Here is a 55,997-nt window from a genome sequence, read left to right as displayed (position 1 = left end):
CGTTGACGAAGTTCTCGTTCATCAGCGCGGCGGTGCCCTCGTCCTCGAACGACTCGTGCGCCATCACGTGGCACCAGTGGCACGCCGAGTAGCCCACGCTGATCAGCAACGGCACGTCCCGCCGTCTGGCCTCGGCGAACGCCTCCGCACCCCAAGGCCACCAATCAACCGGGTTGCTGGTGTGCTGGAGGAGGTAGGGAGAAGTCTCACTACCAAGCCTGTTCATAAGATCAGACTCTCACAGGTGTCGGAAGAGGACGACTCGGGTGAGAAGCACCTGCTGGTTCTTCCTGTCAATCCGATATTCCGCGATACCGAGTCCTTCGGGGATGAGGATCTCCCGCCAGTCTGGATCGGCACCGACCTGATCGCTACCGGCGAGCCAAGGATCCTCGCAGATGGCGACCGTGAGCGCGACCAACGTCGAGAAGACGTCCGGCGAGACGGACGGGTCGGCGAGCGTGTCGGCCACGACCTCCGAAGGCACGACCGGCCATAGGTCGTCCTCGCTCACTGGGCGCCGCGCTCCTGTCGTCGGCGTAGGACGTCGTCCATCGAGGTGGTCGGCAGGGTGCCGGCTTCGGCCGCTGCTCGGATCCGGTCACGGTCGGGATCGGTGTCGAGCATCGCGCGGCCCCACCAGGCGCTGAGCACGCTGTCCAGCTCGGGACCTTGCTGGGCTTCCAGGAGCTCGGCGAAGAACTGCGCACGGCGGCTGCCCCGCAGCGCGCTGGAGATGGCGCCGATGGTTCTCGGCACTCGCGGGTGCTCTACTGCGCCACTGTGAACCGGCTGAGCGCTCATGACACCACCTTTCACATCTGCCAGCGTACGACGAGATCTCAACTACTCGCATGAATGTCGTGGCACCGGTGGCGCGCCGAGTAGCCCACGCTGATCAGCAACGGCACGTCCCGCTGTCCGGCCTCGGAGAACGCCTCCGCACCCCACTCGAACCAGGCGACGGGAGGGCGCAGCGGCGGGGCGACGCGGGGCAGGACGGGACAGGCCGGCGGGACGCTCCGGGGCGGCTGCGCGATGGGACGGCTCGGGGCGGCGGGGCGGCACAGGACGGCCTGGGCGGTACGGGGAGGCCCTCACGCCGTACGGCCCCGCTCACCGGCGGATCCGCGGGGGGCGGGGCCGTGAGCGGGGCCGTACGGTCAGGCGGGCGGCCCGGGGGTCACCCGCGGCCGAGGACGTCGATGGCGCCGATCATGAGGTCCCAGAACCGGTCCTTGTCCAGGACGGTGCCCACCTCGGCGTTCGGCTCCCAGTCCATCCGGCCGTGCAGGTCGGCCACGGTGGCGCCCCGGGTGTGGGAGCCGTCCAGCTCGATCCGCAGGCCCACCCGGACCCGGGTGAGGACCGCCGGGTCGATCAGGTAGGCGACGGTGATCGGGTCGTGCAGCGGCGGCGCGGGGAACCCCCAGGCCCTGTGGTAGCTGGAGCCGAAGAAGGTGAGCAGCTCCACGCAGATCCGCGCCAGCGGGGTCCCCAGCGCGCTGATGCGCTCCAGCACGTCGGAGGTGACCAGGGCCTGGTGGCTGACGTTGAGCCCGACCCAGGTGGTCGGGACGCCGCTGCCGAGCACCTCGGCGGCGGCCTCCGGGTCGGCGTGGACGTTGAACTCGGCGTACGGGGTGTGGTTGCCCCGCTCGGTGGAGCCTCCCATGATCACGATCTCGCGGATCCGCTCGCGGTCGCCCGGATGGCGGCGCAGCAGCGTGGCGATGTTGGTCAGCGGTCCGATCGCCACGATCGTGACCGGCTCCTCCGCGGCGGCGAGCGTGTCGTGGATCAGCTCGACGCCGTGGCGCGGGTCGAGCGGCACGTCCGGCTCGCCGAAGGCCGGGCCGTCCAGGCCGCTCTCACCGTGCACGTAGTCGCCGATCTCCAGCGGCGCGACGAGCGGCCGGTCACAGCCCGCCGCCACCGGTACGCCGGTGGCGCCGGCGAGGCCGAGCATCCGCCGCGCGTTCAGCGCGGTCTTCTGCACGGTCTGGTTGCCCGCCACGGTGGCGACCGCGCGCAGGTCGATCGCCGGGTGGGCGACCGCCAGCAGGATGGCGAGGGCGTCGTCGTGCCCCGGGTCGCAGTCGAGGATCACCGGGATCGCCATGTCAGATCTCCTTCGCCAGCCAGCGCACCGCGCGGGTGAAGAGCGTGCGGTAGCCGTCCCAGCCCACGAACTCCTCGGGGCACCAGTGCGGGGCGATGTCCGAGGCCCACGCGAGGGTGCGCCCGGCCTCCGCCTCGCGTACGGCGAGCAGCGGGTCCCCGCCCACCGTGGCCAGCAGCGCGGCGTCCTGAGGGACTTCGAAGCGGTTGTAGCCGAGCAGGTCGGGCCAGGTGGCGGGCAGCCCGGCGACGATGACGTGGCCGGGGTCGGCGACGGCCCCCGGGACGCCCTGGGGGGTCTCCACCCGGTCGTCGTAGGGGGACATCCGGGCGGGGAGCACCCGTTCCACGGCCGTGCCGCGGAAGGCGGCCTTGGCCTCGAACCCCTGGAAGCTCAGGTAGCCGCCCGCCATCGCCAGGCCGCCGCCCTGCTCCACCCAGCGTGCCAGCAGGTCGAGCCGGTTGACCGACTTCCTGCTGTGCAGCCACGTGTCGGGGTGGAGCAGGATGCTGTTGGCGCCGATGTCGGAGAGCACGACCACGTCGTAGGCCGACAGCTCGTCGAGCGTCGCGGGGAACAGCCCCGGCACGTCGTGCGCCGGTAGGTGGTCGACCTCCATGCCGTCGGACACCAGAGCGTCACGCAGCGGCTCGATGCCGGTGTGGTAGGTGGTCGTGGTGAACGAGTCGAAGCCCTTGTAGTGGGTGGACTCGCTGATCCACGACTCGCCGGCGACCAGCACGCGGGTCATACGGATGTCTCCTTCTGTGGGTGTCCGGCCGTCGTACGGCAGGGCGTTCTGTGGGTGTTCAGCCGTCGTGGGGCAGGGCGGCGGACCGCGGATGCCCGTGCGCGGCGGTGAAGAGCTCTCGCGGGTTGGCGACGAGCATCCGGTGGGTGTCCCGCGGGGTCAGCCCGTGGCGGTGCAGCCGCGGGACGAAGTCGGTGAGGATGTGCGCGTAGCCGGCCCCGCCGTACCGGACCAGCATGGTCTTGAGGAAGACGTCCTGGGAGAGCAGCAGCCGGTCACCGAGCCCGGCGCGGACCAGCCAGGCGATGGCCGCGGCGTTCTCCTCGTCGCACGGCGACTGGCCCTCCCCGGGGAACAGATACTCCATGCCGCACATGTCGTACTCCAGGTAGGCGCCGCGGACGGCGAGCGACACCTGGTAGTCGCGGTCGTGCAGGCTGGGGTTCATGTGCGACAGCACCGTGGCCGGCAGCAGCCCGCCCTCCTCGGCGACGACGTCGAGCACCCGGTGGCCGTGCCGTACCCAGCCGGGCAGGTGCACCGAGAGCGGCACGCCGGTGCGGGACTGCGCGCGGGCGGCGCCGCGGAGCACCTTCTCCTCGGCCGGGGTGAAGTCCGCCGAGATCCCGATCTCGCCGATCACCCCCGCGCGCACCCCGTCCACGCCCTCGGTCAGGTCCCGCTCGATCTCGGCGGCGACGTCGTCGGCGCTCATCTCGCGTACCCGGGCCGGATGGGTGCGCTCCAGGTAGAAGCCGCAGCCCATCACGATGTTCAGACCGCCGGCGCGGGCGATCCGGGCCAGCTCGCCGGGGGCGCGGCCGATGCCGTCGGGGGTCACCTCCAGCAGGGTCCGGCCGCCGCGGGCGGCGAACCGGGCCACCTCCTCGATCGCGACCTCGGTGTCGTCGAGTGAGACGTTGTCGCGGGAGAGGTAGGGGTCGTGCCGCAGCCGGCCGAGGAAGTCCATCCGCAGCCGGGAGCCGGCGATCAGCTCCCCCTCGGCGTCTCCGGCCGGGGCCGGGTGCCAGGCGCTGGCGCCGTCGTTGCGCAGGTGCTCGTGGCAGAGCGTGACGCCGAGCTCGGCGACGGGCACCGGGCCGAGCACCGTCATCGCGCTCACCGGTCCGCCGGCTCCGGGCCGGCCGGTCATTTCCGCACCGCGCCGAACCTCGCCCAGACCTTGCTGTTGGAGAAGATGGCCAGCAGCAGGATGCCGCCCTGGACGATCTGGACGTAGAACGGCGAGACGTGCAGCAGCACCAGGCCGTTGGCGATGACGCCGAGGACCAGGGCGCCCAGGATGGTCCCGAGCATGCTGCCCCGGCCGCCGAACAGGCTGGTCCCGCCGAGCACGACGGCGGTGATGACCTCCAGCTCGAACCCGGTGCCCGCGTTGGAGGAGCCCGAGCTGAGCCGGGTGGCGATCAGCACGCCGGCGAGGGCGGCGGCCAGGCCGGTGAGGACGTAGACGATCAGGCCCACCCGGCGGGTGTTCACCCCGGCCCGGCGGAGCGACTCCCCGTTGGAGCCGAGGCCGATCACGTACCGGCCGAACGGGGTGCGGGTCAGGGCCAGCCAGGCGACCAGCGCGATGACCACGGCGAGGATCGCCGGCACCGGGACCCCGGCGACGCGTCCCTGGCCGAGCTGGACGATCCACAGATCGCCGTCGATCGGGGTGGAGTAGCCCTCGGTGGCCCGCAGCGCCGTACCACGCATGATCGAGAGCATGGCGAGTGTGACGATGAACGGCGGGATGCCCTGGTAGGCGGAGAACCACCCGTTCACGAACCCGATCGCGGCGCCGAGGGCGAGGACCGCGATGAGGGCGAGGGTCGGGTCCCAGCCGTGCTGGAGCACGATCGCCAGCAGTGATCCCGACAGCGCCACGGTCGAGCCGACCGACAGGTCGATGCCGGAGGTACAGATCACGAACGTCATCGCCGTCGCGACGATCAGCGTCGGGGCGATCTGCCGGATCAGGTTGAGCATGTTCCCGGCCGTGGCGAAGCGGTCGGCGGAGAAGGAGAAGAAGATCAGCAGTACGACCAGCACGACCGCGATCGCGATGGTCTGGGCGTGCCTGCCGATGTGCGCGTTGGCGCGGGCCGACCGGGTGGTCACCACCCGGTCGCTGGTGGCGGTGGTCATCGTGCCCCCTCGGGCAGCTCGTGGGCGACGATCTCCGAGACGAGCTGCTCCAGGCTGGTCTCGCGGGCGTCGAGGTCGGCGCGGAGCGTCCCCTCGTACATCACGCAGAGCCGGTCGCACACCCGGAAGAGGTCCTGCAGGCGGTGCGTGATGAGGATGACCGCGACCCCCTGGGTGGAGATCGTCTTGATGAGTTCGAGGACCGTTTCGACCTCGGTCACGGCGAGGGCCGCGGTGGGCTCGTCGAGGATGAGGAGTTTGGGGGCGAAGGTGACGGCGCGGGCGATGGCCACGGCCTGGCGCTGCCCGCCGGACAGACCGCCCACCGGGATGTCGGTGAGCGGGATCCGGATGTTGAGCGCGTCGAGGTGGAGCCGGGCCTCCTCGTGCATCTTCCGGGTGTCGAGCAGCAGGCCGCCGCTCCGGCGCGGCTCACGGCCGAGGAACAGGTTGCCCGCCACGTCGATGTCGTCGCACAGGGCGAGGTCCTGGTAGACCATCTCGATGCCCAGCTCGCGGGCGTCGCGGGGATTGGTGAAGGACACCGGGCGGCCGTCGAAGACGATCTCGCCGGAGTCCGGCACGACCGCGCCCGCCAGCACTTTCATCATGGTGGACTTGCCGGCGGCGTTGTCGCCGACCAGTCCCACGACCTCGCCGACGCCGACCCGGAGGGACGCCCCGCGCAGGGCGTCGACCATTCCGTACCGTTTGCGGATGTCGCGCATGACCACGCGGTCGGCGACCTCCGTCTGCTGAGTGCTCATCTCTGCTGGGTCTCCCGCCGGCCTACTTGAAGGTGGTGCGGTATTTGTCGACGTTGTCCTTGGTCACGATCGTGACGGGCACGTCGATCTTCTTCTTGGCCTGTCCTCCGCCGACCAGGGACTTGGCCTCCTTGACCGCCTCGTAGCCCTCGGACCGGGGATCCTGCTGCACGACTCCGGCGACGAAGCCCGCGTCGATGCCGCTGATCGCCTCCTTGGTGAGGTCCCAGCCGAAGACCTTCACCCGGTCGGCGGCGTTCTGCGACTTCACCGCCGCCACGGTGCCCAGCAGGGCGGGCTCGCCGGTGGCGTAGATGGCGTCCATGTCCGAGCGCGAGGTGAGCAGGTTCTCGGCGGCCGTCATGGCGGCCTCCTGCTTGTTCTGCCCGTCCACGGTCTGCACGATCTGGGCGCCGCCCGCCTGGACGGTGGCGTTGAAGTCGTCCTTGCGGATGTTCTGGATGAAGGAGTTGAGCGCGCCCACCACGCCGATCTTCGGCGCCGCCAGGTTCTGCGCCTTGGCCCAGTCGTTGACGAACGCGCCGGCGTCCTTGGCGGCGGCGGCGTTGTCCACGCCGACCTGGGTGTCGACCGCGGGGGAGTCCACGATCGCGTCGACCGCCACGACCTTCAGGCCGGCGTCCTTGGCGATCTTCACGGCGGGTTTGATGCCCTCCACGTCGATGGCCACGACGACGACGGCGTCGAACTGCTGCTGGACGAAGTTGTCGACGGCCTCGTTCTGCTTGGCGGCGTCGTCGTTGGCGTTGAAGATCGTCAGATCGACGCCCGCCTCCTTGGCCGCCTGCTGGGCGCCGGCGTTCATCTCGTTGAAGAAGATCGCCTGCTGGTTGATCTGCACCAGGCCGACGCGGGGGCGGTCACCGCCCGATGCGGCGCCGGAGCCGTCCGTGCCGCCGCAGGCCGCGGCCAGCAGGCCGGTGGCCAGCAGCGCGGTGGTGGCTGTCAGGCGGGTGAGTCGATTGGATCGTGCCATCGGGATCAGCCTTTCGCGGGGACCGCTGTGGGGGGTGCGCTGGGTAATCGATTACCCATTGCCGGGATGCTAGTCACGGGGGCAAAGTGGCGTCAAGGTGATGTATGTCCGAAAAGGTCAATTTTCCTGCTCAACCGCCGGGCGGCGCCGGTCCGCGATAGGCTGCCGACGGCCCCGCGGTCAGCGGTGAGCCATCCCAGGCGCGCTCCGTGAAGGAAATCGATTTCAGCAATGGGTGTGACGATCCACGATGTGGCCAGGGCCGCGGGAGTCTCCGTGGCCTCCGCCTCCCGCGCCCTTTCGGGCCGCCGCAAGGTCGGGGCCGACGTGGCCGAGCGGGTGGCGCGGGCCGTGGCCGAGCTCGGCTACCGGCCGAACGCCGTCGCCAAGGCGCTGCGGGACCGGACCACCGGGACGATCGGCATGGTCGTCCCCGGCATCGGCAACCCGTTCTTCACCATGATCGTCGAGGCGGTGGAGCACCAGCTCCAGCAGACCGGCGTGGACCTGCTGCTGTGCGCCTCGCAGTACACCCCGGAGGTGGAGGCCAGCCGGTTGGAGACCCTCATGGCGCGGCGGGTGGACGGTCTGATCATCAGCCCGTGCGACATGGAGGGCAGCGTGCCGGCGGTGCTGAACGCCGCCCAGCAGGTCCCCCTCGTGCAGGTCGACCGCTACATCGAGGACGGCGGGGCGGACTGGGTGGGGGTGGACGACGCGCAGGCCCTGACGCTGGCCGTCGATCACGTGGTCGCCGGCGGGGCCCGCTCCGTCGTCTTCGTGGGCAGCCGGCTGGTGAACTCCTCCGCCCGCCTGCGGCTGGACGGCTTCGAGCGCGCCGCCGCGCGCGCGGGGGTGTCCGTACGTCCCCCGCTGCTGGGCGACTTCACCCTCGGCTGGGGCGTCGAGGCCGGCCGGCTGCTCCTCGCCGAGGACTCCCTGCCCGACGCGGTGATCTGCGGCAACGACGAGATCGCGATCGGCCTGCTGCGGGCGCTGCGGCTCGGCGGCGTGCGGGTGCCCGCGGAGGTGTCGGTGGTCGGCTTCGACGACGTCGGCTACGCCGCGATGTGCGACCCGCCGCTCACCACCGTGCGCCAGCCGGTCGAGGCGATCGCGGCCGAGGCCCTGCGGCTGCTGGGCCAGGTGCGGATGGACGATCCGCGCCCCGCCCAGCGCATCGCCATCGCCCCGCGGCTCGTCGTCCGCGAGACCAGCAGGCCCGTCGCGGGGGTCTCCGGTGACCGCGGGGCGGCCGGCGCGGGATCCACGCCGGCCGGAGGCCCGACGTGATCCGGAGGTCCGATGTGGCCCTGGAGGCCGAGGTGCCCCGGGGGGCCGACGGGGCCGGGACCCAACATGGCCTGGGGTCCGACGTGACCCGGGGGCAGGCGCGGCCGGGGCCCAACATGGCCTGGGGTCCCGCGTGATCGGAGGGTTCGACGTGACGGGGTTCGACGTGACGGGGTTCGACGTGACGGGGTTCGACGTGACGGGGTTCGACGTGACCGGAGGGAGAGCGGCATGAGCGACGCACTCGCGCTGACCCGCGAGCTGATCGGAATCGACACGGTGGGGGGCGGTGAGGCCGCGGCCGCCGGACCGCTCGCCCGCCGGCTGGAGGCCGCCGGGTTCGAGGTCCGGGCGCACGAACACGCCGCCGGCCGTACCGGGCTGGTCGCCCGGTGGGGATCGGGGCTGCCGGTCACCCTCACCGGCCACCTCGACACGGTCCCGCTGGGCGGCCAGGAATGGGCGCACGGGCCGCACGCGGCGGAGGTGGACGGCGGCCGGCTCTACGGGCGCGGGTCGAGCGACATGAAGGCCGGGGTGGCCGCGATGGTGGTCGCCGCGGAGCGGCACGCGGCCGGTCACGGTCCCCGGGTGGCACTGGAACTCATCCTCACCGTGGGCGAGGAGACCGGCTGCGAGGGCGCGATCGACATGATCGCCCGTGGCCTGGTCGGGCGGTCCCGGGCGCTGCTGGTCGCCGAGCCGACCGCCAACCGCGTGCTGCTCGGGCACAAGGGCGCCCTGTGGCTGAGGATGGTCGTGCGGGGCCATACCGCGCACGGTTCGATGCCGCACCTCGGCGACAACGCGATCTACAAACTGGCCCGCGCCATCGGCAGGGTCGAGGGGTTCGACCCCGGCGTCCCCGCCCACGCCATGCTCGGCGCCTCCACCGTGAACGTGGGGACGGCGCACGGCGGGATCAACGTCAACTCCGTCCCCGACCTGGCCGAGGCGACCGTCGACCTGCGCACGGTCACCGGACAGGACCACGCGCTGCTGCGCGAGCGGCTGCGGGCCGAGCTCGGCGCGGAGACGTCGCTGGAGGTGCTGATCGACCTGCCCGCGGTGTGGACCGACCCGGAGGCCCCCTTCGTGGGCGCGCTGCTGGCCGCGGGGGCCCTCCCCCCGGGCGACCGCCCGGCCGCCAGCTACTTCACCGACGCCTCCGTGCTCGGTCCCGCCTGCGGCGGTGTCCCCACCGTGATCTGCGGCCCCGGCGAGCCCGAGCAGGCGCACGTCACCGACGAGTTCTGCGAGATCTCCAGGATCGACGAGGCCGTCGAGATCTACACCGCCGCCCTCGCCCGGATCGCCCCCTGACGGCGGACGTCCCGGCGGCGGACGTGTCGCCGGGGCGGGAGGTGTGTTCATGGGGCTTCGGGCGTAGGCTCACTGGGCGTGGATCTCGACTTCGTCTGTGTGCACGCCGGGCGGCCGGCCGCCGAGCTGACCCGCCGTGATGTGGCCCTCGCCCTGCTCGCGGTGCCGTCGGGGGTGGCGCTGGTGGCCCTCCCCGACCTGCGCCGGGCGCTGATGGCGGCGGGGAACCCGCTGTCCCTGCCCTTCTGGGAGTCCGCCAAGGCGACGCTGCGGGCGATCGAGTCCGGCGGCGCGACCGTGGGCGACGTGCAGCGGTGGCTGGAGTCCACCGGGACCGAGCCGCTCCTGCTCACCCGGAGCTTCTTCGTCTGGCCCGAGGAGGACGAGCGGGGGCCGGTCGCCGAGGAGATGTTCGGCAGGCTGGTCACCTACCTGGAGGAGCGGGTCGCCGCCGGTGAGGTCGACCCGGACGCGCTCGCCCAGGGGGACGAGGCGGCCCGGGAGGTCTACGAGGACCTGCAGGAGCGCTGGCTCAACAGCCCGCTGCCCGACGGGCGGATGCCCGGGATCGCGGTCAGCGACGAGCAGGACGAGGAGCTGTTCGCGGCCTGGGACGAGGAGGAGGCGTTCGCGCTCAGCGAGCTGCGGCGCATCCTGGCCGAGCTGCCCGACCCCGAGCGGCCGGCCGGGGACCTGCGGGCCGCGTGCGTACGGCTGCGCGAGGTGCTGGCCGGCCCCGGCTATCCGGGCAACGTGCTGCGGGCCTGCGCCGGATACGACGGGGAGCCGCTGCCCGCCGACGACGAGGAGCTCTGGCTGACCGTCACGGCGGGCATCGCCGGGCCGATCTCGGACCTGCCCGAAGAGGACGACACGCCGGAGGCGTTCTCCGACCTGGAGGGCGAGCTGAGCCACGAGGACTCCGTGCTGGCCGCGCTCTGCGCGATCCACCACGCGGACTGGCTGGCCGTGGTGGCGGCCCTGGCCAGACGTGGCCCGGGGGTGCTGGCCTCGCCCGAGCGGATCGCCCGGCTCATCGCCGAGTCCGAGGACATCGACGTGCAGATGGACGAACCGGACGACCTGGAGGCGGCGGAGACGTTGTTCAGCTCGGTCACGCCGCTGTGGGCGTGCCTGGGGATCGTGGACAAGCGCGAGGTGCTCACCCCGCTGGGCCGCTGGGGCCTGCCGAAGGCCCTGGAAAGGGCATGGTCGGCCGACTGACCCCGCGGGGCCGGGCCGGAGCGCGGCCCGGCTAGGCGGCGGGGTTCTGCTTGTTCAGCTCGGACTCGGACGGGACCTCGATCCTGGAGATCTGCCGCCTCATCGACTTGACGAGCAGGAACAGCGCCAACCCCAGCGCCGCGACGACGAGGAATCCCAGGAGGCCCGGGCTGACGTCACCTTTGGCGACGGTGTCGAATGCAATCACACCTCAAGTCTGCCACCGCCACCCCATGGTCGTGTCAGTGGCAGGCGGGGGACACCTCTTCGGCGTGTATGCCGGTGAACAGGTCGTCCTCGGGAAGCTCGGTGTCGACGAGGGAGCGGGCCAGGTGGTAGTCCTCGGTCGGCCAGATCTCCCGCTGCAGGTCGCGCGGGCAGACGAACCAGAAGCCGTCGGGGTCGACCTGGGTGGCGTGGGCGAGCAGCGCCTCGTCGCGGACCTCGAAGTAGTCGCCGCAGGGGATGCGCGTGGTCACCGGCCACTTCTGCGGGCGGTCCTCCCAGCGCGAGATCCAGTCGGCGTAGGGGGAGCCGATGCCCCGGGAGGTCATGGCCTCGTGCAGCGCCTCGAACCGGTCCTTGGTGAAGCCCATGTGGTAGTAGAGCTTGAGCGGCTGCCAGGGCTCCCCGGCGTCGGGGTAGCGGTCGGGGTCGCCCGCGGCCTCGAAGGCCTCCACCGAGACGCGGTTGGTCATGATGTGGTCGGGGTGCGGGTAGCCGCCGTCGTCGTCGTAGGTGAGGATGACGTGCGGCCTGAACTCGCGCACGGCCGCCACCAGCGGCGCCGAGGCGGTCTCGATCGGCTGCAGGGCGAAGCAGCCCTCGGGCAGCGGCTCGCTCTCGTCCTCCGGCAGGCCCGAGTCGACGAACCCCATGAAGCGCTGCTGCACGCCGAGGATCTCTCGCGCGCGCTCCATCTCCAGGCGCCGGACCTCGCCGATGTTCTCAAGGATCTCGGGACGGTCCATCTTGGGGTTCAGGATCGAACCGCGCTCTCCTCCGGTGAGGGTGCAGACCAGCACCTCCACACCTTCCGCGACGTAGCGCGCCATCGTGGCGGCGCCCTTGCTCGACTCGTCGTCAGGGTGCGCGTGAACGGCCATCAGCCTCAGCGGTGCACTCACGGGCTCGATGTCTCCTCTTGATAGGTCGCGCTCAGATCCTCGCTCGCCCTGAGGACGGCAGGCTCCGCCGTACGCGTCCATTGTGCTCGCTCCGATGCCGCGCCACTCCCCGGCTGGGCCTGGGCACTCCGGGGAGAGGTTAGTTTCTCTTATGGCGGTCGCGAGGGCGAGGCCCCCGCGAGGGACAATTGTCTTGGATAACGCCGAGGTAGTGCAGGGAGATTCCGTCATGGCCACCAGCGAGGCCGAGCAGGGCCGGCAGAACGGTCCGGTGCTCGGCACCCCGGGCGACTTCCCCGACCGTCCGGAGCGCAGGGGCCGCTTCGTCGTGCACGTCGTGATCGCGATCCTGTGCGCGGTGTGCGCCGGCGGGTGGGGCTACGTGATGTGGGCGTCCAAGGGCAACACCGAGGTTATCGACCAGGTCATCGCTTTCGATGCCAGCCGCGGCGATTCTATTCAGATCACCTTCGAAGTGGTCAAGCCATCCGATCGCGCGGCCCTCTGCCGGCTGCGGGCCATGGATGTGGCTCACGTGGAAGTCGGGAGCCGTGAGGTCACTATTCCTGCTGGTGAGGGATATGTCCGCCTTACTGAGCGGCTAGAGACCAGTGCCCAGGCGACTTCCGGCGCAGTCCACTACTGCTATCTCGTATAGTGAGATATTTGGGGAAGCGTTCGAGCGGTTAACTTGTTAGCCTTTCGAAATTCGAACGACAGCTACCCAAGCACGAAGCCCCCATAGAGGATGCAAGGAGAACCCGTGGCCGACTCCCACAACGAGAGCGTCACCTGGCTCACTCAGGAGGCGTACGACCGCCTGAAGGCGGAGTTCGAATACCTCTCGGGGCCCGGGCGCGTCGATATCGCCAAGAAGATCGAGGCCGCCCGCGAAGAGGGCGACCTCAAGGAGAATGGCGGCTACCACGCCGCCAAGGACGAGCAGGGCAAGATGGAGGCCCGCATCTTCCACCTCCGGCAGATCATCGACAGCGCCAAGGTGGGTGAGGCGCCGCGCACCGAGGGCGTGGTGGGCCCCGGCATGACCGTCACCATCCGCTTCGAGGGCGACGACGAGGAGGTCGCCTTCCTGCTGGCCTCCCGCGAGGAGAGCGGCGCCCCGATCGACGTCTACTCGCCGAAGTCGCCGCTCGGCGCGGCGATCAACGGCAAGAAGATCGGCGAGAAGGCCACCTACACGATGCCCAACGGCCGCTCCAACACCGTCGAGATCCTTGAGGCCGTTCCCTACATCGGCAGCTGACCTCGCCCGACCAGTTGATCCGCCGGGACCCCGTCCCGGCGGATCGCCATGTCCTGGGAGGCGTGCGCTCCGAGACATGTCCTGAAGGCGGGTCCTTGAGGCATGCCGTCCGGCTTGTGACCGTGTCGTAGATAACAGAGTGTTTTGGCGGGTTCGCGTGCATCATGGCGCGGTGTACGGCACTCTCTTAGGGCTGGATCAGAACGGGTGGAAGGGGGATGCCGTGTTGGATCGGCGGACACGGGTCTCCGGTCTGATCCATGAGGCCCGCCAGGACCTCGCCTACCGCCCGCGCATCCGCTACGGCCGCGGCGCCCGCCTGCCCAGGCAGGCCGTCCCCGTCATCGCGCTCTTCCTCGTGGCCGTGCTGGCCACGGGGGTGGTGGTGGTCACCCAGCTGCCGGAGCGGACCCCGGAGACGGTCGCCCTGCGCAGGCCCGTCGCCCGGCAGAGCCTCCAGGCCGGCACGGCGACGGCCCCGCCCGCGCAGGCCCCGCCCACGCAGGCCCCGCCGCTCCCGGTGGCCCCGCTCACCTCGATGCACCGGCCCAACCTCTTCGTCGTCGCGGCCAAGCCGCTGCGCTCGGCCGTGGTGGCGCGGGTCGCGCAGGTCGCCGGGGTGCGGGCGGTGGAGCGCGCCGACGCGGCGGAGGTGGGCATGGACGGCAAGCGGGTGCAGACCCTGGGGGTCAACCCCTCGACGTTCCGTGCCTACACCCCCAAACCGACCGCGCGTTCCGACAGGCTCTGGCGCAACGTCTCCGCCGGTGAGATCGCCGTCTCCTTCGTCCTGGGCAACGACGGCGGCATGCCGCTGGGCAAGTCCGTCGCCACGGCCGGGCAGACTCTGCGCGTGGGCGCCTACGCGACGATGGGCATGGGGGCCATCGACGCCGTGGTCTCGCGGCAGACCGCCCGTGCGCTGGGCATCCCGGAGAACAACGCGCTGGTGGTGAGCGCCCCGAAGGCCGATTCGGCCAAGCTGCGCCGCGCCCTGCTGCGGATCCTCCCCCGGGGCAGCCAGGTCGCCACGATCAATCCGGTGCTGTCGGCCCCCAAGCGCGCGACCTGGTCGGCGGGCGCCTTCATGACGGCCCCCCAGGTCAAGACCGCCCTCACCGCGGCGATCAGCAAGCTCGGCCGCCCCTACGTCTGGGGCGCGGAGGGGCCGGACACCTTCGACTGCTCCGGGCTGGTCCAGTGGGCCTACGCTCAGGCGGGCATCAAGGTGCCCCGGGTGACCCACCAGCAGTTCGTCGCGGGCCCGCAGATCCCCCTCTCCCAGGCCCAGCCCGGTGACCTGCTGTTCTGGCGGCACGACCCGACCAACCCCAGCTACGTCTCACATGTGGCGATCTACTGGGGTGGCGGCAAGATGCTGCACGCCCCCAGGACCGGAGACGTGGTCAAGCTCGTCCCGGTCAGCACCCGCAACTTCGCCGGAGCCGTCCGGATCAGCCCGGACGTCGCCGCCCGCGTCCGCTGACGCCCCGCGGGCCGGACGTCGCCGCACGCCCCTGAGGGCCGGCCGGCGCTCAGGGGCGCAGGCCCGATTCGAGGAGGGCGAGGGCCTCGTCGAGGGCGTCGGCCCGCCGGCTGCGTGGCCGTCGTCGCCTCGTACCCCCGCTCGGCGAAAAGCCGCAGAGCGTGGTCCTGGATCGCCCGCCGGGTCTTGGCCTTCTTGCGTTCACGCACTCCCTCGGGGCGCGGAGGTGAACTCATGCGTCGATTCTGACCTCTCGGTCACCTGCCTGAACACCGCCGCCGGCACCGCGTTCACCAGCGCGGGCGCTGCGCGCAACCGGTCGGCACGAGGTGCTGGCTCTGTCGGATGAAGCGATGTAATCTCCATTACATGGAAAACGACGAAGCAGTAGGGAAGCTCCGCGGATGGTTCTCGGGCCGGCTGCCCGAGGGGTGGTTCGAGGGGCCGCCGGAGATCGTGCTGGACCGCGAGGAGATCGCGGTGGTCGGCCGGCTCCGGCCGCCCGCGCTCGGCGACGACGCCTCCGAGGTGGAGCGGGCCGCCGCCGTGGAGGGCGGCGTGCAGCGCTTCCGCGAGGAGACCAGGGAGCGCCGCATCGAGATCGCGCTGGAGGCCGAGCACCGCTTCCGCCGGAAGGTCTCCTGGGGGGTCGCCGTCGGCGACGAGACGGTGATGTTCACCACACTGTCGGTGCCGGTCATGACCCGGTTGCGGCAGTCGGAGCGGCGGGTGCTCGACACCCTCGTGGCCGCCGGGGTCGCCCGCAGCCGGAGCGACGCGCTGGCCTGGTGCGTGCGCCTGGTGGGCAAGCACACCGACACCTGGCTGACCGATCTGCGAGACGCGCTCCAGCATGTCGACCGGGTGCGTGCCTCGGGGCCGGACGTGAACTCCTGAGGCTGGTCAGGGCGAACGGTCGAAAATTGGTCTGAACCTGTTCAGCGATTGGTTTAGACCTCTTTGAATGGCCTATACCACTGCCGGAACGGCTTTCTTTAGTTTCTCTTCTTCGGGGTACGTCACTCAGAACGTCGCTGCCTCTGCCAGCCCATATGTCCCGCGGGGCGGGTGGAACAGGGGTGACGCGGCGCCGGACCGCACGCATTCACTGGTCTACGCCAATTGGATTAAATGCGGTTTCTCTGTCAATGATGTTTTGGCCCTGAGAAGCGTAAGGAGCCGCAGCAGTGTCCGTTATCGCAGACGTAACCGCCCCCAGCCCGACCAGCCACCCGGAGCTGGCCGCCTGGGTCAAGGAGATCGCCGAGCTGACCCAGCCCGACCGGATCGAATGGTGCGACGGCTCGGAGACCGAGTGGACGCGCCTGACGAACCTGCTGGTCGAACAGGGCACCTTCAAGCGCCTGGCCAAGCGGCAGAACAGCTTCTACGCCGCCTCGGACCCGAGTGACGTCGCCCGTGTCGAGGACCGGACGTACATCTGCTCCGAGCGCGAGGAGGACGCCGGGCCGACCAACAACTGGATCGCCCCCGCCGAGATGCGCCGGACCTTCGGCGAGATCTTCAAGGGCAGCATGCGCGGCCGCACCATGTACGTCGTGCCCTTCTGCATGGGCCCGCTGGGCGGTGACATCTCCCAGCTCGGCGTCGAGATCACCGACTCGCCCTACGTGGTCGTCTCCATGCGCATCATGACGCGCATGGGCGAGGCGGCGCTGCGGCTCATCGAGGAGCGCGGCGGCTACGTCAAGGCCGTCCACTCGGTCGGCGCCCCCCTGGAGCCCGGCCAGGACGACGTGCCGTGGCCGTGCAACTCCACCAAATACATCAGCCACTTCCCCGAGACGCGGGAGATCTGGTCCTACGGCTCCGGCTACGGCGGCAACGCGCTGCTCGGCAAGAAGTGCTACGCGCTGCGCATCGCCAGCACGATGGCCCGCGACGAGGGCTGGCTGGCCGAGCACATGCTCATCCTCAAGCTCACCCCGCCGTCCGGGGAGACCCGCTACGTCGCGGCGGCCTTCCCCAGCGCGTGCGGCAAGACCAACCTGGCCATGCTCCAGCCGACCATCCCGGGCTGGAAGGTCGAGACGGTCGGCGACGACATCGCCTGGATGCGTTTCGGCGCCGACGGCCGCCTGTACGCCATCAACCCCGAAGCCGGCTTCTTCGGTGTGGCGCCCGGCACCGGTGAGGCCACCAACGCCAACGCGATCAAGACGCTCTGGGGCAACAGCATCTTCACCAACGTCGCCCTCACCGACGACGGCGACGTGTGGTGGGAGGGGCTCACCGAGGAGCCCCCGGCGCACCTGACCGACTGGAAGGGCCGTCCCTGGACCCCCGGCAGCGGGGAGCCCGCCGCCCACCCCAACGCCCGGTTCGCGGTGCCCGCCGCGCAGTGCCCGACGATCGCCCCCGAGTGGCAGGACCCCCAGGGCGTGCCGATCTCGGCGATCCTGTTCGGCGGACGCCGCGCCAGCGCCGTCCCCCTGGTGACCGAGTCGCTGAGCTGGCAGCACGGTGTGTTCACCGGAGCCAACATCGCCTCGGAGAAGACCGCCGCGGCCGAGGGCAAGGTCGGCGAGCTGCGTCGTGACCCGTTCGCGATGCTGCCGTTCTGCGGATACAACATGGGCGACTACTTCGCCCACTGGATCAAGGTCGGCCAGCGCGAGAACGTACGGCTGCCGCGCATCTACTACGTCAACTGGTTCCGCAAGAACGACGACGGCAAGTTCATCTGGCCCGGCTTCGGAGAGAACAGCCGCGTGCTCAAGTGGATCGTCGACCGCCTCAACGGCGAGGCGGAGGCGGTCGAGACGCCGATCGGCCTGCTCCCCGCCGAGCTCGACACCGAGGGCCTCGACATCCCCGCCGAGGACCTGCGGACCCTGCTGAGCGTGGACAGGGACGTCTGGAAGGAGGAGGCGGCACTGATCCCGGCCTTCTTCGAGACCTTCGGCGACCACCTCCCCAAGGAGCTCTGGGACGAATACCACGCTCTGGTCGAGCGGCTGAACTGAGACCTCCCGGCTGCAACTTCCGTGTGGCCCCGTGCGTCTACATGACAGCGGGGCACACGCCCCGCCTTCCCCCCGGGAGGCGGACATGGAATTCGTACTGTTCGTCATCGCCTTCGCCCTGGCCGTCGTGGTCAACGCCACGGCCGCGGCGGTGCGCCATGAGCACCGCCGGGTCCGCTCGGTCGCGGCCAATCATCACGGAGGCCAGTTCAGCCCCTACGAGCTCGCCTACCTGTCCGGTGGGCCGCTGCGCGTGGTCAACACCGCCCTCGGCCTGCTGGCCAGGGGCGGGGCCGTCCGGGTGTCACGGGGCGGCCAGGTCAGCCTCGTGGTCGGCGCCCTGCCCTCCCCCGAACCGATCGAGCAGGCCGTCCTCGACGCCCTGCGCGCCCGGGGCAACTCCTGCCCGGCGGGGGAGCTGCGCCGTACGGTCGCCGACGGCCAGGCCATGAGCGGCCTGCGCTACCGCCTGCTGGGCATGGGCCTGCTGGTGCCCGACGGCTCCCTCGCCGGGGCGGGCCGGCTACTGAATCGGCTGCTGCTCCTCACGGTGTTCGCCGCCGTCTTCGAGGTCGGCGCCGTCCTGTCCGTCTCCGACTGGGGCTTCTTCGGCGTGGCCGCGGTGGTGATCGGCACCATCGCCTGGATGAGCGGTCTGGTCTCCTACCTGCGCCAGAAGCAGGCACTGCGCGGCGTCCTCAGCAAGGCGGGCCACGACGTGCTCGGCTCGGCCCGCAAGGTCCATGTGCGGGGCGCCCGCCCCGCGACCCCGGACCTGGCCTTCGCGGTCGGCGTCCCGGTCGCCCTCTACGGCCTGGGCGAGCTGGGAGACCCGGGCCTGGAGGAGGAGCTGAAGCGCGACCAGAACCAGGGCTCCGCGGGCTGCGCCGGCGGCTCCTGCGGGGGCGGCTCCTCCAGCTCCGGTGACGCCTCCTATGGCGGGGGCGGCGACTTCGGCTCCGGCGGCTGGGGTTCGGGCGGAGGCGACTCGGGCGGCGGTTCGAGCTGCGGCGGCGGTTCGGGCTGTGGCGGCGGCTGCGGCGGGGGCTGTGGCGGCGGCTGACCGGGGCACGTGGTGTCGGGGAAGCGTGGTGATCGGGGAGGTGGTGGGAGGATGTCCGGATCCGGGCCGTTGGGCGTCGGCATCGGCTGGCGCCCGGAGATCGACCTGACGGTGGAGCGCCTGCCCGGCGTGGACTTCGTCGAGGTCATCGCGGAGAACGTGCGGCCCGACCGGCTCCCGGAGTCGCTGCGGGTGCTCCGCGCCCGCGGGGTGCCGGTGATCCCGCACGGCGTCGGGCTGGGGGTGGGCGGCGCCGAGCCGCCGGACCCGGCCCGGCTGGCGCACCTGGCGGCCTGCGCCCAGGCCCTGGACGCGCCGCTGGTCAGCGAGCACCTGGCCTTCGTGCGGGCGGGTGGCATGGAGGCCGGCCACCTGCTCCCGGTCCCGCGCACCAGGGCCGCGCTCTCGGTGATCGCCGAGAACGTACGGCGGGCGCAGGCGGCCCTCCCCGTCCCGCTGGCCCTGGAGAACGTGGCGGCCCTGTTCGGCTGGCCGGAGGACGAGATGACCGAGGCGCAGTTCCTCGGCGAGCTGGTGGAGATGACCGGGGTCGGGCTCCTGGTCGACGTGGCCAACCTCTACACCAACCAGGTCAACCTGGGGCTGTCGGCCACCGCCGCGCTGGACGGCCTGCCGCTGTCCGAGCTCGCCTACGTGCACGTCGCCGGCGGCCACTCCCACCACGGCCTCTGGCACGACACCCACACCGCGCACGTCCCCGGCGAGGTGCTGGACATCCTGTCCGAGCTCTGCGCCCGCGCCGACCCGCCCGGCGTGCTGCTCGAATGGGACGACGACTATCCCAGCGACGCCGCGCTCGCGGCGGAGCTCGACCGGGTCCGCGGCGCGATGGCCCGTGTCTGAGGACCGCCCTGGGGAGGCGCCGGTGGCCGAAGGGCGCGTACGGGATGTCCGGGCGGGGAACGTGCCGACGGATCCCCGGCCTGGGCCGGACGGGGCCGGGAGCGCCCCGGTCGCTGCCCGGGAGGTGCCGGGTGGTGCGCAGGCCGGGCTGCCGGGGGGTGCCCGGGAGGCGCTGGGTAGTACGCAGGAGGCGCTGGGGGGTGCCCGGGAGGCGCTGGGTAGTACACAGGAGGCACTGGGGGGTGCCCGGGAGGCGCTGGGCGGTGCGCAGGCCGGGCTGCTGGCCGCTCTGGTCGCCGGGGCCGAGGCGCCTGCGGGGTTCGACGAGGCACGGCTGCGGATCCAGGCGGCCGCCCTGATCTCCAAACGGCGCGGAACGGTGGCCCGGCTCCGGCCGGACCTGGTGGCGCTGCTCGGCGACGACTTCGCGCGGGAGTTCGAGGCGTACGCACGGGGCCGGCCCAAGCCGTCCGGCGGCTCCCGCGCCGACGCGCGTGACTTCGCCGAGCGGCTCAGCGCCGAGGGGCGGCTGCCGGACCCCGGCCGGGGCCCGGAGCCGCCCGCCGGGACCCGCCGTTGGTCCCGCCCCCTGCGGCGGGTGCTGAAACTTCTCTCGAGCACCGTTCGTCCAACTGGGTGAGGACACCTTCTCGGGGGGAGGTCGTCATGCTGACCACTCTGATCGTCGTCGTGACGGTGGCGTTGGTGACGGCGGTGGGCCTGATCGCGCTGAGACTGGCCATGCACTCCCCGAAGGTCTACCGGGGGCCGGCCCCAGACCTCTACGAGCTGTCCCAGCTCGCGGGCGGCCGGTTCCGGGTGGCGAACACCGCCCTGGCCGCCCTGGCCGCCAGAGGGGCCCTCACGGCCCGGCGCGACGGGCAACTGATCCGGGCGGCCCCGCCCCCGGAGGAAATCGCGGACCCGGCGGGGATCCCGCCCCCGGAGGGGATCGCGGGCCCGGAAGGGACCCCTCCGGTGGGGGCTTCGGATCCGGGGAGGATTTCGGACCGGGAGGGGACCTCGCGCCTGGCGGGAGCCTCGCATCCGGTGGAGGCCGAGATCCTCGCCCTGCTCGGTGACCGGCCCGGGGGGCTTCCGGTGTGGGAGGTCAAGGCGGCGATCGTCCGCGGGCCCGCGGTCACCGGGCTGATCGCGCACATGGAGGGGCTGGGGCTGGTCGAGGCGTGCGGTGCCGCGCGGGTCGAGCCCACCCGCCTGGGACAGGCCGCGCTGGTCCACCACCGCCTGCGCCACCGCGAGGAGGCGTCCCTGCCGCCGCGCCCCCGGGACCACGTCTCCAAGGAGGAGTTCGACCTCTGCGGGATCGCCCTGTACGGCCTGGGCTGGGCGAGTGACCGGGAGCTGGCCGCCGTGCTGTCGCTGAGCGGCACGCCGGCACCTCCCGCGCCGGGCGCCTCCGCGCTCTCCGGTGACCCCCCGCCGCCGACCGGCGTCCACGGACCGCTCAGCGCCCCCGGCCCTCGGGAGGGCGGGGACCGTACCGGGACGCCGGGCCGGGCGCCGGGCGGTGACGGGGGGCCGGACGCCCGGCGAGGGCGGGGTGGAGATGATCTCTGAGGGCTGTCCCGCCGGGGGGCCGGTCGGTTAGGTTGGCCCGGTCGTGTAGCCAAGCGCTTGCATGGGAGTGGGCCGTGGTGAAGATCATCGAGCACGGGACGTGGCCGCTGGGGGAGGCGGACGAGGGGACGCATCCGGCCGGTGGCGAGCGGCTGTGGAGCGAGTCGTTCTACTTCGACTTCGCGGCCGAGGACGGCTCCCTGGCCGGTTACGTCCGGCTGGGCCTGTATCCCAACTGGGACCGCGCCTGGTACTGGGCGTGCCTGGTCGGCCGGGACCGGCCGCTGGTGCTGCTCGCCGACGGCCGCGCCCCGCTGCCCGCCTCCGGCCTCACGGTGCGGGGCCGGGACTACCGGGCGACCCACGAGACGACGGCCCCCATGCGCTCCACCAGGCTGACCCTGGAGGCCGGGGCGGCCGCCGTGCTGGAGGATCCGACGTGGGCCTACGACATCCCCGACGGGGCCCCGAGGACCTCGCTGGCGTTCGACCTGGAGTGGGAGACGGTCGGCGGGGTCTACCCCTACGGGTTCGTCCCGCGCTACGAGATCCCCTGCAAGGTCGCCGGCGTGATCAGGGTGGGCGGCGAGGAGATCCCCTTCGCCGGGTACGGCGAGCGCGACCACAGCTGGGGGGAGCGCGACTGGTGGACGGTCTCCTGGCTGTGGAGCTCCGGGCGGCTCGACGACGGGACGTTCTTCCACGGCATGCGGGCCAACCTCGGCGCCGAGCTGTCGTGGCCGTGTTTCACGGTCTCGCCCGAGGGCGTGCTCGACCATCGGGAGGGGTTCACCGCGGCGACCGAGTTCGGCGAGCACGGCCTGCCCGTCCTCTCGCGGCTGGCCGTGCCTGGGGCCCCGATGACCGTCACCCCGGTCGCCTTCGCCCCTGTGGGGATGATCTCCCCGGACGGCGAGCCCGCCCGTTTCCCGCGCGCGCTGTGCCGGTTCGAGGCCGAGGACGGCCGCCGGGGACACGGCTGGACGGAGTGGCACCAGCCGCCCGGGTGGCGTGAGCACAGCTGGCGTCGGGTGTGAGCATCGCTGGCATTGAGAACGTTTTGGCAGGCTGTGCCGGGGATAACCTCTGTGAGGTGGGGGGACTGCGTTGTCTTGATGGGTCGTATCTGACCGTTACGCCGGTGGCGTGCCGGGACAGCGTCGGCCTGCCGTACGAGGTCACCCTCGAACTCCACCGCGACGGCACGCTCTACGGGACGGTGGGGGAGCGGTGCGGCTGGTTCCTCGTCCGACTGGCCAAGGGCGTCGCCGAGGCCCGGGCCGGGCTCGAGGCGCAGTGGCCCGATCCCGACGACCGCTTCCCCGAGGAGGAAGAACTGTTCGCCTTTCGTTACCGGACGAGGAACGGGATCGTGAGCGGGGGCGAACTCCGATGTCAGCTGCGCACCATCCCGATCTGGGTCCCGGCCAGGCGGGGGAGCGCCGGTGAATGGCGGCTGACCCGCCGGGCGTTCGTGGAGGCCTGGGGCGGTGGTGGGGTGGGCATGCGGGCTGTGCTCACCTCGGCTGAGCTGGGCGCCTTCGTGGAGGCACTCGTCACGGAGGCGGAGGAGTGCCTGGCGCCGCAGAAGTCCGGCAACTCAACCGGAACCCGATAGACGGGGCGGAGAGGTCTCGCGGGCGGTGATAATTGCCTGTCAGCGCCCTTCGACGGCGGGCGTTGAGGGGAGGGACTCCATGGGCGTGCGCGATCTCGTCTACCGGCTGTACGAACGGCGGCTGGAGGCGAAGCTGCTCCGCCAGAAGGACATGGCCCCCCGGCATGTCGGCGTCATCGTCGACGGGAACCGGCGCTGGGCGCGCTCGATGGGCATCGACGACGTCAGCCGGGGCCACCGCAAGGGCGCGGACAAGATCTCCGAGCTCCTCGGCTGGTGCCGCGAGGCGGGCGTCGAGGTCGTCACCGTGTGGCTGCTGTCCAGCGAGAACATCAACCGGTCGAAGGACGAGCTGGACCTCCTCGTGAAGATCATCGAGGACGTGGTCCAGGAGCTCGTCGCCGACGGATGGCACATCAATCCTATGGGCGCGCTCGATCTTCTGCCCGATCACACGGCGCATGTCCTTAAAAACGCAAAAGAAGCAACATCACACCGTCCGGGTTTGATTGTGAACGTTGCTGTTGGGTATGGAGGAAGGCGTGAGATCGCTGATGCGGTGCGCTCCCTTCTCCAGGAGCACGCCAGCAAGGGCGCGAGCATCGAGGACCTGGTGGAGGTCCTCGATGTGGAGCACATCGCGGAGCATCTCTACACGCGCGGCCAGCCTGACCCGGATCTCGTCATCCGGACCTCGGGAGAGCAGCGGCTGTCCGGCTTCCTGCTCTGGCAGAGCGCCCACTCCGAGTTCTACTTCTGCGAGGCCTACTGGCCTGACTTCCGCAGGGTCGATTTCTTGCGGGCTCTCCGCTCGTATGCCGCGCGGCATCGACGGTACGGCTACTGAAACACCACATGAACACCCCCTTTCGGACAGGCTTGTCCCTTTGGTGGGTGGGTATTCAGGACGTACCGTAACAAGTAGGCGGGCACAGCCCGCCTACTCCGGAGAGGGCTCGCCTTTGCGTCACGACTGCCAAGGAGGGCCGGTCGCCGGCGCCTCCTCGGCAAGCCGCGAGCGTGGGCCCGGGTCCGGTCCGCATCCCAGCTCATGGCAGGGCGCCCCCCATGGCGCCCGGGGGAGAACGCGTGGCAAACCCTTCGTCCTCACCCACGTCGCCGGTCACCAGCCGGCGTACGTACGTCCTGGACACCTCGGTCCTGCTGGCGGATCCAGCGGCGATGAGCCGCTTCGCCGAGCATGAGGTCGTCCTCCCGATCGTCGTCATCACCGAGTTGGAGGGCAAACGCCACCATCCGGAACTCGGATACTTCGCGCGCAAGGCGCTGAGGTACCTCGACGACCTACGGGTGACACACGGGCGGTTGGACGAGCCCATGCCGATCGGCGAGGGCAGCATCCGGGTCGAGCTCAACCACAGCGACCCGTCGATCCTGCCCGTCGGCTTCCGGCTCGGCGACAACGACACCCGCATCCTCACCGTGGCGCGGACCCTCGCCGCGGAGGGGCGTGAGGTGGTGCTGGTCTCCAAGGACCTGCCGATGCGGGTCAAGGCGGCCTCCATCGGTCTCGCCGCGGAGGAATACCGCGCCGAGCTGGTGGTGGAGTCCGGCTGGACCGGCATGGCCGAGCTCCAGGTGACCACGGAGGACGTCGAGACGCTCTTCGAGCACAGCACCGCCGACCTGCTCGAGGCCCGGGACCTGCCCACCCACACCGGCCTGCGGCTGCTGTCCAGCCGGGGTTCGGCGCTGGGCAGGGTCCTGCCGGACAAGTCGGTGCGGCTGGTGCGGGGCGACCGGGAGGTGTTCGGCCTGCACGGCCGCTCCGCCGAGCAGCGCATCGCCCTCGACCTCCTGATGGACCCCGAGGTCGGCATCGTCTCGATGGGCGGCCGGGCGGGCACCGGCAAGTCCGCGCTCGCCCTCTGCGCGGGCCTGGAGGCGGTCCTGGAGCGCCGCCAGCACCGCAAGGTCATCGTCTTCCGCCCGCTGTACGCCGTGGGCGGCCAGGAGCTGGGCTACCTGCCCGGTTCCGAGAACGAGAAGATGGGCCCGTGGGCGCAGGCCGTCTACGATACCCTCGGCGCGGTCACCACGCCCGAGGTGATCGAGGAGGTCATCGACCGGGGCATGCTGGAGGTGCTCCCGCTCACCCACATCCGCGGCCGGTCCCTGCACGACGCCTTCGTGATCGTGGACGAGGCCCAGTCGCTGGAGCGCGGGGTGCTGCTGACGGTGCTGAGCCGGATCGGCGCCAACTCCAGGGTCGTGCTCACCCACGACATCGCCCAGCGCGACAACCTCCGGGTGGGCAGGCACGACGGCGTGGTCGCGGTGGTGGAGAAGCTCAAGGGTCATCCGCTGTTCGCGCACATCACGCTGACCCGCTCGGAGCGCTCGCCGATCGCCGCCCTCGTGACCGAGATGCTGGAGGACATCACGATGTAGGCCGCCGCCCGCGGGTCCTCCCGCGGCGGGCCGGTCACCCGGCCGTCCGAGGAGGATCCGCGGCCCCGGCCCGTCACGGCGGACCGCGCCTCACGGGTACGGCGATCCGGCCCGTCACGGATACGGCGGGCCGCGCCTCACGGTCGGTGCGGGGCGCAGCCGTCCCCGGCCCGTCACGGCGGGAGCCGTACCCCCTTGGCGGCCAGGTCCCGATACTCGAAGCAGGTGTGCTCGCCCAGCGACTCCGGGGTGCCCGGGAACAGCCGGGTGACCTCGACGCTCCAGATGCTCTCCTGCTTGTTCTGCCTGATGGTGCAGGTGATCTGGGCGAGCCCGGCCCTGGAGATCTCGCCCTCTCCCGTGATGATCACGTTCAGCCGGTAGCCCAGCTTGCCCCCGGGATCGTTGCGCTGGGGCGTGTCGGAGTATCGGGTGGTCTCGGTGTCGTAGTGACTGAACTCGTTGAGCGCGCTGCTCAGCCCCTTCTTCGGCGGCTGCTTCCCGGCCCGGAACAGGGTGTTGACGATGTCCTTGGCGGAGTCGGAGCCCACGGGGATGCTGGCGGGCTCCAGCCGCCCGTCGCGCAGCAGGTAGACCGTCACCCACGTGGGGCTGTAGCTGATCACCGGAGGGCGGCCCTGGTCGCGGACCTCGGTGGGGGCTATCCCGCAGCCGCCCAGCGTCAGGGCGGCGGCGAGCAGGCACGCCGACCAGCGCGGGCGGAAGGAGATCGGAGCGTGGAGCCTCATGTCGAGGGCAGCCAGACCGTGAAGAGCGTGCCCGGGTCCTGCGGGCGCACCGAGATGGTGCCGCCGTGCAGGCGGGCGTTGGCCCGCGCGATGGACAGGCCGAGGCCGCTCCCGTCGCCCCGGGCGCCCGCCTTGTAGAAACGGTCGAACACGTGGGGCAGGTCCACGGGCGGGATGCCCCTGCCGTGGTCGCGTACCTTGACCTCCAGGCCGTTCGGGGTGCTGCGGGCGGTCACCACGACGGGAGGCTCGCCGTGGCGCAGGGCGTTGCCCACCAGGTTCGCCATGATCACGTCGAAGCGCCTGGGATCGAGGGAGAAGGCCAGTCCCTGCGGCACGTTCACCTCCACCCGTTCCGACCAGCCCCGTGTCTCCAGGCAGTCGTAGATCACGTCGGCGATGTTCGTGGTGTCCAGGTTCAGGGTCGCCGTGCCCGAGTCGAACCGGCTCGTCTCGATGAGCTGCTCCACCAGGGTCCGCAGCCGCCCGATCTCCCGCAGCACGAGCCGTACGGCCGCCGCCGGTTCGCGGGGCAGCCGTTCGGCCTCCTCGGAGAGCATGTCGGTCACCGCGGTCATCGCGGTCAGCGGGGTCCTGAGCTCGTGCGAGACGTCGGCGACGAACCGCCGTGACATCGCCTCCAGCGAGCGCAGCTCGGTCACGCTCCGCTCCAGGGCGGCCGCGGTGTCGTTGAACGTCGCGGTCAGCTCCGCCAGCTCGTCCTGGCCGCGCACGGGCAGGCGGGTGTCCAGGTGGCCGGCGCCGAGCGCGCGGGCCGCCGAGCCGAGCCGCCGGACCGGCAGCAGCACCCGCTGGGCCGACACCAGTGCGACGGCGAGCGCGATGATCAGCATGATGGCCCCGGCGGCGGCCAGCGGCTGCCGCAGGTCGTCCAGGAGCTGCTCCTCCTCGGACAGGGGGACGAACACGAAGACGCTCATCCCGGTGGGCTTGGCGATGCGCAGGGGCTCTATCCGCCATACGGGGGTGCCGATGAGCAGCCACATCTTCCCGTCGATCGGCTGCCGCTTGGTCACCAGCCGCCGGGCGGCCCCGGCGTCGAGGTCGGCGGGGACGTCGTTCATGCTGAAGTCGCCGTCGGGGTAGAGGTAGCTCTGGTAGCGGACCACCACCCCGCCGTCGCGCAGGCGCAGGCTCTTCTGCAACGTGCTGATCTGCGCGTCGGTCGGCGGGCTGTCTCCTGCCCAGAGCGCGCCGATGGGCACCCTGATCCCTTCCAGGGTGTCGCGCACGTCGCGCACGGCCACCTGCTCGGCGAGGTCGATCGTCCGGCCCTTGACGAGCTCGTAGCCGATCCCCGCGACCAGCGCGGAGGCCGTCACCGCGATCAGGGTGAAGGTGATGACCAGGCGGCCGCGCAGCCCGGTGTAGGCCCGCCTCACGGTGGGCTGAACCGGTAACCGAACCCACGGACGGTGTGGATGAACTGGGGTTCGGCGGGCACTGATTCGATCTTGGCGCGGACCCGCTGGACGCAGGCGTCCACCAGCCGGGAGTCGGCGACGTGGGTGTGGTCCCAGACGGCCCGCAGCAGGTATCTGCGGTTGAGCACCTGGCCGGGGTGGCGGACCAGTTCGAGCAGGAGCCGCAGCTCGGTGGGGGTCAGATGGACCTCCCGGCCGGCCAGCGACACCTTGAGCGCCCCCCGGTCGATGACCAGGTCGCCGAAGGTGATGCGGTCGGAGGCGACCGACTCCACCCGGCGCAGGACGGCGCGGATCCGGGCGTCCAGCACGCGCGGCTCGACCGGCTTGACCACGTAGTCGTCGGCCCCCGCCTCCAGCCCCACGACCACGTCCAGGTCGTCGCCCCGGGCGGTGAGCAGTATCACCGGCAGCTGGTCCAGCCTGCGGATGCGGCGGCACACCTCGACCCCGTCGATCCCGGGGAGCATGACGTCCAGGACGACGATCTCGGGGCGCCGCGCCCGGATGTGGTCGAGCGCCTCCTCGCCGCTGGCGTAGGAGGTCACGGAGTGGCCCTGACGGGTCAGCGCCAGTTCGAGCCCGGTCCGGACCGAGGGATCGTCTTCAACAAGGAGGATGCCGGCCACCGGGTAATTATTCTTCCAATATGGGAGGACACCTGCACCGTCACGGAACTGTGACATGAGGTGGACAGTAACCAAATATGGCGTTGAAAGCCTAATGGAGGGCGTTTCCTCCGGTGCGGGGGCACGTGGGAGACCCCCGCCCGGTAAATGTGATGAAAATCACATTTACCGGGCCAAATTCTAGGAAAGTCCATGTAACCAGCAAGTAGGCGGCAAAAAAACCGGCGGCCGTCCAGGGGAACACCAACCAACTCTCCCGTTCGGGTTGCGGACCACCCCCCTGTCCACGGCAAGCTCATAGGTCGTGAGTTCAGGACCGCCGCACGTGAAGGAGCACTCAGCTCCCCGCCCCCGCCGCACGGCCGGAAAACCGGCCAAGGCCAAGAAGCAGGGGTGGCTGACCCCCAAGCGCGCCGTCATCCTCGGCACGGCGGCCGTGATCCTCGTCGGCGGCGGCGGCTTCACCGTCTACACCGCCGTCCAGAACGCCTCCGCCCCGGCGGAGGAGCCGCTCAGCCTGGGCGATCTGTCGAAGATGCTCAGCGGCGACCCGTTCGCGCCCGATCCCCAGAGCGACGTGCTCAAGGCCCAGGCGGCCCAGGCGCTCAAGGCCGACAAGCTCAAGGCCCAGCGCGACCACCGCAAGCCGTTGGACCAGATCGTGATCCCCAAGGAGGCGCCCGGCGGCGGCGGCTTCGACCCGCAGCAGCTCCCGCCCGGCACCGCCAACCCGACCGGCAACAAGGCGCTGGGCAAGCAGATGCTGGAGGCGCGCGGCTGGGCCGACCAGTGGGGCTGCCTGGAGAAGCTCTGGATGAAGGAGAGCGGCTGGAACGAGCGGGCGATGAACCGCTACAGCGGCGCCTACGGCATCCCGCAGTCACTGCCCGGCCACAAGATGGCCAGCGCCGGGGGTGACTGGCAGACCAACGCGGCCACCCAGATCGAGTGGGGACTCGGTTATATCAAGGGTCGCTATGGCACGCCTTGTGGTGCCTGGGGCCATTCCCAGGCCAAGGGCTGGTACTGAGACACCAGGAGTCGGCAAGTCTGACCGTCTGCCGCCCGCCGGCATCGCACGCTTGGCCGTATGGATGTGAAGGTCAGCGTGGTAGTGCCGGTGCACAACCCCGGTGATACCGCCGACGCGTGTATCCGTTCGCTGCTGGAACAGTCGATGCCCTCGGAGGAGTACGAGGTCATCTTCGCCGACGGCGGGTCCGACGACGGGATCCAGCAGCGCCTCGACTCCGTCGCGGCGGTGCGGCCGAACGTCCGGGTGCTCCATCTGGGACCGGACGGCTCGCCGGCCCGGGCGCGCAACGTCGGGATGGCGATCGCCAAGGGCGAGTACGTCTACCTGATGGACCAGACGGACCGCCTGGAGCGGGCCGCCCTGCGGCGGATGTACGAGCGCGCCGTGGAGACCGACGCCGACATCCTCGTCGGGCGCCTGGTCAGCGACCAGGGCCCGCTGCCCTCCACGGTCTTCGACGGCAACCGGGAACGCGCCGACATCTTCAGGGACCGGCTGCTGTCGCTGCTCACCCCGCACAAGCTCTACCGCCGGACGTTCCTGGACGCCGAGGCGCTGACCTTCGCGGACTCCGGCGGGCGCCTGGCCGAGCAGGCATTCGCGCTCCGGGCCTACCTGCGGGCCAAGGTCATCGCCACCCTGGCCGACCAGGTCTGCTGCCACATCGAGGAGCGGCCCGAGCCGCCGGGCGACCCCTACGTCTGGGGCGCCGAGCTGCGCGAGCTGCTCGACATCATCGACTTCGAGGTCCCCGCCGGGCGCCAGCGCGACCGGATGTACGCGCACTGGTTCCGCACCTCGGTGCTGCGCCTGCTCGGGGGAGGCCGGTTCGTCTCCGCCTCCTCCAGGGAGCGGGCGGCCACCTTCACCAGCCTGCGCGAGCTGACCGTGCAGCGCTTCCCCCCGCGCCTGGACCCCTACCTGCCCGTGCACCTGCGCGCCCGCGCCGCGCTGCTGCGCGCCGGCCGGCTCGACCAACTGGTCGTGCTGGCCGAGGCCATGCGCGGCACCCGCCTGCAGGCCGACCTCAGGGAGGTCGTCTGGGACGACGGCGCGTTCATCATGGGGCTCAGCGTGGAGATCCTGCGGGGTGACGGGTCCCCGACGCGTTTCCTGCCCTACGGCGAGGACGGCCTGCTCTGGGAGCCGCCCGTGCCCCTCGACGGCCTCCGTCTCGCGCCCGAGCTGGCCGACGTCTCCCAGGCCGCCGCCCGCGCCCGGTTCGAGGTCTACGTCAGGCACGAGGACACCGGGCTCGTCTACTTCCTCCCGGTGACCTGCTCGATGATGCGCTCACGTCACCGCAACGGGGTCAGGCTCCAGGTCGCCGGCACCGCCCGGCTGGACGTCGCCTCCGCCGCCATGGGCCACCCCCTGCCGCCCGGGCTGTGGGAGATCCACGTGCGCATGTACGGCGGAGCCCACCACGCGCGCACCCGCGTCACCGGCTCCCCGCTGAACTGCACCGGTGTGCTGGCCGACTACTCCAAGCGGCTGGTCATCCCCTGGTGGTCGGACCGGGGCGAGCTGGGCGTCTGCGTGGAGCCCCGCTCGTTCGCCGAGTCGATCGTCCTGGTCTCGGCGGGGACGACGATCACCCGGCAGCGCGAGCACGTCTTCGTCGTCGTGCCCGTGCCGTACGTGCCGCCGAGCGGGGGGCCGCCCGCCGAGCTGGTGCTGCGCCATGAGACGCGCCGGGAGCGCGAGGTCTGCGTGCCGGCCCTGGTCGAGCCGGGCGTGCCCGGCCAGCATCCCGGGCGGCTGGTCGCCAAGATCCCCACCCGGCTGACCCGCCGCGACGGCGCCCTCGCGCCAGGCGACTGGGTGCCGTTCCTGCGGGTGGACGGTCCGGAGGTGGGGCTCCGCTTCAAGGTCGGGATGAGCCGCGGCGGCCGGGTGGAGATCTACGAGTCCGCCGAAGGAACGCCCGCGCCCCGGAACCCGCTGCTCAAGCGCATCGCGCGGCGGATCCCCGGGGCACGGGGCGCGGTCCGGCTGACCCGGACCGTACAGGAGCGTTACCTGGCGAGCTGACACTCGTTGACGAGGTCTCCGCCCGCCGGGCGCGGCAGGGTCGTGCTCGGCGGCGGGCTCTGCCGCCGCTCCACCCAGTCCGTCAGGGCCCCGAACGCGCTGCGGAAGCACGGCAGCAGCGGGCGGAGCCTGTCGGGGTAGGCGGCGTAGAGGCTGTCCACGTGGGTGCCGTCGGTGACCCGGTAGTACCGGAACGGCCGGCGGTCGCCGACCATGTCCGCGTAGACGTCGCCGGAGCGGGAGATCGGCAGCAACGTGTCCAGCGTGCCGTGGACCGTGATCAGCGGCTTGCCGATCCGGCCGGTGAGCCCGATCCTCTCCACCGCCCGGTACGGCCTGCGCGCGTCGTAGTCGTAGTCGGTGTCGCAGGCCGGGGTGCCCGTGGCGCAGAAGGGCGTGCCCGCCTCGGTGTCGCCGTCGAAGTCCGGGTCGAGCTCCTCACGGTAGACGCGCTGGGTGAGGTCCCAGTAGTACTGGTAGTGGAACGGCCACAGGAACTCCGAGCCCTTGGCGAACCCGGCGTCGTACATCGCCTGGGTGTCGCCCTCCGGGTAGGCCCGCAGCGCCGGGGGCAGGAAGGTGAGCAGGTTGTCGCCCTCGACCCGCCAGAGCGTGCCCTCCCAGTCGACCCCGCCGTCATACAGCCAGGCCCGGTTCTCCAACTGCCAGCGGACCAGGTATCCGCCGTTGGAGATGCCCGCGGCGTAGGTCCGCTCGGGGAGCCTGCCGTAGCGCCGCGCGACGACCGCCTTGGCGGCGACCGCCACCTGCGTGACCCGCCGGTTCCACTCGGCGACCGCGTCGCCCGGCCGGCGGCCGTCCTTGTAGAAGGTGACCCCGACGTTGCCCTTGTCCGTCACCGCGTAGGCGTAGCCCTTGGCCAGCGCCCAGTCGGAGATGGTGAAGTCGTTGGCGTACTGCTCCCGGTTGCCCGGGGTGCCGGCGACGACCAGCCCGCCGTTCCACCTGTCCGGCAGTCGGAGCACGAACTGGGAGTCGTGGTTCCAGCCGTGGGTGGCGTTGGAGGTCGAGGTGTCGGGGAAGTAGCCGTCGACCTGGATGCCGGGGACGCCCTTGGGGTTGACCGCCCCGGCGGGGTGGAGTCCGGCCCAGTCGGCGGGGTCGGTGTGCCCGGAGACCGTCGTGCCCGCCGTGGTGAGGTCGTCCAGGCAGGCCGTCACCTGGTGCTCGGCCCCCGGGACCGTCACCCGGTCCAGGCGCGCGCAGTGCGCGCCCACCGGGTCCCGCTCCGCCGACACCCCGGCGCCCGCGGCCGGCGCGCCCGCCAGCAGGGCGGCTGCGGTGATGACGGCGGTGACGGCGCCGAGCCCGGCGGCCGGCACGGCTCGCCCGCGTGATCCTGACGGTGTGCGCATCGCTCAGCTCCGCTTCAGATGGTCGACGAGGGCGGCGCGGAACTCCTCGGGCCGCTCGATGTGCGGGCTGTGCCCGGAGTCGAGGACGACCTCGCGGTGGTCGCCGTAGCGCTGGAGCGCGGCCCGGGTCTGGGCGATCATCGGCTGCGCGGGGGTGCCCGGCGAGCCGGGGACGGCGCCGAGGGCGCCGAGGTGGGCCAGGTCGAACAGCGAGGTGTCGGAGACGATCACGTCGGCCGCGCCGCGGATCCACAGGATCGGCGGCTTGGGGTCGATGGTGTGCAGGTCGTCCAGCCGGAAGTGGGTGGGGGCCAGCGCGTTGAGCAGCCCGCGGGTGCCGGGGGCGACCCCGGGCCACACCTCGGAGGCGACCGCGTCGCCCGGGTAGTGGTCCTCGCCGATCCTCGTCGACAGCATCGACTCCACGAGGGCGTCCTCGTCCTCGACCACCGTGCCCGGCTTGACGTACGTGCTCCGGAAGACGTTCCGCGGCGACACCGGGGAGTCGTCGGAACGGTCCCCGGCCGCCAGCAGCTTCACGAAGTCGGGGTTGGCCGCCCCCGCCCCGCCGCCGACCCCGTCGGGGTGGTTCAGCGCGCCGTCCGGTCCGTGCGTGCCGCCGAAGCCGTACGGCGAGACCGGGTTGACCAGCGTCACGCTCCGCACGGCGGCCGGCCGGTCGCGCAGCGCCTGGAGCACCACCCCGCCGCCCATGCTCCAGCCCACCAGGTGCACGCCGCACAGGCCGAGGGCGTCGACCAGCGCGAGCACGTCGTCGGAGTAGTCCCGCAGGCCGCGGGTGGCGTCGACCGGCGCGGGGTCGCTGTCGCCGAAGCCCCGCAGGTCCACCGCGAGCGGCCGGTAGCCGCCCGGCAGGGCCGTCAGCGTGTCCCGCCAGAAGACGGAGCTCGACACGTTCCCGTGCACGAACAGGACCGCCTCGCCCCCGGTCTCGCCGGTCGACAGCACGTTCTGTGTGATCCGGGCGGTGGGCACCCGCCGGTTGTCCAGGCGCATCGAATGTCTCTCCGTACGGCTCAGCGGGTGGTGGGGGTCTTGGGGGAGTTCTCGGCGGCGCCCAGGGTGGCGAGGTCGCGGCCCCGGGTCTCCCGGGCGACGAACACGGTGATCAGGGTGAGCGCGGCGGCGGCGAGCATGTACAGCATGACCGGGAACGAGGATTTGTAGGCGCCCAGCAGGGCCACCGCGATCAGCGGGGCCAGGCCGCCGGCGACGATCGAGGCGAGCTGGGCGCCGATCGACACGCCGGAGTAGCGCATCCGCGTGGCGAACAGCTCGGAGAAGAACGCCGCCTGCGGGCCGTACATCGCGCCGTGCAGGATCAGGCCGACCGTCACCGCCAGGGTGACCGCGGCGAAGTTCTTGGTGTCGATCAGCGGGAAGAAGGCGAAGGACCACAGTCCCACCCCGGCCGCGCCGAGCAGGTAGACCGGCCGGCGGCCGAGCCTGTCGGAGAGCGCGCCCCACATGGGGATCGAGAAGAAGTGGATGGCCGAGCCGATCAGCACCGCGTTGAGCACGACGGGCTTGGTCAGCCCGGCCGCCTCCGTCGCGTAGACCAGCACGAACGCGGTGAGCACGTAGTAGGAGACGTTCTCCGCGAAACGGGCGCCGATCGCGGTGATCACATCGCGCCAGTGGTACCGGAAGACCTCCACGATGGGCATGCTCGCCGTGGGCTTGACCTCCGCGACGGCCTGCTGGAAGATCGGCGACTCGCTGATGGACAGCCGGATCCACAGGCCCAGCAGCACCAGCAGGCCCGACAGCAGGAACGGGATGCGCCAGCCCCAGCTCTGGAAGGCGTCGTCGGACTGGACCGCGGCCAGGACAGCGAGCACCGCGGTGGCCAGCAGGTTGCCGCCGGGGGCGCCGGCCTGCGGCCAGGACGCCCAGAAGCCGCGCCGCGCGGTGTCGCCGTGCTCGGAGACGATGAGCACCGCGCCGCCCCACTCGCCGCCGAGGGCGAAGCCCTGGACGAGCCGGAGCGCGGTCAGCAGCAGCGGAGCCACCGCGCCGACCGCCGCGTGGGTCGGCAGGCAGCCGATCAGGAAGGTCGCGGCGCCCATCATCAGCAGGCTGATGACCAGGAGCTTCTTACGGCCGAGCCGGTCACCGTAGTGGCCGAAGACCAGCGCGCCCAGCGGACGGGCGACGAAGCCGACCGCGTAGGTGAGGAAGGCCAGCAGGGTGCCGGTCAGCGGGTCCGACTTGGGGAAGAAGAGCGCGGGGAAGACCAGCGCGGCGGCGGAGCCGTACAGGAAGAAGTCGTACCACTCGATCGTCGTGCCGATCAGACTGGCCGCGACGATCTTTCCGATGGGGGTGCGGGTTTTCTCTGACATCTCACTCACCAATGGGTAGCGCTGTTGGGGGGGATGTCGGCTCACGGTACGTAGTGACCGGCGTCACTCCTATGGCTCCGGCCGCCATACCCGGCGGCTGGTCTATGTGGATGCCCGCGGTCGCCCCATGGAGGGCCGGGAGGAGACCGGGGACGGACGCGGCCAGCGGGTGGCCGGTCGCCGGCCCGGCACGGCAGGGCACGGTACGGCGGGCCCGCGGCACGGCAGGGCACGGTACGGCGGGCCCGCGGCACGGCAGGGTGCTGCGGAGGCGGGGCCGGGAAGGCGGGGCGGGAGGGCCGGCTTCAGTTGCTGAGGCGGTGGAGACGGAGGGCGAGCTGGATCTCCAGGGCGCGCTCCGGGTCCTGCCAGTCGGCGCCGAGGAGCTGGGCGATCCTGTCCAGGCGCTGGGTGACGGTGTTGACGTGGATGTGCAGGGCCTCGGCCGTACGGGACAGTGAGCCGCCGGTGCCGAAGTAGGCGGTGAGGGTGCGGATCAGGGCGGTGCCCCGGCGGGCGTCGTAGTCGATCACCGAGCCGAGCGCCGAGCCGAGGAACGCCTCGATGTCGCGGCCGTCGCCGACGAGCAGCCCGACGAAGCCCAGCTCGGTGGCGCTCGCGCCCTCCCCGGCCCGGCCCAGGGCCAGCAGGGCGTCGGCGCAGCGCTGCGCCTCGCGGTGGGCGGCGGCCACCTCGGCGGGACCGCGCACCGGGCCCGAGGCGCCCGCGGTGGCGGGATGGCCCAGAGACCCGCTGAGCTCGGCCGCCACCCGTTTGGCGAGGTGGCCGGGCCGGTCGCCGGGCAGGAGCAGCACCACCTCGTCCCCGCGCAGGGCCGCCAGACCGTGGTTCAGCGTGGCCTGGGAGGAGGCCCAGAAGGCGGCGCGCTCGCGCCGTCCGCCGTGGCGGACCACCACCACCACGTGGTCGGCGTCCAGATCCACCCCGACCCGCCGGGCCCGCTGGCCCAGCCCCTCCAGGGCGGGGCGGGAGATCAGGTCGTCGAGCAGCTCGCCCCTGACCCGGCCCTCCGCCTCGGCCACCGTACGCCGGAACAGCAGGAGCAGCGCGGTGACCAGCGCGGCCCGTTCGAGGATGCGCTGGTCGGTGTCGGCCACCTGGCCGTCGGCCCGCAGCACGAGCGTGCACAGCGGCTCGCCCCCCACGTCCACCGACGCGACCAGCAGGTTGCCCCGCTTGACGGTACGGCCCAGCGCCCGGGACGACTGCGCGGCGTCCGCGATCATGGCGGCGGTCGTCTCGGAGCCCTGGCGCGTGCGCGCCGGACCGCCCTCCTGCGCCGGCACGCCCGCCGCCAGCTCGCCCGGGTCCCCGGTGATCGGCCGTCCCGCGTCGTCCAGCACGACCAGCGAGCCGCCGAGCACCTCGGTGACCACGGCGGCGACGTCCCCGATCCCGCCGCCGCGCAGCACCAGCCCCGTCATCCGGTCATGCGCGAGCGCGGCCCGCTCCACGGCCTCGCTGTGCGCGTTGACCTGCTGGTTGGCCTCGCTGAGCTCCTCCAGGGCGTTCCTGGTCTCCTGCAGCAGCCGGGCGTTGTCGATCGCCACCGCCGCGTGCGCGGCCAGCGAGCCCAGCAGCACCACCTCGTCCTGGGTGAACGGCCGCACGCTCCGGTTGGCCGCGAACAGCACCCCGATGACCCGCGCGCCGAGCTTGAGCGGCACGCCCAGGATGGCGACCAGGCCCTCCTCGTGCACCGCGTCGTCGATGTGGAACTTGTGCCGGAACCGCTCGTCGGCGAAGTAGTCGGCCGTCGCATAGGGTGTCGCGGTCTGCGCCACCAGCCCGCCGAGGCCGGCGCCCATGGCCAGCCGGAGCGCACGGAACTTGGCCGAGACCGAGCCGTCCGTCACCCGCATCCAGGTGTCGCCCCGCTCGGGGTCGTGCAGCGTCATGTAGGCGGCGTCGGTGCCCAGGAGCTGCCTGGCCCGGTGCACGATGGCCTCCAGCACCGCGTCGAGGTCCCGCAGCCCCGCCAGGTCGCCGGCGGTGTCGAACAGCGCCGACAGCTCGGCCTCGCGTTTGGCCCTGCGCCGCAGCAGCGCCCGTACCTTCAGCGCGGCGAGCTTGGCCTCCTCCAGCTCGGCCAGCGTCGCCGCGTCCGCCCCACCGGCCCGGGCGGCCAGGATGGGCCCCTCGAACTCGACCGCCGACGCCTCCCTGGCCAGCATTTCGAGAAAGACCCGTGCACTCATGTCTTCCATTCTGATTGCGACGCTGCGCGTCGCGGCTCGGGTGCTGATAACCGGTGGCTTCCCTCGTCGCTCGTCCGCTGTGTTGTTCGCGACGCTGTGCGTCGCGGCTCGGGTGCTGGTAACCGGTGGCTTCCCTCGTCGCTCGTCCGCTGCGCTCCCTCGCTCCTCAGTCCAGCCACCGGCGCACCCTCGCGGGCTCCCTCGCTCCTCGGTCCAGCTCACCGGCGCACCCTCGCGGGCTCATCGCGACGCTGCGCGTCGGGGGTCAGCGGGCGGTCCAGCCGCCGTCCACGGGGAGGGAGGTCCCCGTGATGAACGAGCCGTGGGGGCCGCACAGGTAGGCGACCAGCTCGGCGACCTCCTCCGGTTCGATCAGCCGTTTGACCGCCGCGGGGGCCAGCATGATCTGCTCGACGACCTCGTCCCTGCCGATGCCGTGGGACTCGGCCTGGGCGTCGACCTGGTTCTCCACCAGCGGGGTGCGGACGTAGGCGGGGCTCACGCAGTTGGAGGTCACGCCGTGCGGGGCGCCTTCCAGGGCGATGACCTTCGACAGTCCCTCAAGCGCGTGCTTAGCAGTGACATATGCAGATTTGTACGGCGAGGCGCGGAGGCCGTGGACCGAGGAGATGTTGACGATCCGTCCCCAGCCTCGCCCGTACATTCCCGGCAGGACCGACCGGACCAGCAGGAACGGCGCCTCGACCATGACTTTGAGGATCTTCGAGAAGACCTCCGGCGGGAAGTCCTCGAGCGGCGCCACGTGCTGGAATCCGGCGTTGTTCACCACGATGTCCACGTCGCCGGGGAGCGCGTCCACGAAGTCGGGCGCCGACAGGTCCGCGACCACCGGCGTCCCGGAGATCTCGGCGGCCACCTCCGCCGTGGTCTCGGCGTCCATGTCGACCACCACCACATGCGCTCCGGCGGCGGCCAGCCGCTGCGCGCAGGCGCGCCCGATCCCGCTGCCCGCCCCGGTCACCACGGCTCGCCGCCCCGCTAGGTCACTCATGCTGCCGAATCTAGGCAATCAGTCGAATCCCGGCCCATGTCGGCAGCCACCATAGTCATGCCGCCACCTATGTGTGCCGTACGGACCTGTCCGGGGCCGTCACCCGGAGGCGACGGGATAGCGGATGATGGTCCGCATCTTCTCCGGTGCCGTACGGCCCGGCACGGACAGGTAGATCTCCTGGTGTCTCCCGGCGACGGTCAGCCCCTGGTCGGCGACGAACTTCAGCAACGTCTCGACGGTCGCCGGCTCCTCGCTGTAGGGACCCGTGTGCAGGATCTGGGCCGCCCTGCCTCCGGGGGCGGTGGCGAGCCGTACCCCGCCGATCTCCGCGCCGGGCTTCTTCCTCCGGACGGCGCTCACCGCCCGCGCCACCGCCTCGGGGGTGACCTGCTCCGGCTGGGGGATGCACATGGTCCACCGCATGGACGCGCGGTCGTCGGGGGTGCCCTCCCACAGCCCTTCGAGGGGGGCGACCGAGTAGGTCAGCACCGGCTTGAGCTCCGCGCGGACCGCGTAGGCGACGCCGTACAGGCCCTCGACGACGGCCCTGTAGTGGTCGCCGGACGGGTCTCCCGAGCCGTCCGCCATGAGACAGGGGAGCGGGGGGACGTCCAGGAGCGCCGGCGCGGCCTTGGCCGTGTAGAGGCCGGGGTGGGTCTTCTTCATGGGGCCAGACTGGGCTCTCCCTCCGTGGGAGAGTCCAGCCGGCCTGTCGCGGTCAGACCGTGACCGGGTAGGTGAGCGCCAGCTCGTCGCCGGGGACCCCACGGATGCCCCAGTTGACCTGCGGCGACTCAATGATCACGATTTCCAGGTCCGCCGCCGGGAGGTCGAGCTCCTCCTGGGCCCGGGCGAACAGGGCGCGGATCAGGTCGCGCTTGGCCTCGTCCGACCGGCCCTGGAAGCAGACGATCTCCACGATCAGATACCGCTCGCCACGCTGCGGGCAGATCAGGTCCTCGGCGTCCAGCAGCAGGAACCGGTGGAACCTCTTGTCCTCCGGGAGCCGCCACACCTCGGTGAGGCAGCCGTGCACGGTGTCCGATATCTCCTGACGCCGGCCGGACCAGACGTCGCGGCGACCGTAGAACTTGATCTGAGTCATGGGGCCAGTCTCCCAGGGCTGTTGATCTACGACGGCGGCCGGGTCATGGACAGCACGTCCAGGAGGGCGTCGAGCTGCTCCTCGGTGAGGGTGCCCCTGGCGACGTGGCCGCGCTCGATGACGACCTCGCGGATGGTCTTGCGCTCCGTCAGGGCCTGCTTGGCTATCTTGGCGGCCTCCTCGTAGCCGACGTGCCGGTTGAGCGGCGTGACGATCGACGGGGACGACTCGGCGTACTCGCGCAGGCGGTCGGTGTTGGCCGTGATGCCGTGGACGCAGCGGTCGGCCAGCAGCCGGGAGGCGTTGGCCAGCAGCCGGATCGACTCCAGCACGTTGCGGGCGATGACCGGCAGCATCACGTTGAGCTCGAAATTGCCCGAGGCCCCGGAGAAGGCGATGGCCGTGTCGTTCCCGATGACCTGCGCGGCGACCATGCACACCGCCTCGGGGATCACCGGGTTGACCTTGCCCGGCATGATCGACGAACCGGGCTGGAGGTCGGGCAGGTTGATCTCGCCGAGTCCGGCGCGCGGGCCCGAGCCCATCCAGCGGAGGTCATTGGCGATCTTGTTGAGCGAGACCGCGACCGTGCGGAGCTGGCCGGAGAGCTCCACGACGGCGTCCCGGGCGCCCTGGGCCTCGAAGTGGTCGGGGGCCTCGGAGAAGGGGAGACCGGTGGCCTCACGGAGCTTCTCGATGACCTGCGAGGCGAAGCCGGGCGGAGTGTTGACGCCGGTGCCGACGGCCGTGCCGCCCAGCGGGAGCTGGGCGAGATGGGGGATCGCGCCGCGCACCCGGGCGATGGCGTTGTCGATCTGGGTGGCGTAGCCGCCGAACTCCTGGCCGAGCGTGACCGGGGTGGCGTCCATCAGGTGGGTCCTGCCGGCCTTGACCACCTGGTCGAACTCCAGCGACTTCTCCCGCAGCGCGGTGGCCAGGTGCCGCAGGGACGGGATGAGGTGGTAGGTCACCTCGGTCGTGGCGGCGACGTGGATGGAGGTGGGGAAGACGTCGTTGGAGGACTGCGAGGCGTTGACGTGGTCGTTGGGATGGACCGGGCGGCCCAGCCGCTCCTCGGCGAGAGTGGCGATCACCTCGTTGGCGTTCATGTTGGAGGAGGTGCCGGAGCCGGTCTGGAAGAGGTCGATGGGGAACTCGCCGTCCCACTCGTTCTCCGCGACGTCGGTGGCGGCCTCGGCGATGGCCTGGGCCAGCTCCTTGTCCAGCACCCCCAGTCCGGCGTTGACCTCGGCGGCGATCGCCTTGATCAGACCCAGCGCGGCGATGTGCGGGCTCTCCAGCCCGCGCCCGGATATGGGGAAGTTCTCCACCGCTCGCTGGGTCTGCGCCCGCCACTTCGCGTCCGCCGGGACGCGTACGTCACCCATCGAGTCGTGCTCGATCCGATACTCGCTCATGGGTCCAGTCTGCGTCGTACGGGATAAAGCGGGATTCAGCTCAGGGTCGCCGCCGCCAGGATCACGATCAGCACCAGGGCGAGGGCCGCGACCCCCATGAGGACGATCAGACCGACCCGGGTCCTGGGCGGCGTGGTCGTCTGCTCTCCCTTGCCGCCCTGTCCCGCGATCGCGAACAGGTCGGTCCCCAGCCCCTGATACCGCGGGTCCCCCCGCCTGGGCTCCTCCGGTCCCGCCTGGTGCGGGTGGCCGCCGGGCGCGCCCGGTCCGGGCTGCTGCCAGGGGCCCGGCGGCACGGGGCCCCCGTGACCGGGCGGCCGCCCGGTGTCCGTCGGCTGGTCGTCCGGGGCGGTTCCCGGCCGCGGTCCCATGGGGGATCCCGGTCCCCAGGCCACCGGCGTGCCCGGTGCGGCCGGACCACGCCCGCCCGCGACCGGCGTGCCCGGTGCGGCCGGGCCGTGACCTCCCGCGGCCGGCGTGCCCCGCTGGGGCGGGCCGGACGGCCCCGGCCCGCCCGGGGCCGGCGTTCCGGGCCCGGCCGGCGCGCCGCCCGGCCGGCGGTCCGCCGGGAGACCCACCGCCGGGGTGTCCTGGGGAGAGGCCGGAGCGGGCGGCGGTCCGGCGGCGGCCGGGGACGGGTGGCCGGTGGGCAGGCGCAGGCCCCCCTTGGGGCGGACGACCAGCATGGTGCGGTCGGCGTCGTACTCCTCGTCCGCCGGAGCCGGAACGGGGGCCGCCGGAGCCGTGGGGGCCGCCGGGGCGGGAGGGCGCGCCGGCGCGACCGGGGCCGCGGGGGTGACGGGCACGGCGGGCGCCGCCTGCGCCGTCGGCCTGACGGGTGCGGGCCCCGCCGAGGTCGAGGGGGTCTCGGCCACGGCCCGGAGCGCCGCCGCCGCCTGGGCGGAGGTCAGCCGCGCCGTGTGGTCCCGCTCCAGGAGCTGCTCCAGCACGGGGCGGAGCGGCCCGGCCTGGGTCGGCGGGTCGGCCCGGTCGGTCATCAGCGCGGCGAGGGTCTCGGCCACCGAGGACCGCTCGTAGGCCGGCCGGCCCTCCACCGCGAAGTAGAGCGTGGCACCCAGCGACCAGAGGTCCGACTCGGGGCCGGTGTGCTCCCCGCGGGCCCGTTCGGGCGCCGTGTAGCCGGGGGAGCCGATCACCATGCCGGTCCTGGTGAGGTTGGTGTCGCCCTCTGCCTTGGCGATGCCGAAGTCGGTGAGCACCACCCGGCCGCTCTCGGTGATCAGCACGTTGCCGGGCTTGACGTCGCGGTGGAGCACCCCCTGGGCGTGGGCGGCGCGCAGCGCCCCGAGAAGGTCCACCCCGATCTCGGCGACCAGCCGGGGCGGCAGCGGACCCTCCTCCTCGATCACCTGCTCAAGGGAGCGCGCCTGCACGAGCTCCATGATGATCCACGGGCTGCCGTCCTCGATGATCGCGTCATGGACGGTGGCCACGGAGGGATGGCTGATGCGGGCAGCCGTGCGGCCCTCGCGGATCATCCGCTCTCGAAGTTCGGCGCGCTGTGCCTCGCTGAGCCCGGACTCCTGGCGGATCTCCTTGATCGCGACCTCGCGGCCCAGGGAACGGTCGTAGGCACGCCAAACCGTGCCCATGGTCCCCCGGCCGAGCGGTGCGATCAGCTCGTAGCGGTCAGCGAGCACGCGCGTCTGCTGTTCCGGCATGAGAAGAAGATAGCGATTCTTGCTTGAAGAACGCTTTATCCGCGCTTACGGAGTTCCCTGGGCCACAGAAGTCGTGGGAGCACCAACCGGATGAAAGGTGTCATGAAGCGGATGAACGGGCGCTGAACAGGGGGGCGCTCCACCGGCTTGCGGTGCACCCCCTCGGCCGGGCGCCGGTGCCCGCGGGGCTGCGGGACCGGGGTCGGCACGGGCAGCGGGGCCGGGATCGGCGCGGAGCCCACCCGGTGCGTCCCGCGGTGCTGCGGGCGGCGGTTGAACGGCGGGACCGTGATCGTCGCGGTGCTCCGGACGGGCTTGCTCGCGGTCCGGGCGATCGGCTCCTCGGCGGTGCCGCCGGCCGCCACCCGGGCGAGCATCAGCGAGGCCCGCACCGCGTCGAGCCGGGCATTCGGATCGATCTTGAGCAGGCCCTGCAGCACCGGGGTCAGCGGTCCGGCCTTCTCCATCGGGATGGGCTCGCCGCTGGTGAGGGCGGCCAGCGCGGCGGCGGCCGTACGGCGCCCGTGCAGGCCGCGGCCCTCGACGGCGGTGTAGAGGGTCGCGCCGAGCGACCACAGGTCGGCGGAGGGGTGGGCCTTGGCGCCCAGCACGCGCTCGGGAGCGATGTATCCGGCCGAGCCGAGCACGATGCCCGCCTGGGTGATCGACACGTCGCCTTCGAGCGCGGCCAGCCCGAAGTCGGTGAGCACCGCCCGGTCGTCGGTCACCAGGACGTTGCTGGGCTTGACGTCGCGGTGCAGGATCCCCTTGGCGTGCACGGCCCGCAGCGCGCCCAGGACCTGCCGCCCGATCTCCGCCACCTGGCGCGGTGGCAGCGGGCCCCGGTCCTGGAGGAGCTGCTCCAGGGATCGGGCCCGGAGCAGCTCCATCACGATCCAGGGACGCTCGTCCTCGGTGACGACGTCGAAGACGGTGATCACCGAGGGATGGGCGACCATCGCGGTCGCCCGCCCCTCACGTTCGGTCCTGGCGCACAGCTCCGCACGCAGCTCCTCGTCGAGGACGAGGGGTAGCCGCACCTCCTTGACGGCCACCTCGCGGCCGAGCAGCTCGTCGTGCGCTCGCCAGACGGTGCCCATGCCGCCGCGCCCGACCGGCTCCGACAGCCGGTAGCGCGCTGCAAGAAGGTATCCGGACGGCGCACGCATGTGGGGCAGCTTACCGATTTGCGTAATGCGACCAGTAGAGACCGGGCCGAATCTTCTTGCGTTCTTCGGTCAGATTTTCGTGCTCGTAACTGTTGAGAAACGCTCGGTGACGTCCGTCCAGTTGACGAGGCCCCACAGCTTCTCGACGTAGTCGGGGCGCACGTTGCGGTACTGCAGGTAGTAGGCGTGCTCCCAGGCGTCGAAGACCAGCAGCGGGGTGGTGTTCATGCCGACGTTGCCGTGGTGGTCGTAGACCTGCTCGACGACCAGGCGGCGCGAGAGCGGCTCCCAGGCCAGGATGCCCCAGCCGGAGCCCTGGACGCCCGCCGTGGCGGTGGTGAGCTGCTTCTGGAAGGCCTCGAAGGAGCCGAAGTGCTCGTCGATCGCCGCGGCCAGCTCGCCGTCGGGGCGGTCGCCGCCGTCGGGGGAGAGGTTCTGCCAGAAGATCGAGTGCAGCACGTGCCCGGACAGGTTGAAGGCGAAGGTCTTCTCCAGCCCGACCAGGCCGCCGAATTCACCCTTGTCGCGGGCCTCGGCCAGCCGCTCCAGCGTGTCGTTGGCCCCCTTGACGTAGGCGGCGTGGTGCTTGGAGTGGTGCAGCTCCAGGATCTCGCCGGTGATCGCGGGCTCCAGCGCCGCGTAGTCGTAGGGCATGTCCGGAAGGGTGTACTCGCCCATGGGGTCTTACCTCCTCGTTGATCAATGCTCCTCCGGACACTATTGCAACTTGCTTGCATCTGCATCAGTCCTGCGACCTAGGTCCTGTCGCTATTGCGAATAAGTCGCATCTACATCATCATGGCAAGTGTCAGTTTGGTCCGATGGGGGTCTCGTGCTTGCAGGGCTGACCTTTGACGTAGCGCCGGCCACCGCAGCCTTGAGGTCGGTCTACGCGGCGGCGTTCGCACCGCCGCCGTGGTGCGAGACCCCCGGCCAGATCGACGCCTTCGCCGAACGGCTGGCCGCCCACGTCCGGACACCCGGATTCCACTGCGACGTCGCCTATCTGGACGGTGAGCCCGCCGGGTTCACCTACGGCTTCCCGACCCCGGATCCCTGGCCGGAGGACCGCCTCTACCTCCCCATCGCCGACGCGGTCGGCGACCTGTCGGTCCTGGCCTCCCGCTTCGAGATCCACGAGGTCGCGGTCGACCCCCGCTGCGCCGGCCGCGGCGTCGGCGCCGCCCTGGTCCGGCGCATCGCCGCCGCCGCGGGCCGGTCCTGGCTGGTCACCTCGCCCCGGGCCGCCGCCGCCGTCCGCCTCTACGAACGTCTGGGCTGGCGCTGCCTGCGCGAGTTCACCGCCCGCGGCGAGACCTTCCGGGTCTACCTCTCGCCCGGCGCCTGAGCCTCCGTACGGCACGCCCGGCGCCTCGGCCTCTCCTGGGGGGCGCCGGATGTCCGTGGCCGCCACGCGGCCCGCACGGCCCGCCTGGCGCCTCGCCCCCCGCACGGCCCGCCGGATGTCCGGGGCTCCGTACGGCACGCGGCCGCGGCCCCGTGCGCCGTCACTACTTCTTGTCCGCCAGCAGCGAGTAGCGCACCTCGTCCCCCACCTGGGCGGCGACCAGGCGGGTGAGCCGGTAGCCCTCGCGCCGGAGCTGCTTCAGACGGGCCACGTGCCGCTGGGCGGTCAGTCCGCTGTAGCAGGACCAGGTGCCCTGCTGCTGCTTCCACACCGCCGTATACGTCCCATCGGGGGCGATCGTGACATCCGGCCGGAAATGGTCGCGGGCCTGCCGGTCGAACTCGGTCTGGAACCGCTTGCCCGTCTGCCCGAAGGTGAGGTGCCAGTCGGTGCCCTCGGTGTTCTCCACCCAGGTCGCCGTGTAGCGGGGGTCGCCGGCGGTGCCGTAGGCGGTGATCCACAAGGGGATGTACCCCTTGTGCACCGCCTCGGAGTTGCGGGTGCGGAGCTGGGCGCCGGTCAGCCCGAAGTAGGCCAGATGGCCGACCGGGCGCTTCTCCATGACGAGCGCGAAAACCGTCGCCGGGCCGGTTCCGTGCGCGGCCGTGACCGTCTCCACGTAGCCCTTCGCGATCCATTTATCCCAGAACGCCTGGTACTCGCCCCCCGTCAGACCGTGCGCGGTCACGTACGCGACGCCCGGAGTCTTGTGCCACAGCGCCGTGTAGCCCCGGCCGGTGATGGAGATCGACAGCGGGCGGAAGCCCGCCGCCTTCAGGCGTGCGGCCCGCCGGCCGTGCTCGGCGGCGCCGACGTCGTAGTAGGCGCGCACGTCGCCGTCCCACACCGCCGGCGGCGAGCCGGTGACCGGCTTGCCCTCCCCGAGAGGGTCCGCCGATCCGCCGCCGCCTTCGTCCTCGGCGGGCTCCTGCCCGGGCTTCCCGCTGTCGTCCTTTCCGGCGGGGTCCTGTTCGGGTTTCCCGTCGCCGTCCTTGCCGGTCGGGTCCTGTTCCGGTTTCCCGTCGCCGTCCTTCCCGGGCTTCCCGTCGCCGTTCCCTCCGGCCGGGTCCTGCTCCGGTCTCCCGGCGCCGTCCTTCCCGGCGCCGTCCTTTCCGGCGGGGTCCTGCGCCGGACCCTCGCCGCCCGGCTCCGGCTGCCGGACCCGCTCGACGGGGCCGGACCCCGCCCCCTGCGCCGCCGTCCCGCCGCCCGGCCCCAGCTCCGCCTGCCGTACGGCCAGCACCACCCCGGTGGCGGCGGCCAGCGTGAGCACCGCGCTCCCGGCGGCCAGCAGGACGCGCGTCCGGCGCCGCCGGACGGCCGCGTCGGTGACGTCCATGGTGTTGAGCTGCGAGGGCGGCATGGAGGAGCCGCCGACCAGCCGCACCATCAGGTCCACCGAGCTGGGGCGGTCGGCGGGCTGTTTGGCGAGGGCCGCGGCCACGACGGGCCGGATCTGCTCGGAGAGCGCCGTGAGGTCCGGCTGCTCGGTGAGGATGCGGCGCATGATCGCCGGGATCTCGGCTCCCCCGAAGGCGTGCCTGCCCGTCGCGGCGAACGCGATGACGGCGCCCCACGCGAACACGTCGGCCGCGGACCCCACCCGCTCGCCGTTGAAGACCTCCGGCGCCATGTAGAGGGGCGTGCCCAGCATCTGGCCCGAGGTGGTCATGGTGATGCCGGGCAGCCGGGCGATGCCGAAATCGATCAGGCGCGGCCCGTCGGGCCCCATGAGGACGTTGTCCGGCTTGACGTCACGGTGGACGATGCCCACCTGGTGGATCGCGGCCAGCGCCGAGGCGAGCCCCGTCGCCAATCGGTGTACGGCGTCCTGGTGCAGCGGGCCGCCGGCCGTCACGAGCTCACCCAGGCTGGGGCCCTCGATGTATTCGCTGACGATGTACGGCTGCCTGCCCTCGAGGTCGGCCTCGACGATCCGGGCCGTGAACGCCGGGGCGGTGCGCCGGGCCGTCTCCAACTCGCGGGCGAAGCGCTCCCGAAGCTCGCCGTCGGCCCAGTTGGGCAGGTGAGGTACTTTCACCGCGAACCGCCGGCCGGCCTCGTCCGCGCCCAGGAACACCACGCCCTGGCCACCGCTGCCCAACCGGCCCGTCAAGCGGAACCGGCCGATCTGGGTGGGGTCGCCCGGCTGCAGTGGCTGTGTCTGCCTCATGGGTGCAGATATACCGGAAAGATCAATTAAAGGACAGCATGATCATAGTTCTGTGATCTGTCCGGCCGGCGCGCGGTATCCGCCGTCCCGGTCACTCGGGAGCCCTCCCCGGCGCGGCCTGATCGGCGGGGACCCGCCCGGCGGAGGCTACGGGCACGCGTATGACCAGCCCGTCCAGGACTGCACCTCGACGAGGACCACCGGACCCCGCGGCGGGCGGTCACGGTAGGGCGGATAGCGCTCCGCCAGCCGTGCCAGGGCCCGTTCCCGGGCCGGGCCCTCTCCGGTGATCCGCGCCCTGCCGTCGGCGCGGACCCACCACAGCCGTGACCAGTCGTCGTCGTAGTGGTCCACCAGCAGGCACACCCGGTCGTTGGCCGCGATGTTGCGCAGGCGGCGCAGGTCCGTCGTCCGCTTGGGCTTGTGGTCGACCGCGAAGGCGACCGTGTCGCCGTCCAGGTCGAAGGTGACCGGCACCAGGTGAGGCGTGCCGTGGGCGTCGGCCGTGGCCAGCCGGGCGACCCGGGCCGCCTGGAACCTCGCGCGCGCCTGCGCCTCGTCCATCCAGCCATTCAACCAATGGGACGGAACCGCCCGTCGCTCGGCCGGACCGCAGACGGCCAAGGCCCGGCTCGCGGGGAGCCGGGCCTTGCGTGATCGGGTGTCGGGTGTCAGGGGGTCAGCGGCGGCCGATGGACAGGACGGGGCCGGTGGAGTCGGTGAAGAAGTCCTCGCCCTTGTCGTCGACGACGATGAAGGCGGGGAAGTCCTCGACCTCGATCTTCCAGACGGCCTCCATCCCGAGCTCGGGATACTCCAGGACCTCGACCTTCTTGATGCAGTCCTGGGCGAGACGGGCGGCGGGGCCGCCGATGGAGCCGAGGTAGAAGCCGCCGTGGGCCTTGCAGGCGTCGGTGACCTGCTTGGAGCGGTTGCCCTTGGCCAGCATGATCATGGAGCCGCCCGCGGCCTGGAAGCGCTCGACGTAGGAGTCCATGCGGCCGGCGGTGGTGGGGCCGAAGGAGCCGGAGGCGTAGCCCTCGGGGGTCTTGGCGGGCCCGGCGTAGTAGACCGCGTGGTCCTTGAGGTATTGCGGCATCTCGCCGCCGTCGTCGAGGAGCTCGCCGATCTTGGCGTGGGCGATGTCGCGGGCGACGACCAGGGGGCCGGTCAGGGACAGGCGGGTCTTGACCGGGTATTTGGTGAGCTCGGCGAGGATCTCCGGCATCGGCCGGTTGAGGTCGATGTTCACGACGTCGTCCGACAGGTGCTCGTCGGTGGTCTCCGGCAGGAACTGCGCCGGGTCGGTCTCCAACTGCTCCAGGAAGATCCCCTCAGGCGTGATCTTGGCCAGGGCCTGGCGGTCGGCGCTGCAGGAGACCGCGATGGCGACCGGGCAGGAGGCGCCGTGCCGGGGCAGGCGGATGACGCGGACGTCGTGGCAGAAATACTTGCCGCCGAACTGGGCTCCGATGCCGAGCTTCTGGGTGAGCTCGAAGACCTTGGCCTCCAGCTCGGTGTCGCGGAAGCCGTGGCCGCTGGGGGAGCCCTCGGTGGGGATGGAGTCCAGGTAGCGGGCGCTGGCGTATTTCGCCGTCTTCAGGGCGTATTCGGCGGAGGTGCCGCCGACGACGATCGCCAGGTGGTACGGCGGGCAGGCGGCGGTGCCGAGCGAACGGATCTTCTCCTCCAGGAACTGGAGCATCCGCTTCTCGTTGAGGACCGCCTTGGTCTCCTGGTACAGGAAGGACTTGTTGGCGCTGCCGCCGCCCTTGGCCATGAACAGCAGCTTGTACTCGTCGGCGTGGCCGTGCGGGTCCTCGGCGTAGAGCTCGATCTGCGCGGGGAGGTTGGAGCCGGTGTTCTTCTCCTCCCACATGGTGATCGGGGCCATCTGGGAGTAGCGCAGGTTCAGCTTGGTGTAGGCGTCGTAGACGCCGCGCGAGATGTGCTCGGCGTCGGCGCCGTCGGTGAGCACGTGGCGGCCGCGCTTGCCCATCACGATCGCGGTGCCGGTGTCCTGGCACATCGGGAGCACGCCGCCGGCCGAGATCGAGGCGTTCTTCAGCAGGTCGAGGGCGACGAAGCGGTCGTTCCCGCTGGACTCGGGGTCATCGATGATCTTGCGGAGCTGGGCGAGATGGGACGACCGGAGATAGTGGGAGATGTCGTGGATCGCCGTCTCGGTCAGCAGCCGGAGCGCCTCGGGGTCGACCTCCAGGAACCTGCGGCCCGCGGCCTCGACCACGCGCACCCCCTCGGCGCTGATCAGACGGTATCGCGTCTCATCCGGTCCCATGGGGAGCAGGTCGGTGTAGTCGAACTCGGGCATCGTCTTCGATCCTCCGTGCCGGGGGCCTTCGGTCCTCCTAGAGGGTACGGCCTCCCGATCGCGCTCGGCCGCCGTGGTGGGGGCGGGGAGCGCGTCCTCCCTCATCCCATGGTCGATGGAGTGATATGGGCTGGAAAAAGAGTATTTGGGGGAAGTATTAGCCACCTATGGCGTCCACCGTCCCTACATGTCCGAAGACACAGAGGAAGCTGGAAAGGGACCGGGTTAATCGGTCAGGACGGAGCGGAGGGCATCGTGGACAGTGTTGACACCATCATGAGCAGCAATATCGTCATGATCGCGATCATCGCGGTTGTCGTGATCGTCGGGCTGACCGTCTCGTTGATCGTCCTGACGCTCAGGAACATCAGGGAGATCGACGGGCAGACTCCCCAGTGGCCGGTGAGCTGGCCGGAGCCGCCGGTGAAGTTGCCCCAGCAGCAGGTGGACGTCCCCCAGCAGCGGGCGAGCCTTCCGCAGTCGGAGACGAATCGCCCGCGCTGAGGCCGATGACGATCCCGGCGATCACCAGGGCGGCCCCCAGCAGGTCGGGCACGGAGGGCGCGCCCAGGCCGAGGGCCACGCCGGTGACGATGGCGCCGACCGGGATCAGCCCGGCGAACAGCCCCGCGGTCCCCGCGCCGAGCCGCGGGAGCGCGTCGTACCAGAGGAAGAACGCCACGGCGGTCACGATCAGCGACTGGTAGCCCAGACCCAGGGCCTCGGGGAGAGTGGGCGTGCGCAGCATCGCGCCGCCGTCCGCGAGCAGGCCGGCGACGGCCAGCAGCGGCACGGCCAGCGCCGCCGAGTAGGCCGAGACGCGGACCGCCCCCAGCTTGGGCAGCAGCGGGATGGCCAGCAGCGAGAAGCAGATCTCGCAGAACAGCGCCCCCAGCGACCACATCAGTCCCGGCAGGTCACCGTTGCCCAGCCCGGTGGCCAGCGTCGCGCCGGCCACCACCACCGTCGCCGCTCCGACGACCCGCGGCGAGGGACGGCCGTCGAGCAGGGCGAGCACCAGCGGAACGGTGCCGAGCACGGTGCCGACCAGGGCGGGGCCGCCGTGCCGGGTGGCCTCGATCACGCAGACATTGAAGATCACCAGCCCGAACAGCGACAGCGCGACCAGCAGCGCGCCCTCGCGGGGCGTGAGCCGTACGGCCCGCAGGCCCATGGCCCGGGTGACGGCGAGCAGGACGGCGGCGGCGAGCAGGTAGCGGAGAGCCTGGCCGCCGTAGACCGGATAGTCCTGGATAACGCCGGAGACCCCGGCCAGGGTGCCGACCAGGAACATCGCCCCCGCCGCCTGCCCCAGGCCACGCCCCCGCGTCGCGGGGACGGCTGTGATGACATCTGCGCTCATGTCGGCCATGCTAGGAGGCAAATGGCTCCCGAAACGGGTCCAATCAACCGCTGAAAACGAGGACCAATTGGCCGATCTGCATCTGACCGTCGACCGGGCGGCAGGCGGGATCGCCGGGCAGATCGCCGGTGAGCTGCGGCAGGCCGTACGGCAGGGCAGACTCCCGGCGGGAGAGCGGCTGCCGGCCAGCCGTGAGCTGGCCAAGGACCTGGGGCTGTCGCGGGGCGTGGTCGTGGAGGCGTACGAGCAGCTCGTCGCGGAAGGGTTCCTGGTCTCGCGGGTCGGTGCGGGCACCAGCGTGGCCCCGGCGGCGAGCCGGCCCCCGGCGGAGGCCGCCCGCACCCCCCTGGCCGCCGGCAAGCCGTACTACGGGAACCGTTCCACCTCCCCCGACCTGAGCTCCTTCCCCCGCGAGCGGTGGCTCGCCGCCATCAGGCGCGCCCTCACCACCCTGTCCGCCGACGCGCTCGACTACGGCGACCCCGGCGGCATCCCCGGCCTGCGCGAGGAGCTGGCCGGCTACCTGAGGAGGGTCCGGGCGGCCGACGTCGGCCCGGACAACCTGGTGATCGTCGGTGGGGTGGCCCAGGGGTTGAGCCTGACGCTCCAGGCGCTCACCGGGCAGTCCCCGGAGGGCCGGGCCACCCACGACCTGAACTGGTTCGTCGACCGGATCGTCCATCCCGCGCCGCTCCCCGGCCGGATCCGGCTGGCCGTCGAAGACCCCACCAGCCTGCGCCAGCTGCCGCTGCTCCGCGCGGCGGGGGCCGACCTGGTCGCGGTCCCGGTGGACGGCGAGGGCGTCGACGTCACGGCCCTGGCCGCGACCGGGGCGCGGGCGGTGCTGCTCACCCCCGCCCACCAGTACCCCACCGGGGTGGTGCTCTCCCCCCGGCGCCGCGCCGCGCTGATCGAGTGGGCCACCGGGACCGGCGCGATGATCCTTGAGGACGACTACGACGCGGAGTTCCGGTTCGACCGCGACCCGGTGGGCTGCCTGCAGGGCCTCGCCCCCGGCCGCGTGGTCATGGCCGGGAGCGTGAGCAAGTCCCTCGCCCCGGGGCTCCGGCTGGGCTGGGTGGCGGCCCCGCCCGAGATCGCCGAGTCGGTCCGGCTGGCCCGCGGCGAGCTGGACCTGGGCTCGCCGGTCCTGGAGCAGTACGCGCTGGCCGACCTCATCCGGACCGGCGGCTACGACCGGCACCTGCGGAGGATGCGCCGGGAGTACCGGGCCCGGCGCGACGCCTTCGTGCGGGCGCTGGCCGACCACCTGCCCGAGATCACGGTGCGCGGCGTCTCCGCAGGGCTGCACCTGTTCGCCGAGCTGCCCGGCGGCTGGGACGAGCACTCGGCCGCCGAGACGGCCCAGGCGTGCGGCCTCGCCGCCGAGCCGGCGGGCCCGATGCGCCACGCCCCCGGACCGCCCGCCCTGGTCATGGGCTTCGCCCGCCTCCCCGTCCACCACGCCGACCAGACCATCCGCGCCTTCGCGGCCGGCCTGACCCGTTGACCGCGACGCCTGTTTGTCCGCGACGCTGTGCGTCGCGGGCTCCCTCGCTCCTCGGTCCGGCCACCGGCGCACCATTGTGGGGTAGATGGTCTGCATGTCCTGACAAATCCTTGACGAGTTCCGATGCCTTCGCTTAGAACTGGAGGTCAGCCGCTATCTCCTTCGGAGGCATCATGCGTGTTGGTCTGCTAGGTCTAGGCCGGATCGGGGCATTCCACGCCGCGACGCTGGCGGCGCATCCCTGGGTCGACGAACTGGTGGTGGCCGACGCGGACGCCGCGCGGGCGGACGAGATAGCCGCCAGGCTGGGCGCCGGGGTGGGAGACGCCTTCGACGCGGACGCGGTGGTGATCGCGACCCCGACGGCCAGCCACGCGGAGCTGCTGCTGCGGGCCTGCGAGCTGGGGGTGCCGGCCTTCTGCGAGAAGCCGGTCGCGACCGGGGTGGAGGACACGCTCCGGGTCCTCAAGGCGGCCGGGCAGAGCGGGACGGTCGTGCACATCGGGTTCCAGCGGCGCTTCGACGCCGGTTACGCCGCGGCTCGGGCGGCGCTGCGCGGTGGCGGGCTGGGCACGTTGCACCGGGTGCACCTGATCACCGCCGATCCCCGGCCGCCCGCGGCCGGTTACGTCCCCGCCTCCGGTGGGATCTTCCGTGACTGTCACATCCACGACTTCGACATCCTGCGCTGGGTCACCGGCCGTGAGGTGGACACCGTCTACGCCACCGGTGCCAACCGGGGCGCGGCCTTCTTCGCCGAGGCCGGCGACGTCGACAACAGCGCCGCCCTGCTCACCCTGGACGACGGCACGCTGGTGACGGTGCAGGGGTCCCGCTACAACGGCGCCGGATACGACGTGCGGATGGAGCTGGCGGGCACGTCGGGGACCCAGGTGGCCGGTCTGGACCCGCGTGTGCCGCTGACCAGCGCCGAGGGGCTGCAGCCGCCGGGCGAGCCGTGGCCGGACTTCGCCGTCAGGTTCGAGGCCGCCTACGTCGCGGAGATGAGCGCGTTCCTGGCCGCGGCGCGGGGCGAGCACGAGAGTCCCTGCACGGTCGATGACGCCCTGGCCGCGCTCTACATCGCCGAGGCCGCCGAGCTCTCCAGGCGCGAGGGGCGTCCGGTCCGGATGGCGGAGGTGGTCATTTGAAGACGGCCGGTGCACCCATTTCCTGGGGCGTCTGCGAGGTCCCCGGATGGGGCCGTCAGCTCGACCGTTCCCAGGTGCTCGCCGAGATGCGCGACCTGGGCCTGACGGCCACCGAACTCGGGCCGCAGGGGTTCCTGCCGCCCTCGCCGTCGCGCTGCCGTTCCCTGCTCGCCGGGTACGGCCTGCGGGCGGTCGGCGGCTTCGTCCCCGTGGTGCTGCACGACCCCCACCACGACCCGCTCCCAAAGGTCCGGGCCGCCATGCGGGCTTTCCGGGACGGCGAGGTGGAGGCGGTCGTGCTGGCCGCCGCCACCGGAGGGGAGAGCTACGACGCCAAGCCCGCCCTGACGGCGGGCGGCTGGAAGACCCTGCTGGCCAACCTGGGCCGGATCCTCAAGAACGCCAAGGAGTTCGGCCGGACGGTCACCCTGCATCCGCATGTCGGGACCATGGTCGAGACCAAGGACGAGGTGGAGCGGGTGCTCGACGGCAGTGGGGTCGCGCTCTGCCTGGACACCGGTCATCTGCTGATCGGCGGCACCGACCCGATGGACCTCGTCGGTGCGGCTCCCGAGCGGATCGCGCACGTCCACCTCAAGGACGTCGACGCCGGCCTGGCCGGGCGGGTCCGGGCGGGCGGGCTGTCCTACACCGAGGCGGTGCGGGCGGGGATCTACCGTCCGCTCGGTCAGGGGGATGTGGACGTCGCCGGGATCGTGGCGGGGCTGGGCGCGGCCGGATACTCCGGCTGGTACGTCCTGGAGCAGGACGTCGTGCTCGGCCCCGGTGACGGCGCCGCGCCCGTGGAGAACGTCCGTGCGAGCCTGGCCTACCTGCGGGGGCTGGCCGGTGGGCGGGACGAGGGGTCGGCGTGATCGAGGTTCTGACCATGGGGCGGGTGGGGGTGGACGTCTACCCGCTGCAGGTGGGGGTGGGGGTGCGGGAGCCGTTGGCGGCGGGGCGGGTGTTGCTGGAGGCGGGGGTGGAGCTGGCGGTGATCAAGCGGGGGTCGGCCGGGGTGGTGGGGATGACGCGGGCGCAGACGGTGGAGGTGGCGCCGGTGCCGGTGGAGGTGGTCAACGGGTTGGGGGCCGGGGACGCTTTCGGCGGGGCGTTGTGTCATGGGTTGTTGGAGGGGTGGCCGTTGGAGCGGACGCTGCGTTTCGCCAACGCGGCGGGGGCGATCGTGGCCGGGCGGTTGGCCTGCGCGCCCGCCATGCCCACCCTCGACGAGGTGCGAGAGGTGCTCGGCCCGGGGTGGGCGGGTCCGGCGCGGGGGAGCGGGCGTTGAGTGAGACAGGCCCGGAGCCGGCGGGCGCCCGGCCGGATGCGCCGGAGCCGGCGGGCGCCGTGCCGGGCGTGAGCGCGGAGGGCTACCGGGAGCTGCGCGAGACCCGCGCGCGCTCTCCCTGGCGGGTGGCCGAGGCGGCGGCGGCCCGGCGGCGGCGGGGCCTGCTGGAGGACCGCGACCGGCTTCTGATCATCGCGGCCGACCACACGGCGCGGGGCATGCTCGACGTCGCCGGCCGTCCGATGGCCATGGCCAGCCGCGTCGAGCTGCTGGCGCGGCTCATGACCGCCCTGGCCCGGCCGGGGGTCGACGGCCTGCTGGCCACCCCCGACATCGTGGAGGACCTGCTGCTGCTCGGCGCGCTGGAGGGCAAGCTCGTCATCGGCTCGATGAACCGGGGCGGCCTGCAGGGCGCGGCGTTCGAGTTCGACGACCGCTTCACCGCCTACGACACCGCCTCGATCGTCCGGATGGGCCTGGACGGCGGCAAGATGCTCTGCCGGATCGGCCTGGACGACCCCGCCACCGCCGCCACCCTGGAGTCCTGCGCCGGGGCGATCACCGAGCTGGCCTCGCACGGCCTGGTCGCGATGGTCGAGCCGTTCTGGTCGCGCAGGGTCGGCGGCGCGGTCAGGCACGACCTGTCCCCGGAGGGGATGATCCACGCCATCAACGTCGGCCAGGGGCTCGGCGCGACCTCCGCGCACACGTGGCTGAAGATCCCGGTGGTCGACGACATGGAGCGGGTGATGCAGGCCACGACGCTGCCGACCCTGCTGCTCGGCGGCGATCCCGGAGACACTCCCCAGCACGCCTACGCCGCCTGGCGCGAAGCTCTCGGGCTCCCCGGGGTGCGGGGGCTTGTGGTGGGCCGCGCGTTGCTGTACCCCTCCGATGACGACGTGGCCGCGGCCGTCGACACCGCCGTGGCGATGCTGGAGGTGGCATGAGCGAGCGATCGGGCAGGCACAGCGCCGGAACGTCACGTCCCGGCGGGCGGCGAGAGGAGGCGAGGGCATGACTCTGATCCCCGCAGGCAGCGCGGCGCTGTCCCCGTGGGCGCTGCTGATCACTCCGGAGTCGGCCGGATGGACCTACACCGGGCTCCGCCTGCTCTGCCTGTCCGGCGAGAGCGTGGAGTTCACCACCGGTGAGGAGGAGATGCTGGTCCTGCCGCTGTCGGGCTCGTGCGAGGTCGAGTGCGACGGCGTGCGGCTCGCGCTCCACGGCCGGACCTCGGTCTTCGAGGCGGTCAGCGATTTCGTCTACCTGCCGGTCGGCTCCACCGTCCGGATCACCGGCCAGGGCCGCTTCGCCTTCCCCGCGGCGCGGGCGACCCGGCGTTTCCCGGTCCGCTACGGCCCGGCGCGCGAGGTGCCGGTCGAGGTGCGCGGCGCGGGCCAGGCCAGCCGCCAGGTCAACAACTTCTGCGCCCCCGACGCCTTCGACTGCGACAAGCTGATGGCGGTCGAGGTGCTCACCCCCGGCGGCAA

55 protein-coding genes (1 of these 55 running past the window's edge) are annotated in these 55,997 nt (G+C 71.9%); 25 read left to right on the top strand and 30 right to left on the bottom strand.

The features are described 5' to 3' along the window. The 10 genes from ACZ6R6_RS28175 to ACZ6R6_RS28130 all read right to left on the bottom strand — a co-directional run. A protein-coding gene (locus ACZ6R6_RS28175; protein WP_470098235.1) for a thioredoxin domain-containing protein crosses the window boundary here: on the bottom strand, positions 1-226 show its 5' portion. The gene continues 1,802 nt to the left of window position 1, outside the view; 226 of the gene's 2,028 nt are visible here — the first part of the coding sequence; its start codon is at positions 224-226; the stop codon falls past the left edge of the window. Between the two features lie 12 nt (positions 227-238). Beyond that, a complete protein-coding gene (locus ACZ6R6_RS28170; RefSeq protein ID WP_470098233.1) occupies positions 239-514 on the bottom strand; it encodes a hypothetical protein in 276 nt (91 codons plus the stop codon). Continuing rightward, positions 511-759: a hypothetical protein gene (locus ACZ6R6_RS28165; RefSeq protein ID WP_470098231.1), complete on the bottom strand. Its 249-nt coding sequence runs from the start codon at positions 757-759 to the stop codon at positions 511-513. Before ACZ6R6_RS28165 ends, ACZ6R6_RS28170 begins: the two co-directional genes overlap by 4 nt. A gap of 83 nt (positions 760-842) precedes the next feature. Further along, positions 843-977, bottom strand: coding sequence for a DUF255 domain-containing protein (locus tag ACZ6R6_RS28160; protein ID WP_470098398.1), 135 nt, complete (start codon positions 975-977; stop codon positions 843-845). 206 nt (positions 978-1,183) lie between these two features. Then, complete coding sequence (locus ACZ6R6_RS28155) at positions 1,184-2,122, bottom strand: nucleoside hydrolase (protein WP_470098229.1); 939 nt, start codon at positions 2,120-2,122, stop codon at positions 1,184-1,186. A gap of 1 nt (position 2,123) precedes the next feature. After that, positions 2,124-2,873 (bottom strand): glutamine amidotransferase, encoded by a 750-nt coding sequence (locus ACZ6R6_RS28150; RefSeq protein WP_470098227.1) that lies wholly within the window; start codon positions 2,871-2,873, stop codon positions 2,124-2,126. Positions 2,874-2,931: 58 nt separating this feature from the next. Beyond that, positions 2,932-3,987, bottom strand: coding sequence for a phosphotriesterase family protein (locus ACZ6R6_RS28145; RefSeq protein ID WP_470098396.1), 1,056 nt, complete (start codon positions 3,985-3,987; stop codon positions 2,932-2,934). 35 nt (positions 3,988-4,022) lie between these two features. Next, positions 4,023-5,027 (bottom strand): ABC transporter permease, encoded by a 1,005-nt coding sequence (locus ACZ6R6_RS28140; protein ID WP_470098225.1) that lies wholly within the window; start codon positions 5,025-5,027, stop codon positions 4,023-4,025. Continuing rightward, positions 5,024-5,794 carry an ATP-binding cassette domain-containing protein gene (locus ACZ6R6_RS28135; RefSeq protein ID WP_470098223.1) on the bottom strand — a complete coding sequence of 257 codons (771 nt, stop codon included), beginning with the start codon at positions 5,792-5,794 and terminating at the stop codon, positions 5,024-5,026. Before ACZ6R6_RS28135 ends, ACZ6R6_RS28140 begins: the two co-directional genes overlap by 4 nt. A gap of 22 nt (positions 5,795-5,816) precedes the next feature. Beyond that, positions 5,817-6,791, bottom strand: a complete 975-nt coding sequence (locus tag ACZ6R6_RS28130) for a substrate-binding domain-containing protein (protein ID WP_470098221.1) — start codon at positions 6,789-6,791, stop codon at positions 5,817-5,819. 231 nt (positions 6,792-7,022) lie between these two features. On the opposite strand from ACZ6R6_RS28130, the gene ACZ6R6_RS28125 reads away from it, so the two are divergent. The 3 genes from ACZ6R6_RS28125 (at position 7,023) to ACZ6R6_RS28115 (ending at position 10,631) form a co-directional block, all read left to right on the top strand. Beyond that, positions 7,023-8,084, top strand: coding sequence for a LacI family DNA-binding transcriptional regulator (locus ACZ6R6_RS28125; protein ID WP_470098219.1), 1,062 nt, complete (start codon positions 7,023-7,025; stop codon positions 8,082-8,084). 231 nt (positions 8,085-8,315) lie between these two features. Continuing rightward, the gene (locus ACZ6R6_RS28120) at positions 8,316-9,407 is read left to right on the top strand and encodes a M20 family metallopeptidase (protein WP_470098217.1); all 1,092 of its coding nucleotides are present in this window, start codon (positions 8,316-8,318) and stop codon (positions 9,405-9,407) included. Positions 9,408-9,485: 78 nt separating this feature from the next. Continuing rightward, positions 9,486-10,631, top strand: a complete 1,146-nt coding sequence (locus ACZ6R6_RS28115; RefSeq protein ID WP_470098215.1) for a hypothetical protein — start codon at positions 9,486-9,488, stop codon at positions 10,629-10,631. 31 nt (positions 10,632-10,662) lie between these two features. Here the strand turns inward: ACZ6R6_RS28115 and ACZ6R6_RS28110 are convergent, their stop codons facing one another. Further along, positions 10,663-10,839 (bottom strand): hypothetical protein, encoded by a 177-nt coding sequence (locus tag ACZ6R6_RS28110; protein WP_470098213.1) that lies wholly within the window; start codon positions 10,837-10,839, stop codon positions 10,663-10,665. A 34-nt stretch (positions 10,840-10,873) separates the two neighbouring features. Beyond that, complete coding sequence (gene mca / locus ACZ6R6_RS28105; RefSeq protein ID WP_470098212.1) at positions 10,874-11,758, bottom strand: mycothiol conjugate amidase Mca; 885 nt, start codon at positions 11,756-11,758, stop codon at positions 10,874-10,876. 229 nt (positions 11,759-11,987) lie between these two features. Here mca and ACZ6R6_RS28100 point away from each other — a divergent pair, with 229 nt between their 5' ends. The 13 genes from ACZ6R6_RS28100 (at position 11,988) to ACZ6R6_RS28040 (ending at position 25,033) form a co-directional block, all read left to right on the top strand. After that, positions 11,988-12,416, top strand: a complete 429-nt coding sequence (locus ACZ6R6_RS28100) for a DUF4307 domain-containing protein (RefSeq protein WP_306863845.1) — start codon at positions 11,988-11,990, stop codon at positions 12,414-12,416. 90 nt (positions 12,417-12,506) lie between these two features. After that, positions 12,507-13,022, top strand: a complete 516-nt coding sequence (greA, locus tag ACZ6R6_RS28095) for a transcription elongation factor GreA (RefSeq protein ID WP_370879689.1) — start codon at positions 12,507-12,509, stop codon at positions 13,020-13,022. A gap of 223 nt (positions 13,023-13,245) precedes the next feature. Beyond that, positions 13,246-14,508: a C40 family peptidase gene (locus ACZ6R6_RS28090; RefSeq protein ID WP_470098210.1), complete on the top strand. Its 1,263-nt coding sequence runs from the start codon at positions 13,246-13,248 to the stop codon at positions 14,506-14,508. A 369-nt stretch (positions 14,509-14,877) separates the two neighbouring features. Further along, positions 14,878-15,405: a hypothetical protein gene (locus ACZ6R6_RS28085; RefSeq protein WP_470098208.1), complete on the top strand. Its 528-nt coding sequence runs from the start codon at positions 14,878-14,880 to the stop codon at positions 15,403-15,405. A gap of 290 nt (positions 15,406-15,695) precedes the next feature. Continuing rightward, complete coding sequence (locus ACZ6R6_RS28080) at positions 15,696-17,495, top strand: phosphoenolpyruvate carboxykinase (GTP) (RefSeq protein WP_470098206.1); 1,800 nt, start codon at positions 15,696-15,698, stop codon at positions 17,493-17,495. 85 nt (positions 17,496-17,580) lie between these two features. Next, positions 17,581-18,558 (top strand): TIGR04222 domain-containing membrane protein, encoded by a 978-nt coding sequence (locus ACZ6R6_RS28075; RefSeq protein ID WP_470098204.1) that lies wholly within the window; start codon positions 17,581-17,583, stop codon positions 18,556-18,558. Between the two features lie 51 nt (positions 18,559-18,609). Then, a complete protein-coding gene (locus ACZ6R6_RS28070; RefSeq protein WP_470098202.1) occupies positions 18,610-19,422 on the top strand; it encodes an MbnB/TglH/ChrH family RiPP precursor modification enzyme in 813 nt (270 codons plus the stop codon). 22 nt (positions 19,423-19,444) lie between these two features. Next, a complete protein-coding gene (locus ACZ6R6_RS28065; RefSeq protein WP_470098200.1) occupies positions 19,445-20,062 on the top strand; it encodes an SCO6045 C-terminal-like domain-containing protein in 618 nt (205 codons plus the stop codon). Positions 20,063-20,088: 26 nt separating this feature from the next. Further along, positions 20,089-21,003, top strand: coding sequence for a TIGR04222 domain-containing membrane protein (locus ACZ6R6_RS28060; RefSeq protein WP_470098198.1), 915 nt, complete (start codon positions 20,089-20,091; stop codon positions 21,001-21,003). A 74-nt stretch (positions 21,004-21,077) separates the two neighbouring features. Then, the gene (locus tag ACZ6R6_RS28055) at positions 21,078-22,040 is read left to right on the top strand and encodes a DUF7064 domain-containing protein (protein WP_470098196.1); all 963 of its coding nucleotides are present in this window, start codon (positions 21,078-21,080) and stop codon (positions 22,038-22,040) included. Between the two features lie 104 nt (positions 22,041-22,144). Further along, positions 22,145-22,621: a hypothetical protein gene (locus tag ACZ6R6_RS28050; RefSeq protein WP_306863869.1), complete on the top strand. Its 477-nt coding sequence runs from the start codon at positions 22,145-22,147 to the stop codon at positions 22,619-22,621. Positions 22,622-22,700: 79 nt separating this feature from the next. Then, positions 22,701-23,468 (top strand): isoprenyl transferase, encoded by a 768-nt coding sequence (locus tag ACZ6R6_RS28045; RefSeq protein WP_306863872.1) that lies wholly within the window; start codon positions 22,701-22,703, stop codon positions 23,466-23,468. Positions 23,469-23,689: 221 nt separating this feature from the next. Beyond that, positions 23,690-25,033: a PhoH family protein gene (locus ACZ6R6_RS28040; RefSeq protein ID WP_470098193.1), complete on the top strand. Its 1,344-nt coding sequence runs from the start codon at positions 23,690-23,692 to the stop codon at positions 25,031-25,033. Positions 25,034-25,206: 173 nt separating this feature from the next. On the opposite strand, the gene ACZ6R6_RS28035 is transcribed toward ACZ6R6_RS28040, so the two are convergent. The 3 genes from ACZ6R6_RS28035 to ACZ6R6_RS28025 are packed head-to-tail and all read right to left on the bottom strand — an operon-like array spanning position 25,207 to position 27,856. Then, positions 25,207-25,782, bottom strand: a complete 576-nt coding sequence (locus tag ACZ6R6_RS28035) for a hypothetical protein (protein ID WP_470098191.1) — start codon at positions 25,780-25,782, stop codon at positions 25,207-25,209. Beyond that, complete coding sequence (locus ACZ6R6_RS28030; RefSeq protein ID WP_470098189.1) at positions 25,779-27,185, bottom strand: ATP-binding protein; 1,407 nt, start codon at positions 27,183-27,185, stop codon at positions 25,779-25,781. The genes ACZ6R6_RS28035 and ACZ6R6_RS28030 overlap by 4 nt, the downstream gene beginning before the upstream one ends. Beyond that, a complete protein-coding gene (locus ACZ6R6_RS28025; RefSeq protein WP_470098187.1) occupies positions 27,182-27,856 on the bottom strand; it encodes a response regulator in 675 nt (224 codons plus the stop codon). The genes ACZ6R6_RS28030 and ACZ6R6_RS28025 overlap by 4 nt, the downstream gene beginning before the upstream one ends. A 325-nt stretch (positions 27,857-28,181) precedes the next feature. On the opposite strand from ACZ6R6_RS28025, the gene ACZ6R6_RS28020 reads away from it, so the two are divergent. After that, on the top strand, positions 28,182-28,886 hold the full coding sequence (locus tag ACZ6R6_RS28020; RefSeq protein ID WP_306863884.1) for an aggregation-promoting factor C-terminal-like domain-containing protein: 705 nt from the start codon (positions 28,182-28,184) through the stop codon (positions 28,884-28,886). Positions 28,887-28,946: 60 nt separating this feature from the next. Further along, on the top strand, positions 28,947-30,926 hold the full coding sequence (locus ACZ6R6_RS28015) for a glycosyltransferase family 2 protein (protein WP_470098185.1): 1,980 nt from the start codon (positions 28,947-28,949) through the stop codon (positions 30,924-30,926). On the opposite strand, the gene ACZ6R6_RS28010 is transcribed toward ACZ6R6_RS28015, so the two are convergent. The 11 genes from ACZ6R6_RS28010 to ACZ6R6_RS27960 all read right to left on the bottom strand — a co-directional run bounded on the left by ACZ6R6_RS28010 (position 30,911) and on the right by ACZ6R6_RS27960 (position 43,954). Further along, positions 30,911-32,302 (bottom strand): 3-hydroxybutyrate oligomer hydrolase family protein, encoded by a 1,392-nt coding sequence (locus ACZ6R6_RS28010; protein ID WP_470098183.1) that lies wholly within the window; start codon positions 32,300-32,302, stop codon positions 30,911-30,913. The two genes, ACZ6R6_RS28015 and ACZ6R6_RS28010, sit on opposite strands and share 16 nt — an antisense overlap. Before the next feature lie 3 nt (positions 32,303-32,305). Beyond that, a complete protein-coding gene (locus tag ACZ6R6_RS28005) occupies positions 32,306-33,319 on the bottom strand; it encodes an alpha/beta fold hydrolase (RefSeq protein WP_470098181.1) in 1,014 nt (337 codons plus the stop codon). Between the two features lie 20 nt (positions 33,320-33,339). Continuing rightward, the gene (locus ACZ6R6_RS28000) at positions 33,340-34,668 is read right to left on the bottom strand and encodes an MFS transporter (protein ID WP_470098179.1); all 1,329 of its coding nucleotides are present in this window, start codon (positions 34,666-34,668) and stop codon (positions 33,340-33,342) included. A 305-nt stretch (positions 34,669-34,973) separates the two neighbouring features. Next, entirely contained in the window at positions 34,974-36,887 is a 1,914-nt protein-coding gene (locus ACZ6R6_RS27995; protein WP_470098177.1) for a helix-turn-helix domain-containing protein, read from the bottom strand. A gap of 265 nt (positions 36,888-37,152) precedes the next feature. Further along, entirely contained in the window at positions 37,153-37,899 is a 747-nt protein-coding gene (locus tag ACZ6R6_RS27990; RefSeq protein ID WP_470098175.1) for a 3-hydroxybutyrate dehydrogenase, read from the bottom strand. 99 nt (positions 37,900-37,998) lie between these two features. Further along, a complete protein-coding gene (locus ACZ6R6_RS27985) occupies positions 37,999-38,568 on the bottom strand; it encodes a GyrI-like domain-containing protein (RefSeq protein WP_470098173.1) in 570 nt (189 codons plus the stop codon). Between the two features lie 52 nt (positions 38,569-38,620). Continuing rightward, entirely contained in the window at positions 38,621-39,007 is a 387-nt protein-coding gene (locus tag ACZ6R6_RS27980) for a tautomerase family protein (RefSeq protein WP_470098171.1), read from the bottom strand. 26 nt (positions 39,008-39,033) lie between these two features. Beyond that, positions 39,034-40,425, bottom strand: coding sequence for a class II fumarate hydratase (locus tag ACZ6R6_RS27975; RefSeq protein ID WP_470098169.1), 1,392 nt, complete (start codon positions 40,423-40,425; stop codon positions 39,034-39,036). 35 nt (positions 40,426-40,460) lie between these two features. Continuing rightward, positions 40,461-42,107: a serine/threonine-protein kinase gene (locus ACZ6R6_RS27970; RefSeq protein ID WP_470098167.1), complete on the bottom strand. Its 1,647-nt coding sequence runs from the start codon at positions 42,105-42,107 to the stop codon at positions 40,461-40,463. Between the two features lie 35 nt (positions 42,108-42,142). After that, the gene (locus ACZ6R6_RS27965) at positions 42,143-43,276 is read right to left on the bottom strand and encodes a serine/threonine-protein kinase (RefSeq protein ID WP_470098165.1); all 1,134 of its coding nucleotides are present in this window, start codon (positions 43,274-43,276) and stop codon (positions 42,143-42,145) included. Between the two features lie 69 nt (positions 43,277-43,345). Then, the gene (locus tag ACZ6R6_RS27960) at positions 43,346-43,954 is read right to left on the bottom strand and encodes a superoxide dismutase (RefSeq protein ID WP_470098163.1); all 609 of its coding nucleotides are present in this window, start codon (positions 43,952-43,954) and stop codon (positions 43,346-43,348) included. 199 nt (positions 43,955-44,153) lie between these two features. Here ACZ6R6_RS27960 and ACZ6R6_RS27955 point away from each other — a divergent pair, with 199 nt between their 5' ends. After that, positions 44,154-44,624 (top strand): GNAT family N-acetyltransferase, encoded by a 471-nt coding sequence (locus ACZ6R6_RS27955; protein ID WP_470098161.1) that lies wholly within the window; start codon positions 44,154-44,156, stop codon positions 44,622-44,624. Between the two features lie 163 nt (positions 44,625-44,787). Here ACZ6R6_RS27955 and ACZ6R6_RS27950 read toward each other — a convergent pair whose 3' ends face one another. The 4 genes from ACZ6R6_RS27950 to ACZ6R6_RS27935 form a co-directional block, all read right to left on the bottom strand. After that, complete coding sequence (locus ACZ6R6_RS27950; protein WP_470098159.1) at positions 44,788-46,857, bottom strand: protein kinase domain-containing protein; 2,070 nt, start codon at positions 46,855-46,857, stop codon at positions 44,788-44,790. A 147-nt stretch (positions 46,858-47,004) separates the two neighbouring features. Next, positions 47,005-47,421, bottom strand: coding sequence for a TIGR03668 family PPOX class F420-dependent oxidoreductase (locus ACZ6R6_RS27945; RefSeq protein ID WP_470098157.1), 417 nt, complete (start codon positions 47,419-47,421; stop codon positions 47,005-47,007). A 115-nt stretch (positions 47,422-47,536) separates the two neighbouring features. Continuing rightward, on the bottom strand, positions 47,537-49,189 hold the full coding sequence (locus ACZ6R6_RS27940; RefSeq protein WP_451933719.1) for a fumarate hydratase: 1,653 nt from the start codon (positions 49,187-49,189) through the stop codon (positions 47,537-47,539). A gap of 367 nt (positions 49,190-49,556) precedes the next feature. Beyond that, complete coding sequence (locus ACZ6R6_RS27935) at positions 49,557-50,552, bottom strand: DMT family transporter (RefSeq protein ID WP_470098155.1); 996 nt, start codon at positions 50,550-50,552, stop codon at positions 49,557-49,559. A 67-nt stretch (positions 50,553-50,619) separates the two neighbouring features. Between ACZ6R6_RS27935 and pdxR the strand changes: the two genes are divergently transcribed. From pdxR to ACZ6R6_RS27905, 6 genes are all read left to right on the top strand, one after another. Beyond that, positions 50,620-52,062, top strand: coding sequence for a MocR-like pyridoxine biosynthesis transcription factor PdxR (gene pdxR / locus ACZ6R6_RS27930; RefSeq protein ID WP_470098153.1), 1,443 nt, complete (start codon positions 50,620-50,622; stop codon positions 52,060-52,062). 173 nt (positions 52,063-52,235) lie between these two features. Beyond that, positions 52,236-53,213 carry a Gfo/Idh/MocA family protein gene (locus ACZ6R6_RS27925; RefSeq protein ID WP_470098151.1) on the top strand — a complete coding sequence of 326 codons (978 nt, stop codon included), beginning with the start codon at positions 52,236-52,238 and terminating at the stop codon, positions 53,211-53,213. Further along, the gene (locus ACZ6R6_RS27920) at positions 53,210-54,088 is read left to right on the top strand and encodes a TIM barrel protein (RefSeq protein ID WP_470098149.1); all 879 of its coding nucleotides are present in this window, start codon (positions 53,210-53,212) and stop codon (positions 54,086-54,088) included. The genes ACZ6R6_RS27925 and ACZ6R6_RS27920 overlap by 4 nt, the downstream gene beginning before the upstream one ends. Continuing rightward, positions 54,085-54,504: a PfkB family carbohydrate kinase gene (locus tag ACZ6R6_RS27915; RefSeq protein ID WP_470098147.1), complete on the top strand. Its 420-nt coding sequence runs from the start codon at positions 54,085-54,087 to the stop codon at positions 54,502-54,504. Before ACZ6R6_RS27920 ends, ACZ6R6_RS27915 begins: the two co-directional genes overlap by 4 nt. A 68-nt stretch (positions 54,505-54,572) precedes the next feature. Next, entirely contained in the window at positions 54,573-55,454 is an 882-nt protein-coding gene (locus ACZ6R6_RS27910; protein ID WP_470098394.1) for a class I fructose-bisphosphate aldolase, read from the top strand. A 67-nt stretch (positions 55,455-55,521) separates the two neighbouring features. Beyond that, positions 55,522-55,997, top strand: a 476-nt coding sequence (locus ACZ6R6_RS27905) for a 5-deoxy-glucuronate isomerase (RefSeq protein WP_470098145.1), incomplete at its 3' end; no start/stop codon positions are given.

The sequence above is a fragment of the Streptosporangium sp. NPDC048886 genome, from assembly GCF_055586905.1.
The sequence above is the reverse complement of the archived record's forward strand: the minus strand, read 5'-3'. Positions and strand labels throughout refer to the sequence as shown.

What these genes read in the sequence shown, in the direction of transcription:
- ACZ6R6_RS28155 (WP_470098229.1), bottom strand. Translation starts at nt 2,122, where the DNA reads ATGGCGATCCCGGTGATCCTCGACTGCGACCCGGGGCACGACGACGCC.
- ACZ6R6_RS28150 (WP_470098227.1), bottom strand. Translation starts at nt 2,873, where the DNA reads ATGACCCGCGTGCTGGTCGCCGGCGAGTCGTGGATCAGCGAGTCCACC.
- ACZ6R6_RS28145 (WP_470098396.1), bottom strand. Translation starts at nt 3,987, where the DNA reads ATGACGGTGCTCGGCCCGGTGCCCGTCGCCGAGCTCGGCGTCACGCTC.
- ACZ6R6_RS28140 (WP_470098225.1), bottom strand. Translation starts at nt 5,027, where the DNA reads ATGACCACCGCCACCAGCGACCGGGTGGTGACCACCCGGTCGGCCCGC.
- ACZ6R6_RS28135 (WP_470098223.1), bottom strand. Translation starts at nt 5,794, where the DNA reads ATGAGCACTCAGCAGACGGAGGTCGCCGACCGCGTGGTCATGCGCGAC.
- ACZ6R6_RS28130 (WP_470098221.1), bottom strand. Translation starts at nt 6,791, where the DNA reads ATGGCACGATCCAATCGACTCACCCGCCTGACAGCCACCACCGCGCTG.
- ACZ6R6_RS28125 (WP_470098219.1), top strand. Translation starts at nt 7,023, where the DNA reads ATGGGTGTGACGATCCACGATGTGGCCAGGGCCGCGGGAGTCTCCGTG.
- ACZ6R6_RS28120 (WP_470098217.1), top strand. Translation starts at nt 8,316, where the DNA reads ATGAGCGACGCACTCGCGCTGACCCGCGAGCTGATCGGAATCGACACG.
- ACZ6R6_RS28100 (WP_306863845.1), top strand. Translation starts at nt 11,988, where the DNA reads ATGGCCACCAGCGAGGCCGAGCAGGGCCGGCAGAACGGTCCGGTGCTC.
- greA (WP_370879689.1), top strand. Translation starts at nt 12,507, where the DNA reads ATGCAAGGAGAACCCGTGGCCGACTCCCACAACGAGAGCGTCACCTGG.
- ACZ6R6_RS28085 (WP_470098208.1), top strand. Translation starts at nt 14,878, where the DNA reads ATGGAAAACGACGAAGCAGTAGGGAAGCTCCGCGGATGGTTCTCGGGC.
- ACZ6R6_RS28075 (WP_470098204.1), top strand. Translation starts at nt 17,581, where the DNA reads ATGGAATTCGTACTGTTCGTCATCGCCTTCGCCCTGGCCGTCGTGGTC.
- ACZ6R6_RS28070 (WP_470098202.1), top strand. Translation starts at nt 18,610, where the DNA reads ATGTCCGGATCCGGGCCGTTGGGCGTCGGCATCGGCTGGCGCCCGGAG.
- ACZ6R6_RS28060 (WP_470098198.1), top strand. Translation starts at nt 20,089, where the DNA reads ATGCTGACCACTCTGATCGTCGTCGTGACGGTGGCGTTGGTGACGGCG.
- ACZ6R6_RS28045 (WP_306863872.1), top strand. Translation starts at nt 22,701, where the DNA reads ATGGGCGTGCGCGATCTCGTCTACCGGCTGTACGAACGGCGGCTGGAG.
- ACZ6R6_RS28040 (WP_470098193.1), top strand. Translation starts at nt 23,690, where the DNA reads ATGGCGCCCGGGGGAGAACGCGTGGCAAACCCTTCGTCCTCACCCACG.
- ACZ6R6_RS28035 (WP_470098191.1), bottom strand. Translation starts at nt 25,782, where the DNA reads ATGAGGCTCCACGCTCCGATCTCCTTCCGCCCGCGCTGGTCGGCGTGC.
- ACZ6R6_RS28015 (WP_470098185.1), top strand. Translation starts at nt 28,947, where the DNA reads ATGGATGTGAAGGTCAGCGTGGTAGTGCCGGTGCACAACCCCGGTGAT.
- ACZ6R6_RS28010 (WP_470098183.1), bottom strand. Translation starts at nt 32,302, where the DNA reads ATGCGCACACCGTCAGGATCACGCGGGCGAGCCGTGCCGGCCGCCGGG.
- ACZ6R6_RS28005 (WP_470098181.1), bottom strand. Translation starts at nt 33,319, where the DNA reads ATGCGCCTGGACAACCGGCGGGTGCCCACCGCCCGGATCACACAGAAC.
- ACZ6R6_RS28000 (WP_470098179.1), bottom strand. Translation starts at nt 34,668, where the DNA reads ATGTCAGAGAAAACCCGCACCCCCATCGGAAAGATCGTCGCGGCCAGT.
- ACZ6R6_RS27995 (WP_470098177.1), bottom strand. Translation starts at nt 36,887, where the DNA reads ATGAGTGCACGGGTCTTTCTCGAAATGCTGGCCAGGGAGGCGTCGGCG.
- ACZ6R6_RS27990 (WP_470098175.1), bottom strand. Translation starts at nt 37,899, where the DNA reads ATGAGTGACCTAGCGGGGCGGCGAGCCGTGGTGACCGGGGCGGGCAGC.
- ACZ6R6_RS27985 (WP_470098173.1), bottom strand. Translation starts at nt 38,568, where the DNA reads ATGAAGAAGACCCACCCCGGCCTCTACACGGCCAAGGCCGCGCCGGCG.
- ACZ6R6_RS27980 (WP_470098171.1), bottom strand. Translation starts at nt 39,007, where the DNA reads ATGACTCAGATCAAGTTCTACGGTCGCCGCGACGTCTGGTCCGGCCGG.
- ACZ6R6_RS27975 (WP_470098169.1), bottom strand. Translation starts at nt 40,425, where the DNA reads ATGAGCGAGTATCGGATCGAGCACGACTCGATGGGTGACGTACGCGTC.
- ACZ6R6_RS27970 (WP_470098167.1), bottom strand. Translation starts at nt 42,107, where the DNA reads ATGCCGGAACAGCAGACGCGCGTGCTCGCTGACCGCTACGAGCTGATC.
- ACZ6R6_RS27965 (WP_470098165.1), bottom strand. Translation starts at nt 43,276, where the DNA reads ATGCGTGCGCCGTCCGGATACCTTCTTGCAGCGCGCTACCGGCTGTCG.
- ACZ6R6_RS27960 (WP_470098163.1), bottom strand. Translation starts at nt 43,954, where the DNA reads ATGGGCGAGTACACCCTTCCGGACATGCCCTACGACTACGCGGCGCTG.
- ACZ6R6_RS27950 (WP_470098159.1), bottom strand. Translation starts at nt 46,857, where the DNA reads ATGAGGCAGACACAGCCACTGCAGCCGGGCGACCCCACCCAGATCGGC.
- ACZ6R6_RS27945 (WP_470098157.1), bottom strand. Translation starts at nt 47,421, where the DNA reads ATGGACGAGGCGCAGGCGCGCGCGAGGTTCCAGGCGGCCCGGGTCGCC.
- ACZ6R6_RS27940 (WP_451933719.1), bottom strand. Translation starts at nt 49,189, where the DNA reads ATGCCCGAGTTCGACTACACCGACCTGCTCCCCATGGGACCGGATGAG.
- ACZ6R6_RS27935 (WP_470098155.1), bottom strand. Translation starts at nt 50,552, where the DNA reads ATGAGCGCAGATGTCATCACAGCCGTCCCCGCGACGCGGGGGCGTGGC.
- ACZ6R6_RS27925 (WP_470098151.1), top strand. Translation starts at nt 52,236, where the DNA reads ATGCGTGTTGGTCTGCTAGGTCTAGGCCGGATCGGGGCATTCCACGCC.